At 67.5% G+C, this 57086-nt stretch carries 49 protein-coding genes, 4 tRNA genes, 1 pseudogene and 1 riboswitch (1 of these 55 running past the window's edge); of the genes and pseudogenes, 11 read left to right on the forward strand and 43 right to left on the reverse strand.

Annotated elements, in window-relative coordinates; translation table 11 throughout:
• The 4 genes and pseudogenes from C9424_RS18940 to C9424_RS18955 form a co-directional block, all read right to left on the reverse strand.
• Positions 1-321, reverse strand: a pseudogene (locus C9424_RS18940) (SAM-dependent methyltransferase); the annotation flags it as partial.
• Positions 318-1739 (reverse strand): class I SAM-dependent methyltransferase, encoded by a 1422-nt coding sequence (locus C9424_RS18945; protein ID WP_442862053.1) that lies wholly within the window; start codon positions 1737-1739, stop codon positions 318-320. The pseudogene C9424_RS18940 and the gene C9424_RS18945, both read right to left, overlap by 4 nt.
• On the reverse strand, positions 1736-2467 hold the full coding sequence (locus C9424_RS18950) for a DUF1365 domain-containing protein (RefSeq protein ID WP_116768411.1): 732 nt from the start codon (positions 2465-2467) through the stop codon (positions 1736-1738). The genes C9424_RS18945 and C9424_RS18950 overlap by 4 nt, the downstream gene beginning before the upstream one ends.
• Positions 2464-3948 (reverse strand): NAD(P)/FAD-dependent oxidoreductase, encoded by a 1485-nt coding sequence (locus C9424_RS18955; RefSeq protein ID WP_116768412.1) that lies wholly within the window; start codon positions 3946-3948, stop codon positions 2464-2466. Before C9424_RS18955 ends, C9424_RS18950 begins: the two co-directional genes overlap by 4 nt.
• A 352-nt stretch (positions 3949-4300) precedes the next feature.
• On the opposite strand from C9424_RS18955, the gene C9424_RS18960 reads away from it, so the two are divergent.
• A complete protein-coding gene (locus tag C9424_RS18960) occupies positions 4301-5221 on the forward strand; it encodes a LysR family transcriptional regulator (protein ID WP_116768413.1) in 921 nt (306 codons plus the stop codon).
• A 50-nt stretch (positions 5222-5271) separates the two neighbouring features.
• Positions 5272-5493: a hypothetical protein gene (locus C9424_RS18965; protein ID WP_116768414.1), complete on the forward strand. Its 222-nt coding sequence runs from the start codon at positions 5272-5274 to the stop codon at positions 5491-5493.
• Positions 5494-5507: 14 nt separating this feature from the next.
• Here C9424_RS18965 and C9424_RS18970 read toward each other — a convergent pair whose 3' ends face one another.
• Positions 5508-6917 (reverse strand): aldehyde dehydrogenase family protein, encoded by a 1410-nt coding sequence (locus C9424_RS18970; protein ID WP_116768415.1) that lies wholly within the window; start codon positions 6915-6917, stop codon positions 5508-5510.
• A gap of 99 nt (positions 6918-7016) precedes the next feature.
• On the opposite strand from C9424_RS18970, the gene C9424_RS18975 reads away from it, so the two are divergent.
• Positions 7017-7523, forward strand: coding sequence for a DUF2004 domain-containing protein (locus tag C9424_RS18975; protein ID WP_116768455.1), 507 nt, complete (start codon positions 7017-7019; stop codon positions 7521-7523).
• A gap of 165 nt (positions 7524-7688) precedes the next feature.
• Here the strand turns inward: C9424_RS18975 and metE are convergent, their stop codons facing one another.
• The gene (metE, locus tag C9424_RS18980) at positions 7689-10022 is read right to left on the reverse strand and encodes a 5-methyltetrahydropteroyltriglutamate--homocysteine S-methyltransferase (protein WP_116768416.1); all 2334 of its coding nucleotides are present in this window, start codon (positions 10020-10022) and stop codon (positions 7689-7691) included.
• A 44-nt stretch (positions 10023-10066) separates the two neighbouring features.
• Complete coding sequence (locus tag C9424_RS18985; RefSeq protein ID WP_116768417.1) at positions 10067-11068, reverse strand: methylenetetrahydrofolate reductase; 1002 nt, start codon at positions 11066-11068, stop codon at positions 10067-10069.
• Positions 11069-11495: 427 nt separating this feature from the next.
• Between C9424_RS18985 and C9424_RS18990 the strand changes: the two genes are divergently transcribed.
• Entirely contained in the window at positions 11496-11699 is a 204-nt protein-coding gene (locus tag C9424_RS18990; protein ID WP_091253639.1) for a hypothetical protein, read from the forward strand.
• Between the two features lie 38 nt (positions 11700-11737).
• On the opposite strand, the gene C9424_RS18995 is transcribed toward C9424_RS18990, so the two are convergent.
• The 20 genes from C9424_RS18995 to C9424_RS19090 all read right to left on the reverse strand — a co-directional run bounded on the left by C9424_RS18995 (position 11738) and on the right by C9424_RS19090 (position 32117).
• Positions 11738-12940, reverse strand: coding sequence for an ROK family transcriptional regulator (locus C9424_RS18995; protein WP_116768418.1), 1203 nt, complete (start codon positions 12938-12940; stop codon positions 11738-11740).
• 168 nt (positions 12941-13108) lie between these two features.
• Entirely contained in the window at positions 13109-14284 is a 1176-nt protein-coding gene (locus C9424_RS19000) for a class I SAM-dependent methyltransferase (protein WP_116768419.1), read from the reverse strand.
• A 49-nt stretch (positions 14285-14333) separates the two neighbouring features.
• Entirely contained in the window at positions 14334-15461 is a 1128-nt protein-coding gene (locus tag C9424_RS19005) for an NAD(P)-binding domain-containing protein (RefSeq protein ID WP_237563564.1), read from the reverse strand.
• 29 nt (positions 15462-15490) lie between these two features.
• Positions 15491-15850: a zinc ribbon domain-containing protein YjdM gene (locus C9424_RS19010; RefSeq protein WP_116768421.1), complete on the reverse strand. Its 360-nt coding sequence runs from the start codon at positions 15848-15850 to the stop codon at positions 15491-15493.
• 84 nt (positions 15851-15934) lie between these two features.
• Entirely contained in the window at positions 15935-16732 is a 798-nt protein-coding gene (locus C9424_RS19015) for an amino acid ABC transporter ATP-binding protein (RefSeq protein ID WP_116768422.1), read from the reverse strand.
• Positions 16719-17384 (reverse strand): amino acid ABC transporter permease, encoded by a 666-nt coding sequence (locus C9424_RS19020; protein WP_202615928.1) that lies wholly within the window; start codon positions 17382-17384, stop codon positions 16719-16721. The genes C9424_RS19015 and C9424_RS19020 overlap by 14 nt, the downstream gene beginning before the upstream one ends.
• A gap of 36 nt (positions 17385-17420) precedes the next feature.
• Positions 17421-18242 (reverse strand): amino acid ABC transporter substrate-binding protein, encoded by an 822-nt coding sequence (locus C9424_RS19025; RefSeq protein ID WP_116768423.1) that lies wholly within the window; start codon positions 18240-18242, stop codon positions 17421-17423.
• 227 nt (positions 18243-18469) lie between these two features.
• Positions 18470-18545, reverse strand: a tRNA-Ala gene (locus tag C9424_RS19030).
• A gap of 154 nt (positions 18546-18699) precedes the next feature.
• A tRNA-Ala gene (locus C9424_RS19035) sits at positions 18700-18772 on the reverse strand.
• Positions 18773-18939: 167 nt separating this feature from the next.
• Positions 18940-19341 carry a ribosome silencing factor gene (rsfS, locus tag C9424_RS19040; protein ID WP_116768424.1) on the reverse strand — a complete coding sequence of 134 codons (402 nt, stop codon included), beginning with the start codon at positions 19339-19341 and terminating at the stop codon, positions 18940-18942.
• A gap of 191 nt (positions 19342-19532) precedes the next feature.
• Complete coding sequence (locus C9424_RS19045) at positions 19533-20717, reverse strand: hypothetical protein (protein ID WP_116768425.1); 1185 nt, start codon at positions 20715-20717, stop codon at positions 19533-19535.
• A gap of 7 nt (positions 20718-20724) precedes the next feature.
• Positions 20725-21480: a nicotinate-nucleotide adenylyltransferase gene (nadD, locus tag C9424_RS19050; RefSeq protein WP_116768426.1), complete on the reverse strand. Its 756-nt coding sequence runs from the start codon at positions 21478-21480 to the stop codon at positions 20725-20727.
• Between the two features lie 13 nt (positions 21481-21493).
• Positions 21494-21733 (reverse strand): hypothetical protein, encoded by a 240-nt coding sequence (locus tag C9424_RS19055; protein ID WP_091253668.1) that lies wholly within the window; start codon positions 21731-21733, stop codon positions 21494-21496.
• Between the two features lie 80 nt (positions 21734-21813).
• Positions 21814-23208, reverse strand: coding sequence for a glutamate-5-semialdehyde dehydrogenase (locus tag C9424_RS19060; RefSeq protein ID WP_116768427.1), 1395 nt, complete (start codon positions 23206-23208; stop codon positions 21814-21816).
• A 26-nt stretch (positions 23209-23234) separates the two neighbouring features.
• Positions 23235-24410, reverse strand: coding sequence for a glutamate 5-kinase (gene proB / locus C9424_RS19065; RefSeq protein WP_237563565.1), 1176 nt, complete (start codon positions 24408-24410; stop codon positions 23235-23237).
• On the reverse strand, positions 24400-25986 hold the full coding sequence (gene obgE, locus C9424_RS19070) for a GTPase ObgE (protein ID WP_116768428.1): 1587 nt from the start codon (positions 25984-25986) through the stop codon (positions 24400-24402). Before obgE ends, proB begins: the two co-directional genes overlap by 11 nt.
• A gap of 116 nt (positions 25987-26102) precedes the next feature.
• Positions 26103-26366: a 50S ribosomal protein L27 gene (rpmA, locus tag C9424_RS19075; protein ID WP_009372867.1), complete on the reverse strand. Its 264-nt coding sequence runs from the start codon at positions 26364-26366 to the stop codon at positions 26103-26105.
• A gap of 61 nt (positions 26367-26427) precedes the next feature.
• The gene (rplU, locus tag C9424_RS19080) at positions 26428-26736 is read right to left on the reverse strand and encodes a 50S ribosomal protein L21 (RefSeq protein ID WP_116768429.1); all 309 of its coding nucleotides are present in this window, start codon (positions 26734-26736) and stop codon (positions 26428-26430) included.
• A 356-nt stretch (positions 26737-27092) separates the two neighbouring features.
• On the reverse strand, positions 27093-28730 hold the full coding sequence (locus tag C9424_RS19085; protein WP_161958256.1) for a bifunctional hydroxymethylpyrimidine kinase/phosphomethylpyrimidine kinase: 1638 nt from the start codon (positions 28728-28730) through the stop codon (positions 27093-27095).
• Positions 28713-28810: riboswitch (TPP riboswitch) on the reverse strand. Its footprint overlaps the gene before it by 18 nt.
• 145 nt (positions 28811-28955) lie before the next feature.
• Positions 28956-32117, reverse strand: a complete 3162-nt coding sequence (locus C9424_RS19090; RefSeq protein ID WP_116768430.1) for an Rne/Rng family ribonuclease — start codon at positions 32115-32117, stop codon at positions 28956-28958.
• A 473-nt stretch (positions 32118-32590) separates the two neighbouring features.
• Here C9424_RS19090 and C9424_RS19095 point away from each other — a divergent pair, with 473 nt between their 5' ends.
• Entirely contained in the window at positions 32591-33262 is a 672-nt protein-coding gene (locus C9424_RS19095) for a vitamin K epoxide reductase family protein (protein ID WP_116768431.1), read from the forward strand.
• Positions 33263-33364: 102 nt separating this feature from the next.
• Here the strand turns inward: C9424_RS19095 and ndk are convergent, their stop codons facing one another.
• Genes ndk through ileS form a run of 4 tightly spaced genes read right to left on the reverse strand, consistent with a single transcriptional unit; the run spans position 33365 to position 39020 of the window.
• Positions 33365-33778 (reverse strand): nucleoside-diphosphate kinase, encoded by a 414-nt coding sequence (ndk, locus tag C9424_RS19100; RefSeq protein ID WP_091253679.1) that lies wholly within the window; start codon positions 33776-33778, stop codon positions 33365-33367.
• A 52-nt stretch (positions 33779-33830) separates the two neighbouring features.
• A complete protein-coding gene (locus C9424_RS19105) occupies positions 33831-34307 on the reverse strand; it encodes a DUF4233 domain-containing protein (RefSeq protein ID WP_116768432.1) in 477 nt (158 codons plus the stop codon).
• Between the two features lie 3 nt (positions 34308-34310).
• Positions 34311-35669, reverse strand: coding sequence for a bifunctional folylpolyglutamate synthase/dihydrofolate synthase (locus C9424_RS19110; protein WP_091253686.1), 1359 nt, complete (start codon positions 35667-35669; stop codon positions 34311-34313).
• A gap of 3 nt (positions 35670-35672) precedes the next feature.
• Positions 35673-39020: an isoleucine--tRNA ligase gene (ileS, locus tag C9424_RS19115; protein WP_116768433.1), complete on the reverse strand. Its 3348-nt coding sequence runs from the start codon at positions 39018-39020 to the stop codon at positions 35673-35675.
• 445 nt (positions 39021-39465) lie between these two features.
• On the opposite strand from ileS, the gene C9424_RS19120 reads away from it, so the two are divergent.
• The gene (locus C9424_RS19120; protein ID WP_237563566.1) at positions 39466-40545 is read left to right on the forward strand and encodes an endonuclease/exonuclease/phosphatase family protein; all 1080 of its coding nucleotides are present in this window, start codon (positions 39466-39468) and stop codon (positions 40543-40545) included.
• A 69-nt stretch (positions 40546-40614) separates the two neighbouring features.
• Here the strand turns inward: C9424_RS19120 and C9424_RS19125 are convergent, their stop codons facing one another.
• Both C9424_RS19125 and C9424_RS19130 read right to left on the reverse strand, forming a co-directional pair.
• Complete coding sequence (locus tag C9424_RS19125) at positions 40615-41403, reverse strand: SDR family oxidoreductase (RefSeq protein WP_116768435.1); 789 nt, start codon at positions 41401-41403, stop codon at positions 40615-40617.
• Positions 41404-41430: 27 nt separating this feature from the next.
• Positions 41431-41820 carry a DUF488 domain-containing protein gene (locus C9424_RS19130; protein WP_116768436.1) on the reverse strand — a complete coding sequence of 130 codons (390 nt, stop codon included), beginning with the start codon at positions 41818-41820 and terminating at the stop codon, positions 41431-41433.
• Positions 41821-41870: 50 nt separating this feature from the next.
• On the opposite strand from C9424_RS19130, the gene valS reads away from it, so the two are divergent.
• The gene (valS, locus tag C9424_RS19135; protein ID WP_116768437.1) at positions 41871-44489 is read left to right on the forward strand and encodes a valine--tRNA ligase; all 2619 of its coding nucleotides are present in this window, start codon (positions 41871-41873) and stop codon (positions 44487-44489) included.
• Between the two features lie 97 nt (positions 44490-44586).
• On the opposite strand, the gene C9424_RS19140 is transcribed toward valS, so the two are convergent.
• Positions 44587-44880, reverse strand: coding sequence for a putative quinol monooxygenase (locus tag C9424_RS19140; protein ID WP_116768438.1), 294 nt, complete (start codon positions 44878-44880; stop codon positions 44587-44589).
• 309 nt (positions 44881-45189) lie between these two features.
• Between C9424_RS19140 and C9424_RS19145 the strand changes: the two genes are divergently transcribed.
• Positions 45190-45663 (forward strand): DUF6325 family protein, encoded by a 474-nt coding sequence (locus C9424_RS19145; RefSeq protein ID WP_116768439.1) that lies wholly within the window; start codon positions 45190-45192, stop codon positions 45661-45663.
• A 1-nt stretch (position 45664) separates the two neighbouring features.
• Positions 45665-45820: a hypothetical protein gene (locus C9424_RS21510; protein WP_156135027.1), complete on the forward strand. Its 156-nt coding sequence runs from the start codon at positions 45665-45667 to the stop codon at positions 45818-45820.
• 443 nt (positions 45821-46263) lie between these two features.
• Here the strand turns inward: C9424_RS21510 and C9424_RS19150 are convergent, their stop codons facing one another.
• From C9424_RS19150 to C9424_RS19175, 6 genes are all read right to left on the reverse strand, one after another.
• A complete protein-coding gene (locus tag C9424_RS19150; protein WP_116768440.1) occupies positions 46264-46881 on the reverse strand; it encodes a mycothiol-dependent nitroreductase Rv2466c family protein in 618 nt (205 codons plus the stop codon).
• A 70-nt stretch (positions 46882-46951) separates the two neighbouring features.
• On the reverse strand, positions 46952-48241 hold the full coding sequence (gene clpX, locus C9424_RS19155; protein ID WP_091253704.1) for an ATP-dependent Clp protease ATP-binding subunit ClpX: 1290 nt from the start codon (positions 48239-48241) through the stop codon (positions 46952-46954).
• 131 nt (positions 48242-48372) lie between these two features.
• Positions 48373-49032, reverse strand: a complete 660-nt coding sequence (locus C9424_RS19160) for an ATP-dependent Clp protease proteolytic subunit (RefSeq protein ID WP_116768458.1) — start codon at positions 49030-49032, stop codon at positions 48373-48375.
• A gap of 38 nt (positions 49033-49070) precedes the next feature.
• Positions 49071-49709 (reverse strand): ATP-dependent Clp protease proteolytic subunit, encoded by a 639-nt coding sequence (locus tag C9424_RS19165; RefSeq protein ID WP_116768441.1) that lies wholly within the window; start codon positions 49707-49709, stop codon positions 49071-49073.
• 239 nt (positions 49710-49948) lie between these two features.
• Positions 49949-51343, reverse strand: coding sequence for a trigger factor (gene tig, locus C9424_RS19170; RefSeq protein ID WP_116768442.1), 1395 nt, complete (start codon positions 51341-51343; stop codon positions 49949-49951).
• Between the two features lie 67 nt (positions 51344-51410).
• Positions 51411-51485: transfer RNA gene (locus C9424_RS19175), tRNA-Pro, on the reverse strand.
• Between the two features lie 131 nt (positions 51486-51616).
• On the opposite strand from C9424_RS19175, the gene C9424_RS19180 reads away from it, so the two are divergent.
• Positions 51617-51690 (forward strand) — tRNA-Gly (locus C9424_RS19180).
• Positions 51691-51764: 74 nt separating this feature from the next.
• Here C9424_RS19180 and C9424_RS19185 read toward each other — a convergent pair.
• The 3 genes from C9424_RS19185 to C9424_RS19195 all read right to left on the reverse strand — a co-directional run bounded on the left by C9424_RS19185 (position 51765) and on the right by C9424_RS19195 (position 54346).
• Positions 51765-52712, reverse strand: coding sequence for an Fpg/Nei family DNA glycosylase (locus tag C9424_RS19185; RefSeq protein WP_116768443.1), 948 nt, complete (start codon positions 52710-52712; stop codon positions 51765-51767).
• Positions 52712-53203: a ribose-5-phosphate isomerase gene (locus C9424_RS19190; protein WP_116768444.1), complete on the reverse strand. Its 492-nt coding sequence runs from the start codon at positions 53201-53203 to the stop codon at positions 52712-52714. Before C9424_RS19190 ends, C9424_RS19185 begins: the two co-directional genes overlap by 1 nt.
• A 141-nt stretch (positions 53204-53344) precedes the next feature.
• The gene (locus C9424_RS19195) at positions 53345-54346 is read right to left on the reverse strand and encodes a hypothetical protein (protein WP_116768445.1); all 1002 of its coding nucleotides are present in this window, start codon (positions 54344-54346) and stop codon (positions 53345-53347) included.
• 238 nt (positions 54347-54584) lie between these two features.
• On the opposite strand from C9424_RS19195, the gene pepN reads away from it, so the two are divergent.
• Positions 54585-57086, forward strand: the 5' portion of a protein-coding gene (pepN, locus tag C9424_RS19200) for an aminopeptidase N (RefSeq protein ID WP_116768446.1). The gene runs 54 nt beyond the window's last position; only the first 2502 of its 2556 coding nucleotides appear in the window; it begins with the start codon at positions 54585-54587; its stop codon lies off the right edge, out of view.

Here is a 57086-nt window from a genome sequence, read left to right on the forward strand (position 1 = left end):
CCGGCCCACGCGGGCCAGCTGGTCCGGCGTCGGACGGATGCCTGAGAGGCCGCGGTCACGGACCACCTTCCACAGGTGCTCGAGCGTGGCATTGAGGTCGCCGTCGACGTCGAGTTCACCGGTGACGTACGCCTGGGCGGCCCCCAACTCCCCCGGCGCCCACAGCAGGCGGCGTATGGCGTCGGGCGAGTTCAGCCGGACCACCGGCGCGCCGGACGGGCCCGTCTCGCTGCCGTCCCAGACGACAAGCCGGACGGGCAGTTCCCCGCCGACGACGGGCCGCAGGACCTCGGCGATGGTGTCAGCGAGCGCCGCCGTCATGCGGCCGCGCCCTTGGAGGAGGCATGATCCAGCACGATCTGCTGCACGTCGAGGTAGCCCGTCTCGAAGCCGGCCCGGGAGTAGCACAGGTAGAACAGCCACATCCGCTGGAAGATGGCGTCGAAGCCCATGGCCCCGACCTCCTCGGCCCGGCCCATGAACCGCTCCTCCCAGAGCCGCAGGGTCTGGGCATAGTGCTCGCCCATGGCGAGGCGTTCGCGGACGCGCAGTCCGGTCTGCTTCTCGGTGATGTCCTCGATCGCCCGGACCGAGGGAATGACGCCGCCGGGGAAGATGTACTTGTGCACCCAGGTGTAGCTGGTGCGGGTGGCCATGAGGCGGTCGTGGGCGATCGTGATGGCCTGGATGGCCACCTTGCCGCCGGGGGCCAGGACGCGCTCGATCGTCTGGAAGTACGTGGCCCAGTATTCGAAGCCGACGGCCTCAATCATTTCGACCGAGACGACGGCGTCGTACTCGCCCTCCACGGCACGGTAGTCCTTAAGCTCGATCGTGACGGCATCAGCGTAGCCGGAGTCGGCGACGCGCTGGCGGGCCAGTTCCTGCTGCTCGCTGGAGAGCGTGACCGAGTAGACGGTGGCGCCGCGTGCGGCGGCCCGCAGGGCGAGTTCGCCCCAGCCGGTGCCGATTTCCAGGACTCGGGTGCCTTCCTTCACGCCCGCCTTGTCCAGCAGCCGGTCGATCTTGGCCTGCTGGGCGGCGGCGAGGCCGTCCCAGGCCACGGTCCGCAGGGCGTCGCCGCTTTCCGGGAACAGCGCGCTGGAGTACGTCATGGTGCGGTCCAGGAAAGAGGCGAAGAGCTCGTTGGAGAGATCGTAATGCCGCGAGATGTTGGAGCGGGTGTTCTTTTCGGTGTTGCGTTCCTTGCGCGGCTGCCGCGGCAGGTAGAGGCCACGGAGCTTCTGCAGCGGTTCGGGAACCAACGTGCCGACGCGGGCAGCGAAGACCTCCATGACGGCGGTGAGGTCGTCGGCGTCCCAGTCACCGGCCATGTAGGACTCGCCCAGGCCGATCAGGCCGCCGTCGCCCAGCCGGGCGGCGAACGCCTCGGGCCGGTTGATGGTCATCACGGGGTAGGCGGTGCCGCCGGGCGCCTGGCCGAGGGAGGCTTTGCCCAGCACGGTGCCGTCCGGGTAGCGGACGGCCAGCGGCAGCGAGCGCACGGCGGCCTTGAAGATGGCGTCCGCGGCGCGTCCGGCCACGCGGGCCTTGAGGCTTGTGGGCACGGTGGCGATGCTGGGCCAGATTGCCGGGTCGATGGTGACGGGCGCCTGCGGAACCGTGTACGGCACAGTGCCCGTCACAGCACTGGTCACCGCTCCCGCGGTGTTGGCGCTGCTGCGCGTGGTGCCCTCTGTCCGTCCCGTACCGGATCCGGTCGCTTCGGTCATTGTCACTGAACTGCCTCCTGTGAAGGGTGGTGTGGTCTTTTGATGATGGGCAGGCGGCGCGCCCACAGTTTGATGCCCTGCCAGCGGATCTGCGCGGTGACGCGCAGCGGGGCCAGAGGTACAGCGAGCGCCGCGGACAGGATGTTCCGCAGGGTCGCTTCGTGGCGGACGCCGTCCATGGTGGCGATGAAGGGCTGGTGGCCTTCCCTCTCCAGGACGATCGAGACGGCGAGGCGGTCGCCGGGTTCGGGGAGCTTCATGCGGTACTGGCCGTCGACGTCGTTGAACGGCGAGACGTAAAAGGCTTTCGGGACGCTCGCCCGGCCGGTGCCGTCCGTTTCGAGGAGGTAGCAGTGCCGTTCGCCGTAGGTGTTGTGGACCTCGACGACGACGCAGCGCAGCGCCCCGGCGGCGTCATGGCACCAGAACACGCTCAGCGGGTTGAATACGTGCCCGAAGACCCGGGCGCTGGCGAGCATCGTGATGCGTCCGCCGTCGAGCTTGATGCCCTGGGTGGCGAGGTAGCGTTCCACGTTGCCGCGCAGGGTGCCGTCCGGGTCGCCCAGGTGGTCCTCCACCCGGAAGCCGGCCAGCGGCCGGAGCGGCCGGGGCAGCTGCGGGAGGTGGTCGACGTCCACGTACCAGCTGTAGCTGCGGTAGGTGAAGGCATTGTGCAGCGGGGTGCGCCGCACGTGGGAGATGGATGTGCGGTAGATTCCTGCCCGTTCGCTCATGGCGCCTCCACTGTGGCCGGCTGAACAGTGGCCGGCTGAACAGCGGCGGGCTGAACAGCGGCGGGCCGGAGGTCCGGGTCCACGGCCGCCGTACCGGTATTGACAGCGCCGATGTTGACCGGGAGCTCGTCCCAGTCGCGGCCCAGCCGGGCGGCGGCCTTGAGGCCGGACAGGGCGCCGTCCTCGTGGAATCCCCATCCGTGGTAGGCGCCGGCGAAGGCCAGGCGTTCGTCGCCGAGCCCGAGGATCCGTTCCTGGGCCCTCAGCGAGTCCGGCGTGTACTGCGGGTGCTCGTAGACCATGCGGTCCAGGACCGTGGTGTGGTCGATCAGCTCCGATTCGCCGAGGCTGACGATGTACCGGCCGCCGTCCACGGGCTCCAGCCGCTGCAGCCGGGTCATGTCGTAGCTGACCAGGACCGTGTCCGGGCGGGCGTCGCAGGACGGCAGGCGGTAGTTCCACGAGGCCTGGGCATTGGGGCTGGCCGGCAGCACGGCGGCGTCGCGGTGGAAGATTGTCTGGTTCACCGAGTACGGCATGCCGCCCAGGGCGTCCTTCTCAGCGGCCGAGGCATCGGACAGCATGCGCAGGGCCTGCGCCGGGTGGGTGGCGATCACGACGGCGTCAAAGGTTTCGGTGATGGTGTCGCCGCCGGTGCTGTCCGCGCTCTGCGCGTATGTGACGTCGACGCTGCCGGCGTGCCGCTGCACGGATGTGACGGGGCTGGAGAGCCGGATGTCCGGCAGGGTCCCGGCGACCTTGTCGACGTAGCTGCGCGAGCCGCCGGTGACGGTCCGCCACTGCGGCGAGCCTTTGACGCCGAGCAGGCCGTGGTGGCCGAGGAAGGTGAACAGGTAGCGTGCCGGGTAGGCCAGGGCGGTGGTGGGGTCGCAGGACCAGACGGCGCTGACCACGGGGGTCATGAAGTGCGAGATGAAGTAGCTGCTGAACTTCTCCCGGGCCAGGAACTCCCCCAGGGTCAGCTCGTGCCCCGTCCCGGCCGCACCCGGGCCGGCGGGGGTTACCGTTGCCGGTTCCGCCAGCAGGGCGCGGGCCCGGCGGTGGAACCGGGTGACTTCCAGCAGCATGCGCAGGTAGCGGCCGCGCAGCAGCGTGGACGGCCGGGGAATGATGCCGCTCGCGTTGGGACGGGCGCCGGCGTATTCCAGGCCGCAGCCGTCGCAGCGGACGGACATGCTCATTTCCGAATCCTGGGTTTCGACGCCGAGCTCGGCGAACAGGCGCAGGAGAGTGGGATAGGTCCGCTCGTTGTGGACAATGAAGCCGGTGTCCACGCCCAGGGTGGGCCCGCCCTGCTGCGGAACATCATGGGTATGGGCGTGCCCGCCGAGCCGGGAGTCCGCCTCGAAGAGAGTCACCCGGTCCTGCCCGTTCAGCACATAGGCGGCGGTCAGCCCCGCCACGCCGCTGCCGATGACGGCAACCCGCCGGCCTGCCGGAATCCCTGCTGCTTGTGCCACTGGTCTGCTCCTGTTGTCTCGCCAAAAAGGTCTTACGGGCAATTCGTCGCGGCCGGGGCGCCGGATGAGTATGAGTTCGGCATTTTTTTCGGCTCCTGTGACGGCGTCCTCCAGGGGCCCGCTAGCTGTGCCGTTGGTATCTGAAAACTTGGCCCGACCCCACGGATTCTCCTGCATCGGCGCCCCCGGGCCGCGCAGACATTCCGGACGGGCCCCGCCGGGAAGCCGCGGACCGTGCGGGGAGGGAACCGGCGCCCCCGGCAGGGCCCGGTGTGCCACAATGAAGCGGGATTTCCGGTCCCGCCATTCCGTTCCCGTTGCAGTGGACCCGCTACCAGGCGAAGGGCAGCCCTTGATCAACCCCGTTCATCTGCGGACCCTTGTGGAAGTGATCCGGCTGGGATCGTTTGCCGCCGCCGCGGCGCGTCTCGGCTACACCGCCTCGGCCGTCTCGCAGCAAATGTCGGCGCTGGAACGTGACACCGGCGTCACGCTGTTCCATCGCTCGGCCCGCAGCATCCAGCCGACGGAAGCCGCCGTCGTCATGACGCGGCACGCGGCCAAAGTGCTGACGGACATCGAGACGCTCATGGCCGCTGCGTCACGGGCACAGGACAGCACCAGCCAGGAGCTGCGGCTGGGCATCTTCCCCAGCCTGGCCACCTATGTGTTGCCGCCGATCCTGCGGAACCCGGCCTGGAAGAAGCTCGGCATCGACCTCAGGGTCTCGGTCGCGGAACCGGCCCAGACCATCCAGGGCCTGCGGACCGGGGGGGAACTCGACGTCGCCCTGGTGTACCAGGTGGGGCAGTCGGGCCTCGCCTGGCCGCACACGGTGGACCGGCAGTGGATCGGCGACGACGACTTCCGGGTGGTGCTGCCGGCGGCCTGGGGCATCGGCACGGATTCCAAGGTGGCCGCCCCGCACCTCTCGGACATGCCGTGGATCATGCACCACCCGGGCACCTCCGACGCCACGGTGATCGAACGCCTCTTCGCCAGCTGCAATCTGCACCCCCGGGTGGTGGCGTACAGCGATGACTTCCACGCGAGCCTGGAGATGGCGGCCGCGGGCCTCGGCGCCGCACTGGTCCCCGAACTCGCCCTGCTGCACCGGCCGGCCGGCGTCGTCGTCCTCGACGTTCCGGAGATCCGGCTCGCCCGGAATGTCTTCGCACTGCTGCTCAACGAGAAGCGGACTGCCCAGGTCCAGCTGTTCGTGGAACTGCTGGGCGAGACGATGCACACGCTGGAGACTGCGCGCAAGGACTGAGCGCGCCGCAGGGGTTCCCCTGCGGCGCCCGATCGATGAGGATGGGGTCCATGAGCCAAACCTATTCAGCCTCCCGTCCCGTTGCCTCCGACAACCCCGAGGAAGTCGCCGCGGCTGTCCGCGCGGCCACCGAGGAGCTCCGCGAAACCCTCCGCGGGCACGGGATCGAGGCCAGCTTTGACGACATTGCCCTGCTGGGGCACACCGAGTCCTGGGACGATGAAGGCCAGCGCTGGGTCAACGTCGACTGGGAGGGCGAGGCGGCCGGATAACCCGGCGGCGCGACTCAGCGCTCAGGGGCCGGTTTTCGGACTTGCTTTCGGACCGGCGCCACCAGCGCGTTGATGATCCCCTGCTTGGCCCGGGTGTACGGCGGGTAGATAAGTTCCAGGGTGTCGGGCCTCAACGGCTTGTCCAGCGTGGGACGCTCATGCGAGAACGTCCGGACCGAATGTTCCCCGTGGTAGGCGCCCATGCCGCTGCCGCCGACGCCGCCGAACGGCAGCCCGGGGACGGACAGGTGGGCCGCCGGGACGTCGAAGCACAGCGCCCCGGACGAGGTCCGCTCGGCGAACGCGCGGCGCGTCAGCGGGTCCTTGCTGAACACGTAGAGCGCCAGCGGCTTGGCGCGTCCGTTGACCAGCCCGATGGCTTCGTCCACCCCCTGCACGGGAACCAGCGGCAGGAGCGGACCGAAGATTTCCTCCGCCATGACGGCGTCCCCCGGCGCCGGCCGGAGCAAGGTGGGCTCAAAGTAGCGGCTGGCGGCGTCGCGTCCTCCGCCGTGCACGACGGTGCTGCCGTCGGCCAAGGCAGCGAGGCGGGCGAAGTGGCGGTCATCGACAATCCGGCCGTAGGACGGGCTCGCTGCCGGGTCCGTGCCGAAGAGCGCCGTGACGGCCTTGATCAGCTCGGCCTGCAGCGGCTCCAGGACCTCCTCCGCGGCCAGGACATAGTCCGGGGCCACACACGTCTGGCCGGCGTTCATGAACCGGCCCCAGGCGATCCGCTTCGCCGCCGTCGCCAGGTCCGTGGACGCATCCACGTAGGCCGGGGACTTGCCGCCGAGCTCCAGCGTCACTGGAGTCAGGTGTTCGGCCGCCGCGCGCATCACCACCTTGGCCGCGGTCTCTCCTCCGGTGAAGAAGATGTGGTCGAAGCGTTCGGCCAGCAGTGCCGTGGTTTCCGGGATACCGCCCTCGACCACCTCGGCGGCGCCGGCCAGGTACTCCGGAATCCACCGGGCCAGCGCGGCCGAGGTGGCCGGGGCGTGTTCGCTCGGCTTGAGCACCGCGGTGTTGCCGGCGGCCAGGGCCCCGGCCAGCGGGGCGAGCAGCAACTGCAGGGGGTAGTTCCACGGCCCGATCACCAGCACCACGCCCAGCGGGGTGAGTTCCGTCCAGGCCCGGGCCGGCTGCACGGTGAGCGGAACCGGCACGGGGCGGGGCCGGAGCCAGTCTTCCAGGTGCCGCGCCAGATGGGCGGCCTCTGCGGCAACGAAGCCGATCTCCGTCAGTTGCGCCTCGGTGTTGTGCTTGCCCAAATCCTTGGCGAGGGCAGCGGCGAAGTCCGCGTGGCGGTCCGCGAGCATGCGCCGCAGGCTGCTTAGCTGCTCCAGCCGCCAGGCCAGCGGACGGGTGGTGCCGGCGTCGAACTGGGCCCGGGCGCGGGCAACGGAAGTGGCTACGGTCTGCATCCGATCAATGTACAGTCCCCAGGCCGCTCCACCGGTCCGGTAGCGGATAAAAGCCTGCCAATGCTGGAATGGTCCGGTTTTCAGGACTATGTTGAAGATATGAACAAGGTAGCGAGCAAGCACTTCGGCGAGGTCGAGCTCAACCACGGAAGGGACCATAATCTCACCGCCACGCATGAGCTGGCGGGCCAGACCGTGGAGCTTGACCTGAATGTCAACGCGCATGACCACTTCGATGAAGCCGCCATGCACAAAGTTGACTACCGCTTGCGCTTCCTGCCTGAACTCGTGGACCAGGTCCGCGAAATGATCGCCGAGGAACTATCGCAGGAGGGCACCAGCCCGCAGGAATACCGCCACTTCCACTGCAACGCGATCAAGGACGAGCACCTTAGGAAAATCTTCGGCGTCGAGGACAAGAGCCAGCTCACCGACGAGGTCTTCCTCAAGGCACTCAAACTCGGCCACGTGGGCATCTACCCCGGCCAGCCGGAACGCTACTTCGTCCTTGACTTCACCCTGGGCCAGCACTTCACCGACGAGGTCCTGGTGGCCTCCGCGGATGAGGACGGCGTCGTGGACGACGAAATCCTCTGGGAATCCTGAATCGTTCGGGAAACTCCGAATCGACTGCTCCGTAACGGCCCTTTTGGGGGCTCAAAGCGGCGGTTGCTCAGCAGTCGATGAGCTGAAACGTACGACGCCGGCCGGTCACTTGCGAGGTGACCGGCCGGCGTCGTTAATTCAGCTGGTGTTCAGTTCAGCCGGCTGCTACTTGGCTGGTTCCAGCAGTTCGGCGCGGACCGTCTTGGTGGCCGTGACCAGGTTGCGCAGGGACTCTTCGGTCTCGGCGTAGCCGCGGGTCTTCAGGCCGCAGTCCGGGTTGACCCAGAGCTGGCGGGACGGGACGTGCTTGACGGCGGTGCTGAGCAGCTCGGTGACTTCCTGCTCGCCCGGGACGCGGGGCGAGTGGATGTCATAGACGCCCGGGCCCACGCCGCGGCCGAAGCCGTGGGATTCGAGGTCGTGCACAACCTCCATGCGGGAGCGGGCGGCCTCGATCGAGGTGACGTCGGCGTCGAGGCCATCGATCGCGTCGATGATGGCACCGAATTCGGAGTAGCACAGGTGCGTGTGGACCTGGGTGGCGTCCGCGGCGCCGGCGGTGGAGAGGCGGAAGGACTTCACGGACCAGTCCAGGTACGAGGCCTGGTCTGCCTTGCGCAGCGGCAGGAGTTCTCGCAGGGCGGGCTCGTCCACCTGGATGACCTTGATGCCGGCGGCTTCGAGGTCGGCGATCTCGTCGCGGAGGGCCAGGGCCACCTGGTTGGCGGTCTCGCCGAGCGGCTGGTCGTCGCGGACGAAGGACCAGGCCAGGATGGTGACCGGACCGGTGAGCATGCCCTTCATCGGCTTGTTGGTCAGGGACTGCGCGTATTCGGCCCACTTCACCGTGATGGGGGCGCTGCGGGTGACGTCGCCCCACAGGATCGAGGGACGGGTGCAGCGCGAGCCGTAGGACTGGACCCAGCCGTGCACGGTGACGTCGAAGCCTTCAAGGTTCTCGGCGAAGTACTGGACCATGTCGTTGCGCTCGGGCTCGCCGTGGACCAGGACGTCGAAGCCGAGCTCCTCCTGCAGCTCCACGACGCGCTTGATCTCATCCTTCATGAGCTGCTCATACTGCTCCGTGGTGAGGTCGCCGCGGTTGGCGCGGGCCCGGGCGGTGCGGATCTCGGCGGTCTGCGGGAAGGAGCCGATGGTGGTGGTTGGCAGCGGCGGCAGGTGCAGAGCCTTCTCCTGGGCGGCTTCGCGGACCGCGTAAGCGGAACGGTTGAAGTCTGCGTCGGTCAGGGCGGCGGTGCGGGCCCGGACGTCGGCGCGGCGGACGCCCTCTGCCTCGGCGCGGGAGGCGATGACGCGGGTGGCCTCTTCGATGGCCGGCTGGACGGCCGCGGGGTCCGTCAGGAGTCCTGCGAGGGTGACAACTTCGACGGCCTTCTGGTCGGCGAAGGCGAGCCAGCTGCGCAGCTGCGCGGAGAGCTGGACTTCCTCGTCGACGTCGTGCGGGACGTGCTGGGTGGAGGTGGAGGTGCTGACGGCCAGCTTGGCGACGGACTGCTTCAGCTCGGCGATCTTCTTCGCGGAGGCCGCGAGGTCGTTGCGCCAGATGTTGTGGCCGTCCACGACGCCGGCGACGAGAGTCTTGGTGCCCAGCGCGGCGAGGGCCGCGGCGGAGGGAACCTCGCCCTTGAAGACGTCCAGATGCAGGGCGTCGATGCCGGTGGCGGCGAGGGTGCCGAGCTGGCCGTTGAGCGCGCCGTACGGGGTGGAGACGAACAGCTGCGGGCGCTTGGCGGCGGAGGAGAGGACCTCGTAGGAGCGGGCGACGGCGGCCTGGATTTCCTCGGCCGGGGTGTCCTGATCCACCACGAGGGCGGGCTCGTCGAGCTGGACCCAGCTGGCGCCGGCGGCGGCAAGCTTCTCCAGCAGCGCGGTGTAGACGGGGAGGACGTCCTTGAGGCGGGACAGCGGGCTGAAGCCGGCGGGGGCGTCGTCGGATGCCTTGCTCAGCAGCAGGAACGTGACCGGGCCGACGATGTACGGGCGGGTCTGAACACCGTTGGCGAGGGCGTACTCGAATTCCTCGATGATGCGGTTGGAGGTCAGCGCGAAGCTGGTCTCCGGGCCGATTTCCGGCACGAGGTAGTGGTAGTTGGTGTCGAACCACTTGGTCATTTCCAGCGGCTGCTGGTCCTTGTTGCCGCGGGCCAGGGTGAAGTAGCCATCGATGTCCAACTGGCCCTCGGCGTTGAGGAGGTTGCCGAAGCGGGCCGGCACGGCGCCGAGGTGGGCGGCGGCGTCGAGCACCTGGTCGTAGTAGGAGAAGGTGCCGGGGACGGCGGCGGCTTCGGTCAGGCCGAGGCCCTGGAGGCGCTTGGCAGTGCCGAGCTGGATCTCCTTGGCGGCAGCGTCCAGGGCGGCGGCGTCGATCTTGCCGGCCCAGTAGGCCTCGACGGCCTTCTTGAGATCACGGCGGCGGCCGATGCGGGGGTAGCCGAGGATCGAGGCGGACGGGAAGGGGGTGGCGAGCTGTTCAGTCATGGAAAGTCCTTGAAGTGATCGTTGAGATGACGAAGTAGGGGTGGTCAGCTGGCGAGCTGGCGGGCGGCGGCACGCCGGGACGCGTTGATGCGTCCGCCGCTGTGCCGGTTTCCCCCCTGGCGGTTGCCGCTTCGCGGCCGGGGCAGTGCGAGTTTGTCCAGCACGTCCAGGGCGGCGGCGTGCTCGTTGAACGTGTAGAGGTGGATGCCGGGTGCTCCGGCGTCCAGGGCGGCATTGGCGAGGTCCACGGTGGCGCTGACGCCGATCCGGGTCCGTTCGGCGTCGGTATCGGCAGCGGCGAGGCGTTCGATGAGTTCCGGCGCCGGTTCCACTCCGGTCAGTTCGCCGAGGCGGGCGAGCCGGCGGAGGCTGGTCAGCGGCATGACGCCGGGAATGATCGGGATCGTCACCCCGGCCCGGCGTGCCCGGGTCAGGAGGTCCGCGTACTGCTCGGCGTGGAAGAAGACCTGGGTGATGGCGAAGTCGGCGCCGGAGCGCTGCTTGGCCAGCAGGACCTCGACGTCGTGCGCCTCACTCGGGGATTCCGGGTGCCGGGTCGGGTAGGCGGCGACGCCGACCGCGACTTTTCCGGCGCACAGCAGCGCCGACCGGCGCTGCTCCACGCGGCGGATGAGTTCGATCAGGTCCTGGGCGTACCGGAGCGATCCCGGCGGCGGGGTTGCGCCGTCCTTCGGCTGGTCGCCGCGCAGGGCAAGAATGCCGCGGACCCCGACGTCGAGCAGTTCGCCGATAATCTCCGCCAGTTCCTCCGGGGAGTTCCCCACGCAGGTCAGGTGGGCCAGGGGGCGCAGCGTGGTTTCCTGCACGAGCCGGTTGATGAGCTCGACGGCGGTGCTGCGGTTGGAGCCGCTGGCGCCGTACGTTACCGACACGTAGTCCGGGTCCGTGGCTTCGAGTTCCCCGATGGTGGTCCAGAGCGATTCGGCAGCCGCGGCCGACCGCGGCGGGAACAGCTCGTAGGACAGCGCGACGGGAGCCGGGCCGGCCAGATTCGGATGGGGGTCAATAAGGCTAGGTGGTGACATTTGCGTCCTTGGCTGTGAACACTGCCGGAAGTGCCCGGAAAAGGGTCCTGCCGCCAATGAATGAGTTTGGGGAACACGGAGGAAACTTCTGCAGGGCGCAGTCGCGACTGGTACGCCTGATACGAAGCTGTCCGTGAGCAAATGTCAGGCCCACATGGGGGCACCCACACCCTCCTGGGCTGCCCGTGAATTTTTTCCAAGGGCCGGCCTTCAGCGGAGGATCGCTGACACGTTACTGAGGTAACTTGTATAGAACTCTAAAGGCCCGGTACGGCCCGCTTCAAGTCGGCGTCCGAATTAAGACGCACCTTTACGGCTAATTTCCGGGCTGGGCAGAATAAAGTTCGCCGGAGAGGCTGATTCCGTTGCTGCGCGGCCCTGTCCTGCGGCCCTCCCCATCGACCCTGCTCAGGACTATCCTTTTGCCATGATTCAGCTACCAGCCAGCTACCAGGAGTATCTCGCCGGCAAGAGCGAGAGCTTCATCAACACCGTCCGCCCCGTCCTCATGCAGTCGGCCGCGGAAAAGACGCACGGGGTGCGGGTGTCCTACAACCGCGGCCCGACCGGTCACCAGGCGCATCTGGACGAGACCATCCCGTTCGGGACGGTTATCGAGGATATCGACTGAAGCGTGGCCGGCACGCCGGCGTTCAGCCTCCGAGGGCGTCAGCCCTCCAGGAGGAGTCGTTGCGAGCGGGGTGCCAGGGTGTGCTCCAGCACAAGGCAGGCTGCCCCGACGGCGCCGACGTCGTCCCCCACGCCCGTGCCCACGACCTCAATGCCGTGGATCTTCCGGGTGGCGCTGTTAGCCTCGACGAGTCCGGGAATCTGTTCCAGATAGGCCGCCGACAGGCACGCCCAGAACGGGCCGCCGAACACCACGCGGTCCACGTCCAGGGCATTGGTGACGACCGAGACTGCCCGGGCCACGAGAACAGCGGAGCCGGCGATGATGTCCATGGCTTGTTGGTTTCCGCCGTAGGCGAGTTCGCACAACTGGGCGAACTGCTCCTGGACCGCCGGCGCACTCCGGTCCTCGCGCGAACCGTCCAGCACCCCGGCCGCCTCGGCCTGCGCCACGAGGACCTGCGGAATGGCGGAGACCTTCACGCAGCCACGCTGCCCGCAATCGCAGAGGGCGCCGTCCGGGTCCACGACGATGTGCCCGATTTCCCCGGCGTTGCCCGAGGTTCCGCGGACGACTTCGTCATTGAGGACGATCCCACAGCCGATCCCGGTCCCCATGTACATGAAGATGAAGCTGCCCTCGCCGCTCGGGCCGCCGGCCCAGGTTTCTGCCACGGCTGCGCTGGTCACGTCCTTGTCCATCAGGGTGGACAGGCCGGTGGCTTCGCCAAGGGCGTCCCGGAGCCGGACGTTGTCCCAGCCGGGCAGCAGCGGCGGGTCCACCACCGCGCCGTCGTTGAGGTCGATGGGGCCCGGGGAGGCAACCCCCAGTCCGGCGATCCGGGCCGGGTCCACGCCGGATTCGGTGATGAGGCCGTTGATTTCGGCGGCGATGGTATCAATGACCGCCCGGGGATCGCTGCCGGGCGGGGTGGCGATCCGGGAATGCCTGACGACGGCGCCGAGCAGGTCCAGCAGGACGAAGGTGACCACGGCCGGGTCCAAGTGGACGCCCACGGCGTACATCCCGGCAGGATTCAACCGGAGCATGGTCCGCGGCTTGCCCGGGCCGGTGCCTTCTTTGCCGGCCTCGACGATCAGGTGCTGGTCCAGCAGCCGGCGGGAAATATTGGAGATGGTCTGCGGCGACAGTCCAACGATCTGGGCCAGCTCCACACGGCTCATGCCGCCCGGCGCGCGCCGGATGGCGTCCAGGATAACCGTGAGGTTGAAATCACCCATCTTGGGGAGGTTGGTCCCTCGCCTCGACGAAGGTTGCCGGATCTCGGTCACTGATACCTCAAAACGTCATTGGCCCAATACAACAGTTATCTACAGCAGTTGTCAGAATCGTACGTTAAGTGCAGGCGTGCGCCCACACATCCGCCTTTCGGACACAATGTTTCACCTTCACGGCCTCCGGGTGCTGGCCGTCACGGTGAACTTCGGATTCCTGCCGACCTCCCGTGTCGGACCGATCAGCCGTTCGAGTGCCGGCCTGTAGTGCAGGTGGCTGTTGAACACGGTCCAGAGCTCCCCGCCGGGGGCGAGCACCCTGCCGGCCGCTTCGATCAGCTTGATCCCGGCGCCGGAGTGGACGGCTGCCTCCAGATGGAAGGGCGGGTTGAGCAGGATCAGGTCCGCGCTGCCCGCCGGCAGGGAGCTCATCGCGTCGTCCTGGAGCACATCGATCCGGTCCTCCAAGCCGTTGGCGCGGGCCGTGGCGAGGGCGGAGTCGACTGCGGCCGCGGACCGGTCCGTGGCGGTGACGCGGGCGCCGGGGTTGGCGCGGGCGTACATCGCGGCGAGGATTCCGGTGCCGCAGCCCAGGTCCACCGCATGGGCGGCGTGCGGCATCCGGGGCAGGAAGTCCAGCAGGAACCGGGTTCCGATATCCAGCCCCGTGCCGGCGAAGACGGCGCCCCGGGCACAGACCGTCAGCCCGAGTTCCTCATTCACCTCGGTGACCGGGAACGGCGGGGCGTCCGCGACCGGCTTGGGGCGCCGGGCCAGCAGGAGCCGTGACTTCTGCCGGGCCAGCTGGGGCTGGACGTCATCGAAGTAGCGCGCCAGCACCGCGTTCATGCCCAGGCTCATGTGCTTGACGCGCCCGCCCGCCAGGAGCACGACGTCGGGCGCCGCGTAGCGGGCGACGGCGTCGGCGATTTCCTCCAGTTCGGCCAGGGACCGGGGCAACTGCAGCACGACGAGCGAGGCACCCTCCAGGAGCCGTTCGCCCAACGGGAGCTGTTCAAAACCGGCATCGAGGTCCAGCGCCCCGGCGTTGGCCCGCAGCGCCCGCTCTCCGGTGATGAGGTCCTGATGGACGCGGACGGCTGGCGCCACCGTCTCCACGGAGTCCAGCGTCAGGGCGCCAAGGGTCAGGGCACCCAAGGTCAGGGCACCGTACCGGTCCCCCACAACCGCAAGCCGTGCCCCGGGCTGCAGCAAACCGGCCGCCTGCATCTCACGGACAGTGTCCAGCAGGAGCCTGTCCGTGGCGTCCCAGGCCTGCAGGTTGGCGGCCTCGACATCAGGGAATCGTCTCAGCCGGGCAAAGAGGGAGTCGAAGTTGGTGTCCGCCACGCGCGTTGTGCCGCCGTTTCTTCTCGGTCTTGGGTCATGAGCTTCCACGTTATCCCGAACCGGCCAGCAGGGTGACGATCCCGGCGACGGCGGCCCGGCCGGCACGGTTGGCGCCGATGGTGGACGAGGACGGACCGTAGCCGACCAGATGGACCCGGGGCTCGGCCGCGACCCGGGTGCCGTCCATCGCGATGCCGCCGCCTGGTCCGCGCAGGTGCAGCGGGGCGAGGTGTTCAAGTTCGGCCCGGAATCCCGTGGCCCACAGGATGACGTCGGCGGCCAGGAAGCTGCCGTCGGCCGTCCGGACGCCGTCGGGCTCGATTGCGGTGAACATGGGGTGCCGGTCAAGGACGCCGCGCGCCGCGGCGGCGCGCAGGGCCGGCGTCCAGATCAGGCCCGTCACGGAAACCACGCTCTGCGGCGGCAGGCCCTGGCGCACCCGCTCCTCCACGAGGGCGACGGCGTCGTGGCCGGCCTGCCGGTCGAACGCGGCCTCTCGCCAGACCGGTTCCCGGCGGGTGAACCAGGTGGTGCCGGTGACCCGGGAGATTTCATCGAGGAGACCGACGGCCGAAATCCCGCCGCCGACCACAATGACATGCCGGCCACGGAATTCGTCGGCGGAGACGTAGTCCGCGACGTGCAGTTGGCGGCCGCGGAAGCTGGCCTGGCCGGGGTAGATGGGCCAGAACGGCCGGGTCCAGGTGCCGGCGGCGTTGATGACGGCGCGGGCAGACCACGTGCCCCGGGAGGTGGTGATGGTCAGCCGCCCGGCGGGATCCGTGTCCTCCCGGCTCACCGACTGCACTTTCACGGGCCGCTCGATCGCGAGGCCGAGGTCGTGTTCGTACCCGCCGAAATAGCGGGTGAGGAAACTGGAACTGGCCTCGGCAGGATCGACGTCGGGCTGCGGGAGGCCCGGAAGGTCGCTGATGCCGTTGACCGTGGCCATGAGAAGGCTCTTCCAGCGGTGGCGCCAGGCCCCGCCGGGGCCGTCCTCGGCGTCGAGCACGATGTACGTCCCGGCGGGCCGGGCATCCGCCGCAGGCACGCCGGTTCCGCCCTGGGCATTGCCCGGGCCGGAGGCAGCCGCGACGAAGCCGCGGCGCTGCAGGTGGTATGCCGCCGACAGCCCGGCCTGGCCGGCGCCGATGACGACGACGTCGGCCGGGCGCACCGTCCCAGGGGTAATGGTCCCGCCCCCGGTCAGATCTTTTTGACGACGCTGGACTTGAGTTGCATGGGGCCCACACCGTCCACCTTGCAGTCGATGTCGTGGTCGCCGACGCCGTTCACGAGGCGGATGCCGCGGACCTTGGTGCCGACCTTGATGACCGTGGAGCTGCCCTTGATCTTGAGGTCCTTGACCACCGTGACGGTGTCGCCGTCGGCGAGGACGTTGCCGACGGCGTCCTTGATGACGGCCTCGGCAGGGGTTTCGGCGTCCGTGTCAGTCTCCGGGGACGCCGACCATTCGTGCGCGCACTCCGGGCAAACCAGGAGCGCCCCCATCTCGTAGGTGTATTCGCTGGAGCATTCGGGGCACGGGGGCAGGGAGTCGTTCACGTCCCTAAGTTTAGTCGGCTCTTTCGGTCCGCTCTTTCAGCCGGTCCTTTTTGTCCGCTCTTTGGTCGCCCCGTGAGCGCTGCCTTAGAACGGGTTCAGCAGCCGGTCCACGAACTGCCGGGTGCGTTCCTCCCGCGGGTTGCGCAGCACGGTGTCCGGGTGGCCGCGTTCAACCACGACCCCGCCGTCCATGAAGATGACCTCGTCGGCCACCTGACGGGCGAACGCGAGCTCGTGGGTGACCACCACCATGGTCCAGCCTTCTTCCGCCAGCTCTTTGATGACGGCCAGGACTTCGCCGACCAGCTCCGGGTCCAGGGCCGACGTCGGCTCGTCGAAGAGCAACAGCTGCGGGCGCAGGGCGAGCGCACGCACAATGCCCACACGCTGCTGCTGGCCGCCGGAGAGCTCAAACGGATAGCTGCTCTCCTTGCCGGCCAGCCCGACGCGGGCCAGGAGGTCGCGGGCTTCCTGAACCGCCTCGGCCTTGGGCCGCTTCTGCACCTGGACCGGTCCTTCGATCACGTTCTCCAGAACGGTCTTGTGCGGGAAGAGGTTGTAGTGCTGGAAGACCATGGCGCTGCGGTCCCTGAGCCCGTAGACCTGCTTTTTCGCCATCGGCGTGGAGAAGTCGACGGTCAGTTGTCCGGCGAACTCCGCGACACCGGCGTCGGGCACTTCAAGGCCGTTGAGGCAGCGCAGGACAGTCGTCTTGCCCGACCCGGACGGCCCGATCAACGTGACCACTTCGCCGCGGCGGACGTCCAGATCAATGGACTTCAGCACTTCGTGGTCGCCAAACGACTTCCGTAAACCTCGGACGGTCAGCAGTGCGGCGTCGGGGACGACCTCGACCGGGAGCGGGGTTTCAGTGGGCGACATAGCGGTCCAATCTCTTCTCCAGTGCGGATTGTCCGCTGGCCAGGACGAGGCAGATGATCCAGTAGATCACGGCGGCCTCCAGATACAGCAGCATGAATTCCTGGCTGAAAGCCGCCACTTGCTGCGCCTGGCGGAACAGCTCGGTGACCAGGATCAGTGACGCCAGCGAGGTGTCTTTGACCAGGCTGATGAAGGTGTTGGACAACGGCGGGACCGAGACCCGCGCGGCCTGCGGCAGGATAATCCGCACGAGGGTCTGACGGCGCGACATTCCGATGGTGTGGCCGGCCTCCCACTGCCCCTTGGGAACAGAAAGAATGGCCGCCCGGATAACCTCCGCCGCATAGCCGCCCACGTTCAGGGAGAACGCGATGATCGCACTCGGCCAGGGACTGATGGTAATTCCGACGGACGGGAGCCCGTAGAAAATGACAAACAGCTGGACCAGGAGCGGGGTCCCGCGGATGACGGAGATGTAAATCCGGGCGACCGCCGAGACCACCCGGTTGCGGCTCAGCCGCATGAGCGCTACCAGCAGGGCCAGCAGGAGGCCCAGGCTGAATGAGGCCAGCGCCAGCGGAATGGTGCCGGCGATCGCACCCGTCAGGAGGGGGCCCAGCGAGGACCACACGAGTTCCCAATTGATGTTCATGCCCGGACGCGGCGTTCCTCGGCGGTCTCCACCGGGCTACTTCGAGACGTCGGCGTCGAAGTACTTCTGGGAAATCTTGGCCAGGGTGCCGTCGGCCGCGAGCTCGCCGAGGGCCTTGTTGATGGCGTCGGTCAGGCTGGTTGATCCCTTGCGCAGGGCGAAGGCGCTCAGCGACTTGTCGGTGGTCTCGGCGGCAATCTTGATGGTGTCGTCGTGGGACGTCTTCTGGGAGTCGAGGTACGTCAGTTTGTCGTTGATGGTGGCATCGACACGGCCCTGCTTGAGCAGCGTGATCGCCTGCGCCCACCCCTCCACGGCCTCGACGTTCGCGCCGCTCTGCTGCGCCAGCTTGTACCAGTTGCTCGTCAGGGACTGCGCCGTCGTCTTGCCGTGCAGGCTGTCGAAGGACGTAATGCTGTTGTTGTCGGCCTTGGTGACAATGACGCCGGTGCTCACCGTGTAGGGAGTGGAGAAGTCGTACTTCGCCTTGCGTTCGTCCGTGATGGAAATCTGGTTCGCGACGACGTCGAACCGTTTGGCGTCGAGGCCGGCGAAGATGGCGTCGAACTGCGTTTCCTGGAAGGCCGGCTTGACGCCCAGCTTGTCGGCGACGGCGTTGATGATCTCCACGTCATAGCCGGTCAGTTCGCCGCTGCCGTTGGCGTGGAACGTGAACGGCTTGTAAGTGCCTTCCGTGCCGACCTTCAGCACGCCGGCGCTCTTGACGTCACTCAAGGAGGTGTCTGCGCCGGCCGCCGGCGCCGAGCTGGACGGGGCTGTGGACGCCGACCCGCACCCCGCCAGGGCGAGTCCTGCTGCGGCAATGAGGCCAATTACGGAAAGTCGTGTGCGCTTCATGATGGTCCTTCGTCGTGGAGCCGGAAAAGGCCTTCCAGCTAAGCTGCGGGGCGGCCGTCTCCTAGCGACGATAGCAAGGACCGGCCCGGGGTGGAGACCCTAAATGACGGTATGTGACGAGCGTTCATGAGACGGTCTTGACGGATACGGCCGCTACGGGCACTGAAGCTATTGGGGGTAAAACGGGTACAAGAAAGGGAACCACCGTTTCCGGTGGTTCCCTTAGTTGGTGGAGCTGAGGGGACTCGAACCCCTGACCCCCTGCATGCCATGCAGGTGCGCTACCAGCTGCGCCACAGCCCCTCATTTGCTTCGCAAGTTCCGTCCTCGCTGAAGCAACCTGAATAGCCTAAACCACAATCGCCGTCCGCGCCAATTGGCGCGCTGAACCGTCATGTTTCTGCCCACAGGCATAAAAAAATCCGCCGGAATCTTTCGATTCCGGCGGATTCTCCGGTGGAGCTGAGGGGACTCGAACCCCTGACCCCCTGCATGCCATGCAGGTGCGCTACCAGCTGCGCCACAGCCCCGAATTTTCGCTGCTCCGACCACCTCTACCGAGGTGTAAAGTTCCGGTTTCTTTGTCCGGATCTCTCCGAAGCAACTCAAATATCTTAGAACAGCCCTTCCGAAAATTCCAAATCGGGCATATTCGGCTCTGTTCAGCTTCCGGCGGCCTGGCCGGTGCGCGGGGTTGCTACTCGGCGTCGGTGGCTGCGGTGGCCTTGGCGGAGGCGTCGTCGCCGAGCTGGAGGTCGACGACGGGGCAGTCCTTCCAGAGGCGTTCGAGGGCGTAGAAGACGCGGTCTTCCTCGTGCTGGACGTGGATGACGACGTCCGAGTAGTCCAGCAGCACCCAGCGCCCGCCGGAGCGGCCTTCGCGGCGGACGGGCTTCTGGTCAAACTTGGCGAGCTCGTCCTCGATGCCGTCCACGATCGCGTTGACCTGGCGTTCGCTGGGTGCCGAGGCGATGAGGAAAACGTCGGCCAGGGCGAGCCGTTCGCTGACGTCCAGGGCCACGATGTCCTCGGCAAGCTTCTCCGAGGCAGCGCGGGCTGCGTGGCGGGCGGTGGTGATGGATGAATCGGTTGCAGTCACGGGACTCCTTGTAGTGATGAAAATTCTTGTGATGAAACTTTGTGGTCAAAGCTGAACTGAAAAGCTGAACTGAAAAATCCGGGCTGAGGAAGCGCCGGTGGTGGAGGCTGCATTCGAACGCTGCGGGGACAACGGGCCTCGTGACTGGAACGCTCCCCTGCGCTGACGGCCTCGCGCGGACGGCACCGGGCCTAGTGGGCCAGCCCGGTGACAATCAGCGTGATGCCGGCGATGAGCGCGACGATCCCCAGAGCCAGGACGCCAAGCTGGATCATGCGCAGGCGCCGGGCCCGGCCCAGACCCGCGGTCGCCGCATCCAGGGGATCCAGGCCATAGGCGGCATTCGCGGCCACGGGCTCCCCGCCCACCAGGCTCTCGTCGGTCTCCCCCGCAGCATTCGCAGCCGCGGCTGATGGCTTGACCGTTCCTGCCTTGGCGGCAGCTTCCGCCCGGGCCAGCACGCCTGCCCGGCCGGCGGCAGGACTGGCGGCCCGCTGGCGGGACAGTCCGGGGCGCCGGAGGCCGGGTTTCCGTGGTGCGTCCACCCGGGGACCCGGGTTGGTGACCACCGGAACATACGACGTGGCAGGGCGCTTCATGACGGGCCGCTCCACGCCGGGAACCTTCTCGAATTCCAAAGGTGTGACCATGGCCAGATTGTTGGCTGTGGTGGGATCGTTGCGAGGCGCCGCGGGCTGGCTGTTTTGTTCTGCGAGCTTCTGCTTGGCGGCGGCACGGCGGTTAAGGATCGCAACGCGTTCAGCCAAGGCGATCTGCTCGGCCAGAACGGCCGGATCGACGGCGTCGGGATCCGTGGCCGTGATGTGCTCCATCTTCGCCATCTGGTTCAGGGCCTGCGCCGCGAGGAGCTCGCGCGCGGCCAGCGCCTGCTCCACCGTCATGCCGTCGGGCGTCTTGCCGCCGGCGCCCTTAGGGGCGGCGTCTTTAGGGGCAGCGTCCTTCTGCTGGGCGGCGTCCTTCTGAGCAGCATCCTTGCCGGACGGGGAAACCACCGGGGTGGCCCGGGTCCGCGGTGAGGCCGGGACAATGGTGTTGGCCTGGGTGGCCGGGGCGGTTTCGGCGGCCAGCTGCAGGAGCCGCAGCTGGCGTCGCGTGGGCGGTCCGCCCCCGGCGAGGTGGCCTTCCTTTTCAGCGAGTTCCTTAATGGTGCGCAGCGCAGCACGGTCCCGGGCGCGGACCTGGGAGGACCGCTCCTCGCCGGCGCCCACAGAGTCCACGGGAGCGTCGGCTACCCGGCGCATGCGGCCGGTGGTTTCGGCCTCTGTCGGCTCGTCCGGTGCCGCGGTGTCCAGGCGTTCATCTCTGGCCTGCCGAAGTTCGCGGCGGCTGCGGATGGGAGGCTGTTCCTGACTCATGGCAAACTCATTCAGTGCTGGCTGGTTGGGTTATCTCGAAGGCTGGATCATGCTGTGCCGGGTCAAGCCCTGCCGCGTCGTTTCCGGCATTGTTAGTCCCGATGTTGTTGGTTCCGGCGTTGCTGTTCCCGGCGTGTCGGCTGTCGAGGCGGACCGCCTCGCGGGGAGCGTCATACAGGCCATACTTTGCGATGTATTGGACCACCCCGTCCGGCACGAGATACCAGACGGGATTTCCTTCGGCCACCCGGGTGCGGCAATCCGTGGAGGAAATGGCCATGGCCGGAACCTCGAGGAGGCTGACGTCCTTGCGGCCCATGCCGTCCAGGACGTGTCCGGGACGGGTTACGCCCACGAAATGCGCGAGGGACCAGAGTTCATCGATGTCTTTCCACGACAAAATCTGGGCCAGCGCGTCCGCGCCGGTGATGAAGAAGAGATCGGCATCGGGGCGCAGCGTACGGAGGTCGCGCAGGGTGTCGATCGTGTAGGTCGGGCCCGGCCGGTCCACGTCCACGCGGCTCACGGTGAAACGGGGGTTCGAGGCCGTGGCGATGACAGTCATGAGGTACCGGTGCTCGGCTTCGCTGACTTTCTTGGCCATCTTCTGCCAAGGCTGGCCGGTGGGAACAAACACGACTTCGTCGAGCTCGAACTTTGCCGCGACCTCGCTGGCCGCGACAAGGTGTCCGTGATGGATGGGATCGAACGTGCCGCCCATCACACCCAGACGCAGGCGGCGCTGGGCGCCGCGCTGCCTCATGGTGGCGGAAATATTAGTGACCCTGGCCGTGGTCGTGCTTGTTCGGGTGCTGGCGGTGCGGATCCGAGTGCTCCTCGACGGCCTCGTGGCGACGGCCCAGGTTGGAGTAGGACAGCGTGATCAGCAGCAGGACCACCAGGACCGCGAACATGGAGCCGCCAATGACAAACGGCGGTGCGATGAGCGGCGCGAGCTCCTCGTTGGCTGATGCGCCGGCTGCGGCGACGAAAGTGGCGATCTGCTGCGACAGCATGTTCTCCCCTAGTGAGTTCAAAATGTGACGACGGCGGAGGTGTCCGCCGTCCCGGTCTTCCGTTCCATGTTACAGCGTCGCTAGCCCCGGATCTGGCCCTCGCCCTGCACGATCCACTTCGTGGTGGTCAGCTCGGTCAGTCCCATGGGGCCGCGGGCATGCAGTTTCTGGGTGGAAATCCCCACCTCGGCGCCGAGGCCGAGCTCTCCGCCGTCAGTGAAGCGGGTGGAGGCGTTCACGATCACGGCCGCCGAGTCGACGTCGGCGATGAAGCGTTCGGCGTTGGCGAGGTCGTTGGTCAGGATCGCTTCCGTGTGGCCCGTGGACCATGTGCGGATGTGCCGGACGGCCTCGTCCAGGCTGTCCACCATGGCCACGGCCAGGTCCAGGTCCATGTATTCGGTGGCCCAGTCTTCGTCCGTGGCCGGGACGGTTTCGATCGACGCCGGCAGCGCGGCGCGGACGCGCTGGTCCACGTGGAGGGTGACCCCGGCGGCCCGCAGGGCGGCGGCGACGGCCGGCAGGACGGTGGACTTGGAGTGCACCAGGAGCGTTTCGACGGTGTTGCAGACGCTCGGCCGCTGGGTCTTGGCGTTGAGGAGGATGTCCACGGACATCTCCTCGCCGGCGGACGCATCCAGGAAAATGTGGACGTTGCCCTCACCGGTTTCGATGACCGGTACGGAGGAGTTCGTCACCACGGCCTGGATGAGCTGGCGCCCGCCGCGGGGAATGAGGACGTCCACCCGGCCGCGCGCCCGCATGAGCGCGTTGGCGCCGTCGCGGCCGTACTGGTCCACGGTCTGGACGGCGTCGGCGGGCAGGCCCACCGATTCCAGGGCATCGCGGAGGATCGTGACGAGGGCCGCGTTGGTCGCAGCCGCAGCGGAACCGCCGCGCAGGATCACGGCGTTGCCGCTCTTGAGGGCGAGGCCGGCGATATCCACGGTGACGTTGGGGCGGGCCTCGTAGATCGCGGCCACCACACCCATGGGCACGTTGATCTGGCGGAGGCGGAGCCCGTTGGGCAGCGTCTGGCCGCGAACCACGTTCCCTACGGGGTCCGGCAGCGTGGCGAGGTTCTCCAGTGCCGCGGCCAGGGCCGTGATGCGTGCATCGCTCAAGGTCAGGCGGTCCAGGAGGGCGGCACCGGTGCCGTTGGCCCGGCCGGCCGCGACATCCTTGGCGTTGGCGGCCAGGATCTGGTTCTTGTGCTCCAGCAGCGCCTTGCCGATGGCGCGCAGGCCGCGGTCCTTCCACGCCCGGTTCGCGTGCGCCATCTTGCGGGCAGCTTTACGTGAACGGTCGGCGATCGCATGGACGGCAGCTTCGACCTCCGCTGCCGTGGCCGGGGCTCCTGCGGGTGCCGGATCCGGCGCCGCGGCGAACCCCTGGGCGGGCACGGTGGTGCCGGCAGAGTTCTCAGCAGGCAGGTCGTCAGAAGGCAGGGCGGCGGAAGTCAGGGCCTCAGTCATACGTCCAGTTTAGGCGAGCGGTGAACCTAGACCAGCACCAGATCGTCAACATGAACAACTTCGCGGTCATATCCGCGACCCAGTGCCTTGCCCAGCTCGCGCGTGGAGCGGCCCAGCATTTGGGGCAGTTCGGCGGCGGAATAGTTCACGAGCCCGCGCGCAATCACGGTGTTGTCGGTCGAGACCATCTCCACGGCATCGCCGGCCTCGAAATGGCCCCGCACGGCGGCGATCCCCGCCGGCAACAGTGAGGTGTGGCGGTCGCGGACGGCCTTGACCGCGCCGTCGTCGAGCACCAGAGTGCCCTGCACGGACGCCAGGTGGGCCAGCCACAGGAGCCGGATGGGTTTGCGGGAGCCGTTGACGGAGAACCATGTTCCCACGTCCTCCCCTGCCAGCGCGGCGGCCGCATTCCGTGTGGAGGTGACCAGGGCGTGGATGCCCGAACCGGCGGCGATGCTGGCGGCCTCGACCTTGGTGACCATGCCGCCCGTGCCCACGCCGGCTTTTCCGGTGCTGCCGATCGAGATGCCGTCGAGGTCGTGCGGGCCGGAAACGTGCGGAATCCGCTTGGCGCCGTGCGACGGCGGGCCGTCGTAGAGGGAGTCGACGTCGGAGAGCAGCACCAGCGCGTCGGCGCGGACCAGGTGCGCCACGAGGGCGGCGAGGCGGTCGTTGTCGCCGAAGCGGATCTCATGGGTGGCCACGGTGTCGTTTTCGTTGACCACCGGGACGACGCCAAGGTTCAGCAGCCGGTCCAGCGCGCGGAACGCGTTGGTGTGCTGGCTGCGCCGCATGAAGTCATCAGCGGTCAGAAGCACCTGGCTGACGGTCACCCCGTGCGCCCCGAACGCGTGCGTGTAGCGGGCCATCAGCAGGCCCTGGCCCACGCTGGCGGCTGCCTGCTGGGTGGCGAGGTCGCGCGGGCGCTTCTCAAGTCCCAGCGGCGCGAGCCCGGCCGCAATCGCACCGGAGGAGACCAGGATGATCTCCGCGCCCGCGTTGCGCTTGTGCGCCAGGGCGTCGGCGAGGCCGGTCAGGGCCTCTTCCGAGATCCCGCCCTTGATGGACGTCAGCGAGGACGAGCCCACTTTGACGACGATCCGGCGGGCCCCGGACAGCGCGGTACGGTCGGGTGCCTTGAGGGTCTGCGCTTTGAGGTTGTGAGGCGTGAGGTGCCCGACGACGGTCTTACTCGTCATCGGCTTCGCCCAGCCCACTCTCCTTGAGCGGCCGCGCCCGGCGGCCGCTGACGGATTCGGTCCAGATACCGGCCTTGCGCTCGGCTTCGAGCTCGGCGCGGGCGGCAGCCTTGGCGTCGCGGCGCTCCTGCTGCTCGTCGCGCTTCTGGCCGCGCGTCGGGCGATCGCCGATGTCGGCGAAGCGCACGTCGGTGCCGCGCGGCGAGGCGAGCAGTTCGGCGCCGGCCATCATGGTCGGCTCCCAGTCGAAGACGACGCCGTCGTCCTCGCCGATCACCACGGTGTCGCCCGGCGTGGCGCCCTGCTTGAAGAGTTCGTTTTCGACGCCGAGCTTGGCGAGGCGGTCGGCGAGGTAGCCGATCGCTTCCTCGTTCGTGAAGTCGGTCTGCTTGACCCAGCGCACGGGCTTGTCGCCGAGGACGCGGAAGAGGGGCTCCAGGTTCTTTTCTTCGCGGCGGATCGTGAAGCCGGATTCGTTGACGGCGCGGGGGCGCAGCACGGGAGCCTGCACCTTCGGCGGGGTCGCGGCGACGGCGTCGCGGGCGGCCTTGACGATTTCGGCCATGGCGAAACCCAGCTGGCGGAGGCCCTCGTGGCTCGTTGCCGAGATCTCGAAGACCTTGTAGCCGCGGGATTCCAGTTCCGGGCGGACGAACTCGGCCATGTCCTTGCCGTCCGGCAGGTCGACCTTGTTCAGCGCCACCAGGCGGGGGCGGTGGTTCAGCGGGACCACTTCGCCGTCGGTGCCGGCGTAGCTCATGTCCACGGCGTACTTCTCGAGTTCGGCTTCGATGATGGCGAGGTCGGAGAGCGGGTCGCGGTCGGCTTCGAGGGTTCCGCAGTCCAGCACGTGCACCAGGGCGGCGCAGCGCTCCACGTGGCGCAGGAAGTTGTGGCCCAGGCCCTTGCCTTCGCTGGCGCCCTCGATCAGCCCGGGGACGTCGGCGATCGTGAAGCGCACCTCGCCGGCCTGGACGACGCCCAGGTTGGGGATCAGGGTGGTGAAGGGGTAGTCGGCGATCTTGGGCCGCGCGGCGGACATCGCGGCGATGAGGCTGGACTTGCCGGCGGACGGAAAGCCGACCAGGGCGATGTCGGCGATGGACTTCAGTTCCAGGACGATGTCGCTGGATTCGCCTTCGATGCCGAGCAGCGCGAAGCCCGGGGCGCGGCGCTTCTGCGAGGACAGCGCGGCGTTGCCGAGTCCTCCGATGCCGCCGGCCGCCGCGATGTACTCGGCGCCTTCGCCCACGAGGTCGGCGAGGACTTCGCCGGTCTTGGATTTCACGACGGTTCCCTCGGGAACCGGAAGAATGAGGGTCTCACCGTTCTTGCCGCCGCGCCAGTCGCCCATGCCGGGACCACCGTTGGTGGCGTGCCGGTGGGGGGCGTGGTGGTAGTCCAGGAGCGTGGTGGTCTGCGGGTCGACGCGCAGGATGACGTCGCCGCCATTGCCGCCGTTGCCGCCGTCGGGACCGCCGAGGGGCTTGAACTTCTCACGGTGAACGGAGACACAGCCGTGGCCGCCGGTACCGCCGGATACGTGCAGTACTACCCGGTCTACAAAGCTAGCCACGTGGATCTCCTCAGTGCTGTTCCCCGGACCTCAAAAAGGCCCAAGTTGATTGTAATGCGGTTAAAACACCGGTGGAGCGGACCTAATGGCCCGCCCCACCGATTTAGAACTTGTTGTTACTCTGCAGCTGCAGCAGCCACGATGTTCACAACGCGACGACCACGGCGGGTGCCGAACTCGACAGCACCGGGGGTCAGGGCGAACAAGGTGTCGTCCCCGCCGCGGCCGACGCCGGCGCCCGGGTGGAAGTGGGTTCCACGCTGGCGGACGATGATTTCGCCTGCGGAAACCACCTGGCCACCGAAGCGCTTCACGCCGAGGTACTGGGCGTTGGAGTCACGACCGTTGCGAGTGGAACTCGCGCCTTTTTTATGTGCCATTTGAAATGCCTGCCTTCAAAAATTCTGGGGAATCTGCTGGAACCTGAACAGTAACGAAGAGTTACTTGATACCGGTGATCTTGACCTTGGTCAATTCCTGACGGTGGCCCTGGCGCTTCTTGTAACCGGTCTTGTTCTTGAACTTCTGGATGACGATCTTCGGACCACGAAGGTTTTCGAGGATCTCAGCCGTAACCGTTACCTTGGCCAGGTCCGCAGCAGCAGACGTGACCTTGTCACCGTCCACCAGGAGCAGTGCGGGCAACTCAAAGGTGCTGCCGGCTCCACCGGGGACGCGGTTCAGGGTAACGAAGTCTCCAACGGAAACCTTCTCTTGGCGGCCGCCTGCGCGGACAATCGCGTACACCACTGGGGAACTCACTTCTCTCGACGTTTATTACTAGATTTGCGTGCGGAACCTGGGGCCAAATTGTTTGGACCGGCTCACGCTGTGCCTCAACGCCGGTGGATTCCCCGGGGGAACCCATGAGCTACCCCCGGAACAAATCCACGAGGAATTCCAAGTGGATAGTTCTCAGGGTCATAACCCAAGTGTTGGCGTAAGCACCGAAGATCTAGAATACGCTAATTTTGCCTTCGGCCGCAAATGAGGCTGGTTCCGGCGGGTAGTCCGTGATAGGCGCCACTACGTTTTTACGCAGTGTTGCCGCAACGACTTCCGGAACCGTGCCCCACCATCCTAGCGGGTGTGCGGGGCGGGTTGGGTCAGGCGTGCAGTCTCGGCGCGTCGAAGAAGTGCACTTCGTAGCGTGAGGACTGCCGGAAGGCCGAGGCCATGGCCTCCCGCTCGCCGGCGGAGGCCTGCCGGGCCGCCGCGTCAGTGTACGCAATCGCCTGCCGGGTCGCGGCGGCAAAGTCCTCATCGGCGTACGTCCGCAGCCAGTCGGCGTAAGGGTGCGCCGCGGGGGCGCCGCCGGCCAGGAATTCCCGGTGCAGGGTGGCCCCGACTTCGGCGTAGAGCCAGAAGCACGGTAGGGCTGCCGCCACGAGCACGCCGTAGCTGCCCGAGACGGAGGCGGCCAGCAGGTGGTCCACGTAGGACTTCGTGACCGGGCCCAGGCCGGCCGCCGCGGGGCGGGTGCTGAGCCAGGAGCGGTGGAGCTCGGACTCGACCTCAAGGCAGGTCTGCGCCGAGCGGGCCCAGAACAGTTGTTCGGCCTCGGTGGGGGCGAGGGCGGCGGCGCGGGCCAGGACCCGGGAATAGCCGTTGAGGTAAATGGCGTCCTGGGCCAGGTAGTAGGCGAACTCGTGCTCGGGCAGAGTGCCGTCGGCGAGTCCGCGGATGAAGTCCAGGGCATAGATGGCGTCGAGATCGGCCGCGGCGCCATCGCGCAGGGCCGCGGCGAACTCGCCCTCCGCGGGGGTCTCCGCCGTCCCCTGGCTGTGCTGGCTGTGCTGAGAGCTCGTGCGGTCCTGCACGTGATGGAAGTGATGGACCGGGCCGTTGCCGGTGCCGACGTCCAGGGCCGAGGCTTCGCGGAGCGCACCCAGCAGCCACGGCTTGACCTCCCGCAGTGCGGCTTCCCAGTTCCCCACCCGCGCCTGCACCGTGGCCATGGCCGAGGACAGGGAGCAGCCGGTGCCGTGGCTGTTGCGGGTGGCGATCCGCTCCCCCGGCACCACCACGGTCTCCTGCCCCAGCAGCCCTACGGTGTTGACCAGCGCATCCGGGCAGCCGTCCCCGGCACTATCCCCGGCACCATCCCCGCCGGGGAGGTGTCCGCCCTTGACCAGGACGGTGGTGCCGGTCAGGGCGGCCAGGCGCTTGCCCTGCGCCAGGGCTTCCGCCCAGTTTGCCGCGACGGGTTCCTTAAGCAGGATGGCCAGCTCGGCAAGATTCGGCGTGATGAGGTCCGCCAGGGGCAGGAGGGCCTCCAGTGCGGCCTCGGCGGATTCCTTCAGGAGCCGGTCGCCGCTGGTGGCCACCATTACCGGGTCCAGGACCACGACGGCGGGTCGCACCTTTTCCAGCCAGGTGCGGACGGCGTCGATCACCGCGGCGTCACCCAGCATGCCGATTTTCACGGCGTCGATGCCGATGTCGTCGCTGATGGCGTCCAGCTGCGCCGTGAGGAACTCTGCCGGAGGAACGTGGACGGCGCGCACGCCCTGGGTGTTTTGCGCTGTCAGGGCCGTGATGGCGGCCATGCCGTAGCCGCCGTTCGCCGCGATGCTCTTCAAGTCCGCTTGGATCCCTGCGCCGCCGGACGGGTCCGAACCGGCGATGGCCAGCACCCGGGGAATGCGCAGCGGCGCAGACGGCGCGGAGGGCAGAAAATTGGGAGGCAGAAAAGTGTGGGGCAGAAATTCAGACGGATTCACTGTTGCGGACAAGTCAGACATCCCTTCGCCGGTGCTAACCGGACAGGTTCAACGGGTCTGGATCTCAGCCGGCCCGATGCGCGGCACCCCGTGTCAGTGGTCAAGCCTAGCCGCTGTCCCGGCGCTGGCCTGTTAACGGAGAAGCGGGCCCGGGCCGGAGCGGACGTATTGTTACGCCCGCTCCGGCCCGAACCCGCAATCCACACAACAGCCCGACCGGTGGCGGAAGGGATCAGCCGTGGAGAACTACAGCTCCGATGCCGGCACGCCGACCCCGAGGATGATCGGCTCGTTGCCGGCCGGGATGGCCGGCCTGGCCGCGGCGGGAGCCTTGGCCTCGTGAACCGAGCCGGCCGCGGCCGGCCGTGTTGCCTCGCGGTGCTCCACGGAGGTCTCGTTGGCTGCACCCTGGGCGCGGCTGGCGCTCCGGTTGCGGCGCCCGCGGCGGCCGCGCGTCGTCGTGGTCTCCGTTGTCCGTGAAGCCGGCGCCTCGACGCGCGCCGGCTCGGGTGCGGCCGTGGCCTGAGTCTCGTGCTGGGCCTGGGCGGCCGCCTGCTTGCCGGCCTGGGCCTCAGCTTCGCCCAGGTTGGCGAAGGCCTCGGTCAGCAGGTCCAGGGTCAGGGACGGCTCCGGTGTGCCCTCGGCGTGCTCGACGAACGGCAGGGCCACCTGCTCACCGCCGAACGTCAGCACAGCCGCGGGACGGCCGGCTGCCTCTTCCGTGGCGGCGAGCTTCGTGACGGCGTCGACGGCGGCCTGGCGGGCCCCGGCGTCGCTGGCTGCAGCCGCTTCCCCGTCGTGCAGGTGCGCGGCGTGGGCCGCGGCGGCGATGTTCGCCAGCGCGGCACGGGTGGCTTCAGCCTTGGCATGGCGCTCGGCCTCGGTGGGCTCGGCGTGGACGGCGGCCGGTGCGGACGGAGCGGACTCCTGGCCCCGGCCGCGGCGGCGGCTCTTGCGTTCGGTGCGGGCGGCAGGCTGGGCCTCGGCGCGCGGGACGTAGTGCTCGGCAGCGACCGTGTTGGCCCGGCGGTGCTCGACGGGTTCGTCGTGGGTGACGATGCCGCGGCCCGCGCAGGCTTCACACTGTTCGCCGAAGACTTCCAGCAGCCCGGTGCCCATCCGCTTACGCGTCATCTGCACGAGGCCCAGCGAGGTCACCTCCGCCACCTGGTGCTTGGTGCGGTCCCGGCCCAGGCACTCCACCATGCGGCGCAGCACGAGGTCTCGGTTGGATTCGAGCACCATGTCGATGAAGTCGATCACGATGATGCCGCCGATGTCGCGCAGCCGCAGCTGCCGGACGACTTCCTCGGCCGCTTCCAGGTTGTTCTTGGTGACGGTTTCTTCGAGGTTGCCGCCGGAGCCGGTGAACTTGCCGGTGTTGACGTCCACCACGGTCATGGCCTCGGTGCGGTCAATCACGAGGGACCCGCCGGAGGGCAGGAAGACCTTCCGGTCCAGGGCCTTGTGGATCTGCTCGTCGATGCGCCAGGCAGCGAAGATGTCCGTGTCCTTGGTCCACTTCTCGAGCCGGCCAACGAGGTCCGGTGCCACGTAGGTCACATAGGCCTCGATGGTGTCCCAGGCTTCCTCGCCGGAGACGATCAGCTTGGAGAAGTCCTCGTTGAAGACGTCGCGGACCACCTTGATGGTGAGGTCGGGTTCGCCGTAGAGCAGCTCGGGGGCGAGGATCTTCGTAGAGGTCGACTGGCTCTCGATGCCTTCCCATTGCGCGCGGAGCCGGTTGATGTCGTGCGTCAGCTCTTCCTCGGACGCCCCTTCGGCCGCAGTGCGGACAATGACGCCCGCGTCCTCGGGCAGGCGGTCCTTGAGGATCCGCTTGAGGCGGTTGCGTTCGACGTCGGGCAGCTTGCGGGAGATGCCGGTCATGGAACCGCCGGGCACGTAGACCAGGTAGCGTCCGGGCAGCGAGATCTGGCTGGTGAGCCGGGCGCCCTTGTGGCCGACCGGGTCCTTAGTGACCTGGACCAGGACGGAGTCGCCGGACTTGAGCGCGTTTTCGATCCGGCGCTGCTTGCCTTCGAGGTTCACTGCATCCCAGTTCACTTCGCCGGCGTACAGGACGGCGTTGCGGCCGCGTCCGATGTCCACGAAGGCAGCTTCCATGGAGGGCAGCACGTTCTGGACCTTGCCCAGGTAGACGTTGCCGATCAGGGAGTCCTGCTGGGTCTTGGAAACGAAGTGCTCGGCCAGGACACCGTCTTCGAGGACGGCGATCTGGATTCTGTCGTCGCGCTGGCGGACGATCATCTGCCGGTCCACGGATTCACGGCGGGCCAGGAACTCGGCTTCGGTGATCACGGTGCGGCGGCGGCCGGTGTCGCGGGATTCGCGGCGGCGCTGCTTCTTGGCCTCGAGGCGGGTGGAACCCTTGACCGAGGTGACGCGGTTGTTGACCGGGGCTTCGCTGATGGCCCGCGGCGCGCGCACGCGGGTCACGGTGTTGGGCGGATCGTCGTCTCCCCCGCCGGTCAGTTCCAGGTCCTGGTCACCGCGGCGGCGGCGGCGCCGGCGGCGCGAGGTCACGCCGTCCTCGAGCGTCCCCTCCTGGCCCTCCTCGCCCTCTTCCTCGGTGCCTTCAACGTCGATCTCGGACTCGGCGGAGGTGCGGGTGCGTCCGCGGCGGCCGCGGCTACGGCGGCGACGGCGGCTGCCGGCGTCCTCGTCCTCGTCGCCTTCTTCTTCCTCGGGCTCCGCTGCTGCGGCCGCCGGGGCCGGTCGCACCACGGTGCTGAGGTCCGGGGCCTGGAAGATCACGGAGGTGAGGGCACCCGGTTCCAGGAAGAGCGATGCGGCAGGGCTTTCCGCCGGCTGCTCGTCTGCCGTGACGGGCTGTGCAGCCTGTGCCTGTGTTTCGGCGGGTGCGGCGGCCGCTTCTTCGGTTGCTTCTTCGGTTTCTTCTTCCGCCGCAGCTACTGCGGGGACCTCGTCGACCTTCGGAGCGGCCTTGGCGCGGCTGGCGCGGCGCCGGACCGGCTTTTCCGCAACTGCGGACTCTGTTGATTGTGCTGCTTCGGCGGGAGCTTCCGCGGCGGCGGCGTTGGCTTCGGGTTCGTCGGCGAAGGCCGGCAGGGGCTCCGGTGCGGCAACCGGCTTGCGGGCACGGGTGCGCCGTGCGGGGGCTTTTGCCGTGGGTTCGGGGGCTGCGGCCCGTTCGGCGGCGGCGAGCGGCTCATCCGAGGCGGTTGCTGCGGCCAGGGCCGCGGCTTCGGCCACAGCTTCGGCGGCCGCCGCGGGGTCGACCTTCGCGACGGGTGCCTTGCGGCGGGTCCGGACGGCCCTCTTCGGCGCTACCGGAGCCTCTGCTTCCGCATTTACGGCTGTTTCTTGCGTTTCCTCGGCAACAACTAGTTCTTCGTTACCGGCTACAACCTGATCATTATCCATATGTGGCGACACTCCTGCCCCTGATGCGCCGCCACATTCGGCGCCCGTTGGGGCAAATATGCGTCAACACCCGCAGGCATTGACAGAAGTCAATTGGATACCCTCAGGTTCGCACCGGCAGTGGGGTGCGGCAGCCCTGGAGGGCCGGCGAGATTGTTTTGGAACCCGTTGACCTACACGCCACAACCAGGTGCCGTCCAATGGCATTGCGGGACAGCTGGAATCAGAGGATCCGCAGCTCCCTGCTCATCATTGGCGGTCTTGAAACAAAATCGCCGGACCGGAATCCGGATGTGGATCGGGTTCCAGCCACGATCATTGTCTCACAAGAGCCGTCAAAGCTGGCGTAGGCAAGGCCGGAAGGGCCCCGGCTGCGGGCCGCGACGGGACAGACAGGGGCGTTTCCCGGCGCCGTCCAGCCCGCGGCGTTACAATCGGGGCCAGAAGCACCCGATCAAAAGGACTCATATTCCATGCCCAGCATCTCCAGCACTGCCGGTGACGCGACCGCGCACCAACCGGGCTCCGGACCGGCCCCCGCGGACCGGCCCCTTCCCACCATGACCCGCGACCGGCCGTTCGCCTGGCTCCTGCTGATCACCGGCGTGATCGGCTGGCTCGCATCCGGCGCCCTGGTGCTGGAGAAGCTCGAGGTCCTGAAGAACCCCAACCACGTCACGATCTGCGACGTGAACCCATGGATCTCCTGCGGCCAGGTCATGCAGACGCCGCAGAGTTCCGTGTTCGGCTTCCCGAACATGTTCATCGGAATCGTCGCGTTCGCGGTGATCATCACCACAGCCATGGGCATCCTGGCTGGTGCCAGGTTCGCCCGCTGGTACTGGCTGGGGCTTCAGACCGGCGTGAGCCTGGGCTTCGTGTTCGTGGTCTGGCTCTGGTCCCAGGCCCTGTACTCCATCCACATCCTCTGCCCGTTCTGCATGATCGTCTGGGCCATAATGATCCCGATGTTCGTCTGGGTGACCATCCGGAACATCTCCCACGGCGTGATCGCCCTGCCCGCCGGCCCCACCAGGGTCCTGGGCGAGGCCGGCTGGATCATCACGGCGCTGCTCTACGTCGCCGTCATCGCCACGATCTTCTTCGCCTTCATCCAGGTTTTCATCGGGACCTCCGGGTATTAGGAACCGCGCCCCGGGAAAACGAGCTGACAGAAAAGGCCAATGTTCTTCGCGAACATTGGCCTTTTCTGTTACCCCGGTGCGGAGTAAACCCGGAAATGAGGGCTAGAACCAGATCTTGATCTCGCGCTCGGCGGACTCCACCGAATCCGAACCGTGGACCAGGTTCTGCTGCACGGCCAGGCCCCAGTCGCGGCCGAAGTCGCCGCGGATGGTGCCGGGCGCCGCCGTCGTCGGGTCCGTGGTGCCGGCGAGGGAACGGAAGCCCTCGATCACGCGGTGTCCCTCGAAGATCGCGGCGACAACGGGGCCGCTGAGCATGAACTCAACCAGCGGCTCGTAGAACGGCTTGCCGACGTGTTCCTCGTAGTGCTGCTCCAGCAGCTCCCGGCTCGCATCGACTTTCTTGAGCTCGGCCAGGGTGTAGCCCTTGGCTTCGATCCGGCTCAGGATGGCGCCGGACAGGTTGCGGGCGACGCCGTCGGGCTTGATCAGGACGAGGGTGCGCTCAATGCTCACAGCTGCTCCAATGTGTTGGGGTGGGGTTCGGGTCAAGTCTACGTGGTTCGGGCTACGCGTTCCGGGCGTCGGCGCCAGGCGTTTGTTCCGGTCCGCTGCCCGCGGGATGGGCCGCTTCCCATTCAGCCTGTTCGCGTTCCCGCTGGGCCGCCTCCCGGTCAATCCGGATGCCGGTGCGGATGCCGTACCACCAGGACACGGCGAAGAGGGCGCCGACGAGGTACATGGCAGGCTCCACGAGGCCCCCCAGGATGAGCACCAGCTGCAGGATCCAGCCCAGGGCCACTCCCCACGGTTTCGAGAGGACCGCGCAGGTCAGGACGAACACGAGGCACAGCCCGATCCCCACCGAGAAGACCAGAGCCGGCGGGAACTCGTTCCGGTGGAGCCCAAAGACGGCCAGCGTCCCGAACAGCACCACAAACGCTTCCAGCAGCAGGACCGCGGAGGCGAACATGACCTTGGTGGAACGCCGCTTTTTGGGCATGCCCGGGCGCCATTCGCGCTGGGCTTTGGTGAGTTTGGCCATCGCTTAAGCGTCCGCCTTTCCGAGCAGGATCCGGGCATCGGCAACAAGCGTGATGGACCCGGTGACCAGGACGCCGCCGGCGAGTTCGTCGTCGGCTTCGGCGCGTTCCACGGCCCATTCCAGGGCGTCGTCGAGCTTCGCGGCGACATGGATGTTGTCCTCGCCAAAGCCCAGATCCATCGCGATCTCGGCAAGGTCCTCGGCCGGGACGGCCCGGGGCGAGTTGGACTCGGTGAAGCAGTATTCGGTGGCGAGCCCGCCCAGGGATTCCTTGAGCTGGCGGAGGATCTCCTCGGCATCCTTTTCCCGCAGGACGCCGACCACCACCACGAGCTTGGTGAAGTTGAAGGCCTCGTGGATGGCCTCGGCGGAGACCCGGATGCCTTCCGGGTTGTGAGCCGCGTCCACGATGATGGTCGGCGCGGTGCGGACCACCTCGAGCCGGCCCGGGGAGGTGACGGAGGCGAAGGCCTCCTGCAGGATCTCGGCGTCGATCGCCTTTTCCGCGCCGAAGAACGCTTCCAGCGCGGCGATCGCGACGGCGGCGTTCTCGGCCTGGTGTGCGCCGTGCAGCGGCACCAGCAGGTCCTCATAACGGCCGGCGATGCCCTGGATGGTGACCATCTGGCCGCCGACCGCGACAGTGCGGGATTCGACGCCGAACTCCACGCCCTCGAAGCGGAACGGCACGTTGACTTCCTTGGCCTTTTCCAGCAGGACCTGGGCCGCGTCGACCGGCTGCGCCGCGCTGATGAGGAAGCCGCCGGGCTTGATGATGCCGGCTTTCTCGTAGGCGATGTCCCCGGTGGTGTCGCCGAGCAGCTCCGTGTGGTCCAGGGAGATCGGGGTGACCACGGACACCTGGCCGTCGCCGACGTTCGTGGCGTCGGTGATGCCGCCCAGACCCACCTCGATCACGGCGACGTTGACCGGCTGGTCCGCGAAGACCGCGAAGCCCAGGATGGTCAGGCACTCGAAGTACGTCAGCCGGGGCTGGCCCTCGGCCTCGAGTTCGCTGTCCACGATCTGCAGGTAGGGGCGGATCTCGTCCCAGATCCGGACGAAGGTCTCATCCGGCACCGGGGCGCCGTCGATGCTGATCCGTTCTGTGACCTTGGACAGGTGCGGGCTCGTGTAGCGGCCGGTGCTCAGGCCGTGGGCCCGCAGGCCGGCTTCGATCATCCGGGCCGTGGAGGTCTTGCCGTTGGTGCCCGTGACGTGGATGATCGGGAAGGCCTTGTTCGGCTCCCCCAGGATCTCCATGGCACGGTACAACGGGGCGAGCCGCGGCTCCATCTTGTTTTCCGGCGCCCGGCCCAGGAGCTCGGCGTACACGCTTTCTACGGAGAATTCGTCGGTCATGGCTTAGGCCCCTACTTCTGCAGCGGTCTTGGCAACACTGACCTGCGGTTCTTTGACGTCGGCCGGGACGGTGTCCAGCCGGACCGTCAGGGTTTCGGTGGTGACGAGGGCCGCGTTGGCCAGGAGGGCATCGATGATGTCCTGCTTGGCGGTGACGGTGGTGTGGATGCGGTCGCTGACGTTGAGCCCGGCGTCCTTGCGGGCCTGCTGGATGGCGCGGACCATGTCGCGGGCCGCACCTTCGGCTTCCAGTTCGGGGGTGACTTCGGTGTTGAGGACCACGAAACCTCCGCCGGGCAGCACGGCCGCTGCGCGGGATCCCTCGCCTTCGGCGGCCTCGGCCACGACGGTTTCCAGGGTGTATTCCTGCGGCTCGAGCTCGAGCCCGCCGGCGGTGACCACACCTTCGTCGCTGACCGACCAGTCGCCGGACTTGGAGCCCTTGATGGCCTGCTGGACGTTCTTGCCCAGGCGCGGGCCCGCGGCGCGGGCGTTCACCACGAGCTTCTGCTCGATGCCGAACTCCTCCGGGGAGGCGTTCTCGGCATCGAGCAAGCGGACCGAGCGCAGGTTCAGTTCATCGGCGACGACGGCGGCGAAGCCTTCCAGCGCGTCCGCGCCGGGTGCCACGACGGTAAGTTCCTGCAGCGGCAGCCGCACGCGGAGGTTCGCGGCCTTGCGCAGCGAGGAGCCGGTGGAGCAGATCTGCTGGACACGGTCCATCGCCTCGACGAGGTCGGCGTCGGCCGGGAACAGGTCGGCGTCCGGCCAGTCGGCCAGGTGCACGGAGCGGCCGCCGGTGAGGCCGCGCCAGATTTCCTCGGTGACCAGCGGCAGGAGCGAGGCCGCGACCCGGCAGACCGTTTCCAGCGCCGTGTAGAGCGCGTCGAAGGCGTCGACGTTCTCGTCGAAGAAGCGCTGGCGGCTGCGGCGGACGTACCAGTTGGTGAGCATGTCCAGGTAGCCGCGCAGTTCGTCGCAGGCGCCGGAGATGTCGTAGTTGTCCAGCTGGGCGGTCATGTTCCGGACGAGGTCCCCGGTGTTGGCCATCAGGTACTGGTCCAGGGTGTCGGCGTAGCCGTCGTAGCGGAGCTTCGCGTCGTAGCCTGAGCCGCCGGCAGAGGCGTTCGTGTACAGCGTGAAGAAGCTGTACACGTTCCACAGCGGCAGGATGACCTGGCGGACGCCGTCGCGGATGCCCTGCTCGGTGACCACAAGGTTGCCGCCGCGCAGGATCGGGCTGGACATCAGGAACCAGCGCATGGCGTCGGAGCCGTCGCGGTCCAGGACCTCGGAGACGTCCGGGTAGTTGCGCAGGCTCTTGGACATCTTCTGCCCGTCGGAACCCAGGACGATGCCGTGGCTGATGACGTTGCGGAAGGCCGGCCGGTCGAACAGCGCGGTCGAGAGGATGTGGAGCATGTAAAACCAGCCGCGGGTCTGGCCGATGTACTCGACGATGAAGTCCGCCGGATTGTGGGTGTCGAACCATTCCTCGTTCTGGAACGGGTAGTGGACCTGGCCGTAGGGCATAGAGCCGGAGTCGAACCAGACGTCCAGGACGTCCTCGACACGGCGCATGACGGACTGGCCTTCCTCCGGGGTGCGGGGGTCGTCCGGGTTCGGGCGCGTGAGGTCGTCGATGAACGGCCGGTGCAGGTCCACCTGGCCGTCATTGTTCAGCGGCAGGCGGCCGAAGTCGGCCTCGATCTCTGCGAGCGAGCCGTAGACGTCGGTGCGCGGGTAGTCCGGGTCGGTGGACTGCCACACCGGGATGGGGCTGCCCCAGTAGCGGTTGCGGCTGATGGACCAGTCGCGGGCGTTGGCGAGCCACTTGCCGAACTGGCCGTCCTTGACGTTGCCCGGGATCCAGTTGATCTCCTGGTTGAGCTCGGACATGCGGTCCTTGAACTTGGTGACCTCGACGTACCAGGAGGACACGGCGCGGTAGATCAGCGGGTTGCGGCAGCGCCAGCAGTGCGGGTAGCTGTGCTCGTAGCTGGCCTGGCGGACCAGGCGGCCCTGGGCGCGGAGCACCTGGGTGATGGGCTTGTTGGCCTCGAACACCTGCAGCCCGGCGATTTCGGCGAGGTCGCCGTGGCCGAAGAGCGGCAGGAACTTGGCGCCCTCGTCGACCGACAGGACGACGGGGATGCCGGCCTCTTCGCAGACCTTCTGGTCGTCTTCACCATAGGCGGGAGCCTGGTGGACGATGCCGGTGCCGTCGGTGGTGGTGACGTAGTCGGCCACGAGGAAGCGCCAGGCGTTCTCGGTGCCGTACTTCTCGGCATCGTGGAAGTAGTCCCAGAGCGGCGCGTACGTCAGCCCTTCGAGCTCGGCGCCGGTGTGGCGGGAGGTGACGGCGGCCTCGGCGGCAGCCACGCCCTCGGCGCCGTCGCCGTAGCCGAGGTCCTTGGCGTAGGCGCCCAGGAGGTCCGCGGCGAGCAGGAAGCTGCCCGTCACGGGGGCTTCGGCCGCGGCGGCCTTGATCCCGTGCGGGCCGGCCGGCAGCACCACATAGCTGATGGCGGGCCCGACGGCGAGCGCCAGGTTGGTGGGCAGCGTCCAGGGGGTGGTGGTCCAGGCGAGCGCCTGCACGCCGGCGAGCTGCCTGGACAGCTCCGACTCCCCTGCCGTGATGGGGAAGGTGACCGTGACGGTCTGGTCCTGGCGGTTCTTGTAGACGTCGTCGTCCATGCGCAGTTCATGGTTGGACAGGGGCGTCTCGTCCTTCCAGCAGTACGGCAGCACGCGGTAGCCGTTGTAGGTCAGGCCCTTCTCATGCAGCTGCTTGAAGGCCCAGAGCACGGACTCCATGTATTCGACGTTGAGCGTCTTGTAGTCGTTCTCGAAGTCCACCCAGCGCGCCTGGCGGGTGACGTAGCTCTTCCACTCGTCGGCGTACTTCATGACGGAGGCACGGCAGGCGTCGTTGAACTTGTCGATGCCCATGGCCTCGATCTGGGTCTTGTCCGTCATGCCCAGCTGCTTCATCGCTTCCAGCTCGGCGGGCAGGCCGTGCGTGTCCCAGCCGAAGCGGCGTTCCACGCGGCGGCCGCGCTGGGTCTGGTAGCGGCCTACGAGGTCCTTGGCGTAGCCAGTCAGGAGGTGGCCGTAGTGCGGCAGGCCGTTGGCGAAGGGCGGGCCGTCGTAGAAGACGAATTCATTGCTGCCGTCTTGCCCGGCGTCGCGCTGGTCGATGCTGGCCTGGAAAGTGCCGTCCCGGTCCCAGTACTTGAGGATGCGCTCTTCGATCTCCGGGAACTTCACAGAGGCGGACACGCCTGCGGCGTTGGAAGCTGAGGTGGTGGAACCGGCGGGTGCGGCTGAGGCCTTGGGGTAATGGGTCATCTCGACATCCTGGGTTGAGCGGCGAACACATGTATTCATTCAGGATGCGAGGACGGCTCCTGCACTGTCTTTCGACAACACCGGCACCGCGGTACCACCTCACTTACCGCCACCGGGCCCGCACCCTTTCGGGAAAGGGGCTGCGCCGGCGTCGGCCGCTCATTACTGCTGTGACGGGCTTACCCGTCCGGTTCTACTGGCCCTGCACGCGCTGCCGCGACTACGTCGCCACCGCACGCGGGGGTGTTCTTCCGGAAGCTCACCGGTGATGGCCGGGTCAAAGCTGCTACGTCGATGTTACTGCAAATCATGGCCCCAAATGGAGCGACCGGCCATGACCGGCAGTGACACCGCCCGGCAAACGTGCCCTCAGGGGCGACGCGAACGGCCGGACTGCTTAGACTCTTGCCATGACCGACCCCCGGCCGCCTCGGGCCGACCCGTGATGAGCCGCCGCGCGAGCCGCCGCTGGCAAGTGTCCTCGGCCCTGTGCGCCGCGCCCGTCGCCGTGGTGTCCCTTTTTCGGGCGGTCCCGGCGCCGTGGCCGTCCCCGGTGGTGCAGCTCGTGGCCTTCACGCCCTGGTTCGCGCTTCCGGCCGGGGCAGCCTTCCTGCTGGCGCTGCCGGCACGGCGCCCCTGGGCCGTGCTCCCGGCCGGCGCCCTGCTGGCCCTTCAGCTTCTGTGGCTGTTCCCGCCGGACCGGGTGGCGGACCGGCTCCTGGCTGCGCAGGCTGATCCACTGCAAGGCGGGCAGCAGGGCGCAGAGCACGAAGCGGGCACGGGACAGCCGCCCGCCACCGAACTGAAGGTCATGACATTCAATGCGTGGAAGGGCCAGGCGGACGCCGCGGAGGTGGTGCGGCTGGTGCGTGAGAACGGCGTCGAGCTGCTTGCCGTCCAGGAACTCTCGCCCGCCCTGGAAAGACGGCTGGATGCCGAGGGGCTGGGCACGCTGCTTCCGCACCGGATCAGCCGGGCGGTCGAGGGCGCGGGAGGAGGCGGCGTGTACTCCTCCCGCCCGATCGCTCCGTTGGACTCCGTGGACGGTTCCGCTTTCCATATGCCCACCGTGCGGGTGGACCTTGGCCCGGCTCCGGCCGGGGACCCCAACGGACGGCCGGTCTCCCTCGACGTGACCAATGTGCACACCAAGGCTCCGGTGTGGGGCCGGGCCGGGCAGTGGCGGAGCGAACTCGCGGCTCTGGGGCGCGTCGCGGTCCGTCCGGGCAACGTGCTGCTGCTCGGCGACTTCAATGCCACCCTGGACCACGCCGAGTTCCGCCGGATGCTGGCGGGCGGCGAAAGCGGGGCCGGCCCCGGCGGCCCCCTCGTCGACGCCGGGGCCGCGGCCCTGGCCCGTCTGATTCCGACCTGGCCGCAGGCCGGACCGCCCCTGCCGGGCGTGGTGATCGACCACGTCGTGACCAGCCCGCAGGTGCGCAGTTACGGCTATTCCGTGCTGCCCGTGGCCGGCTCGGACCATGCAGCAGTACTGGCCACACTGAGAGTCCCCGCCGGCGGCTGACCGCAGCACCGCCGGTGCCCGGGCCGGACTGCCCGGGCAGCGCAGGCGCCCCGCAGCCCGGTGTCCTTCTCAGGCCTTGCGGATCACCTTGAAGTTGGAGGCCTGGGCTACCGGGCGGATCACGATCTCGTCCAGGTTGACGTGGTGCGGGACGGAGACGGCGTAGCGGACCACGTCCGCAACGTCTTCGGCGGAGAGAGGCTTCTCGACCCCGGCGTAGACCTTGGCGGCCGCGTCCTGGTCGCCGAGGCGGTTCAGTGCGAACTCTTCGGTGTAGACCATGCCGGGGGCCACCTCGATCACGCGAACGTTGTGCTCGGCCTCTTCGAGCCGCAGGGCGCCGGTCAGGGCGTGCTGGGCGAACTTGGCCGCGTTGTAGCCGCCGCCGCCCTCGTATGCCGCGTATCCGGCGGTCGAGGTCAGGTTCAGCACGGTGCCTTCGCCGCAGGCCCGCAGCATGGGCAGGAACGCACGGATCAGCTTCATACTGCCCAGCACGTTGACCTGGTACATCCATTCCCAGTCCCCGGTCTTGGCCTCGGCGACTTTGTCGGCGCCGCGGGCCCCGCCCGCGATGTTGACCAGGGTGTCGATGCCGCCGGCCCGGGTCACCTCGTCGAGGAGCCGGGCGACGTCGGCGTCGTCGGTCACGTCGGCCGGAAGCGCGACGGCGCCGGTCTCGGCAGCGAGCGCTTCGAGCCGGTCCGCGCGGCGGGCGACCGCGTACACGGTCCAGCCTTCCTTGCGGAGCGCCCGCACGGTGGCTTCGCCGATCCCGGTGCTGGCGCCGGTGACCACGGCTGCCTTGGCCGCTGCTGCCGGGGCTACTTTTGCGTTGTTGTCGATTCCCTCAGTCATGGCACCACCCTAACGGCAATGCCGGGCTCAGTTCCCGCTGTGGCCGCCGTGCTGCAGGAACTCCTTGAGCACCCGGGCGTGGTTGGTCTCCGGGTCCCGCGCCCCGAACAGGAGCGTCACTTTCCCGTGTTCCGCCGCCAGGGCGTACAGCGTCTGCACGGCCGGGTTGGTTTCGAGCTCGGCCTCGTAGGCCGCCCGGAACGCCGCAAACCGTTCCTGCATATGCCCGAATTCCGTGCGCAGCGGCGGGGAGGGCGCCACGTCCTTGAGCCAGAGGTCCAACCGGGCCCGTTCCTTGCTGACGCCCCGCGGCCAGAGCCGGTCCACCAAAACCCGGCATCCGTCGTCGTCCGCGGGGGCGTCATAGACGCGCTTGATCACGAAGTTTCCGGCACCGCTTTCCGGAGAATTGTCCATTTGCGCATGCTACTGCAGGTCGGCGCTGCGGGCCGTGGAAGAATTGACCCATGGCTGAAGACAATCAGGGTACAGACACGCCCACCACCACCCCCATCAACGTTCCGGACAAGCCCGCCCTGGAGGGGCTGGAAGGCGCCCTCACCCGGCGCTGGCTTGACGAAGGGACCTACAAGTTCAACCCGGACACCACCCGGGAGCAGGTCTACTCGATCGACACTCCCCCGCCAACGGCGTCGGGTTCCCTCCACGTAGGACACATGTTCTCCTACACGCAGACCGACGTCCTGGCCCGCTACCAGCGCATGACCGGCAAGAATGTCTTCTACCCCATGGGCTGGGACGACAACGGCCTGCCCACCGAGCGCCGCGTGCAGAACTATTACGGCGTGCGCTGCGATCCGGCGATCTCCTACGACGCCGGCTACCGTCCCCCGGCCGAGCCCGCCAAGAACCAGCGAGACTTCGACGTCATCTCCCGCAGGAACTTCATCGAGCTGTGCGAAGAGCTCGCGGTCGAGGACGAGAAGGTCTTCGAGCACCTGTTCCAGACCCTCGGCCTGTCCGTGGACTGGAACTTGACCTACCGGACCATCGATGACAAGTCCCGCGCGATCTCCCAGCGTGCCTTCCTGGCCAACCTGACGGCCGGCGACGCGTACATGGCCGAGGCGCCCACCCTGTGGGATGTCACCTTCCGCACCGCGGTGGCCCAGGCCGAGCTTGAGGACCGCGAAGTCGCGGGCGCCTACTACCGCTACCCGTTCTTCACCGCCGAGGGCGAGAAGATCTTCATCGAGACCACCCGACCCGAGCTGCTGGCCGCGTGTGCCGCGCTGGTGGCGAATCCCGACGACGAGCGGTACCAGCCGCTGTTCGGCAAGAAGGTCACCTCTCCCCTGTTCGGCGTCGAGGTGGAGGTCAAGGCCCACGCGCTCGCGAAGGCGGACAAGGGCTCGGGCATCGCCATGGTCTGCACCTTCGGCGACCTCACCGACGTCACGTGGTGGCGGGAACTGCAGCTGCCCACCCGCGCGATCGTGGGCCGCGACGGCCGTATCATCGGCGAGACCCCGGAGTGGATCACCACCGAGGAAGGCCGCGCCAACTTCGCGGCAATCGCCGGCAAGACCGTCTTCAGCGCCAAGGAGGGCGTGGTGGAACTCCTGGCCGCTGCGGAACTGCTCGACGGCGAGCCCAAGAAGATCATGCACCCGGTGAACTTCTTCGAGAAGGGCGACAAGCCCCTCGAGGTCGTGACGTCCCGCCAGTGGTACATCCGCAACGGCGGCCGTGACGAGGACCGGCGCGAACGGCTGATCGGCCGAGGCAACGAAATCGAGTTCCACCCGTCCTTCATGCGCTCCCGCTACGAGAACTGGATCTCGGGGCTCAACGGCGACTGGCTCGTGTCCCGCCAGCGCTTCTTCGGTGTCCCGGTACCGGTCTGGTACCCGCTGGACGCCGACGGCAACCCCGACTACGACGCCCCGATCCTGCCCGCGGACGCGCAGCTGCCGGTGGATCCGGCCGCCGACGCCGCGCCCGGTTACGAGGAAGCCCAGCGCGACGTGCCGGGCGGCTTCACGGGCGACGCGGACGTCCTGGACACCTGGGCCACGTCCTCGCTGACCCCCCAGATTGTGGGCGGCTGGAGCACTGACGAGGCACTCTTCGCCAAGGTCTACCCGTTCGATGTGCGCCCGCAGGGTCACGACATCATCCGGACCTGGCTGTTCTCCTCCGCCGTGCGCGCCGACGCGCTGCAGAACACGGCGCCGTGGAAGCACGCAGCCATCTCCGGCTGGATCCTGGATCCGGACCGCAAGAAGATGTCTAAGTCCAAGGGCAACGTAATTGTTCCCACGGACGTGCTGGACGAATACGGCTCCGACGCTGTGCGCTATTGGGCCGCGTCCGCCCGGCTCGGTGCGGACACGGCGTACGAGATCGCCCAGATGAAGATCGGCCGCCGCCTGGCCATTAAGCTCCTCAACGCCTCCAAATTCGTCCTGAATCTGGGCGCCACGGAAGACTCGGTGGTTTCCGGCGACCTGTCCGTGCTGAGCAACCCCCTGGACCGCGCCGTCCTGGCCCAGCTCGCCGACGTCGTCCAGCAGGCCACGAAGGCGTTCGAGGGCTACGACTACGCCCGGGCCTTGCAGATCACGGAGAGCTTCTTCTGGAACTTCACCGACGACTACGTCGAGCTCATCAAGGACCGTGCCTACGGTGCCGCCGGCGAGGAGCAGCAGGCGTCGGTGCTGGCCGCCCTCGCGACGAGCCTGGACACCCTCCTGCGGCTCTTCGCCCCGTTCCTGCCGTTCGCCACGGAGGAAGTCTGGAGCTGGTGGCGCACCGGTTCCGTGCACCGCGCCCAGTGGCCGTCCGCAGTCGAGATCGACGGCGACACGAACCTCCTGGGGACGGTCGGCACCGCGCTCAGCGGCATCCGCAAGGCCAAGTCCGAGGCCAAGGTCAAGCAGCGCACCGAGGTGCTCTCTGCCGCCATCACGGCACCGGAGTCGATCATCACCCAGCTGAAGGCAGGCCTGGCCGACCTCAAGGCCGCGGCCAATGCGCGTGACATCTCGCTCGTGGCCGGCGACGGCGAGTTGGCCGTCAGCGGAGTCGTGCTGGCAGCTCCCGAGGAGCCCGCCCAGGCGTAGCGGCAGCGGCGTAGTCCAGCCAACCAGGACGAGGGCCCTCCGCCCGGCTCAGGCCGGGCGGAGGGCCCTCGCTGCGTTTGTCCTGGTTTGGCTTTCCTCAGACCTCGAAGGAGGTCTCGAAGTGGGTCAGGACCGGCGGGGCGGCCAGGAGTTCTCCCAGCCCGCTCGCGCCGTCGCCCGCGCGCCAGGTGCGATAGGCGGCGTCGTGTTCCAGCGACGCCCACTGTTCGACCACGAGAAAATGCGCCGGATCGTTGCTGTCCACGAGCACGTCGACGCCGAGGCAGCCGTCAAAGGCCCGTGTGTCAGTCAGAATTTCGCGGAGTACCGCCGGTGCTGTGGGCACGGCTTCCGGTTTAAGTTTCAAGTCAAGGTGGGCAGTGACGGGCATGGCGCTCCAATGTTCGCAGGTGGGCACAGGACACAACCGGGCCGGATGCCCGGAGATGACGGCACGGGGACCGCTGCCCCTACCTTGGAGGCAACAGCCAGGGCGCCGGGCATGTTCCCTCTGCCTCGTTTCTTCGGCGCTGGACCAAAGTCTTCTTCCGCGGCCAAACGCCCGAACGCCGGCTATACCGACCCCCTGCGAGAGGTCACCCGGTGCGGGTGAGGCGCCGCCCCTCCCCGGGGGCACAGAATGAAGCTGCGGCGGTCCGTCGGATCGCATACTACCCAAGGAGAAACGGAGGTCATACGCATGGCTGACACATTCGATGAACTGGGGCCGGTGGACTGGCTCGTCGTGGAGTTCCCGGGTCCCAACTTCGGCAATGGCCAGATCGCCCCGTTCCTGGAGGACCTGGTCCAGCGCGACCTCATCAGGGTGCTCGACATGGTGTTCCTGAGGAAGGCCGAGGACGGCACGCTCGAGACGGCGGAGATCTCCGACCTCGACCCGAGCGAGCTCGGCGAGGTGCGGACGGCCGAGGCCGACCTGGCCATGGTGCTCTCTGAGCAGGACGTCATGGACCTGGCCGAGACGATCGCGCCCGGCCACTCCGCCGCGGTGCTCGTCTGGGAGAACCAGTGGGCCGCCCCGTTCGGCACGGCCGTCCGCAAGGCCGGCGGCCAACTGGTGGCCAGCGGCCGGGTCCCGACCCAAGCCGTCATCGCCGCCTTCCAGGCCGACGCCGACGCCGAGTCCTCCGAAGAAACGAAAGAAGGAGCCTGACATGCCACTGGCAGCACGACGCAGGCGCAGGACCGCCGCCGCCGTCGGCGGGGCCATTGTGGTCGCCCACGGGATTAACCGTCGCGGTGACCGACGTGAGGACCGCCGTGATGACCGCGGCGACCGCCGGGAGGACCGCCGCGACCGCCGCGACTGACACCCGCAGGTGCGCATGACCCGTCCGGGGTCATGCGCACCGTACACGACACTCAAATTTTTTGGGCCCTATTTCTGGGCAGCCCCTGTTTTTGGGCAGCCCTTATTTTTGGCCAGCCCCTATTTTTGGGCAAAGGGGAAGCCCCATCAGCGTTAGCCGTTGGTGGGGCTTCGACTTTTCGATTGTCACGTGACGTCTTAGACAATCTGGCGGGATCCTTAGATTTCCAGGTCTTCCTACCTCGTCACTGGTAGCCATCATCTGACTTTGCCGAAGGCTGCGTCGGATAAGTGTCACTGGATCTTTGGTTCCTGCGTCCCTCTTCTTTCGAAGTGGGTAAGTTCTATTGTTCTCCTCGACCCCGCCATGCACAAGAGGCCGGTAAGAATTACATAGCAGTAATTCTTGCCGGCCTCCGGAGGCTTGCCGTGGCGGCGGAGGGCTCAGTCGAAGACGGGGCTTTCGGTCCGGCTTCGCTTGATTTCGAAGAAGTACGGGAAGGATGCCAGGGTGACGGTGGCGTCCCAGAGGCGTCCGGCCTCTTCGCCGCGCGGGATGCGGGTCAGGACGGGGCCGAAGAACGCGGTGCCGTTGAAAGCTACTACCGGCGTGCCGACGTCCTGGCCCACCAGCGAGATGCCGGCCTCGTGGCTGGCGCGCAGCTGCGCATCGAATTCCTCCGACTGGCCCGCCGCGGCGAGTTCGGCCGGCAGTCCGGCCTCGGCCAGGGACTTGGCGATGACCTCGTCGATGTCTTTGATGCCTTCGTTGTGGATCTTCGTGCCCATGGCGTCGTAGAGGGGCTTGATGTACTCGGCACCGTGCTCCTCGGCGGCGGCCGTGATGACGCGGACGGGGGCCCACGCCTTCGTCAGGAACTCCTTGTACTGCTCGGGCAGTTCCTCGCGGCCCTGGTTCAGCACGGCGAGGCTCATCACATGCCACTCGGTCTTGATGTCGCGGACGTCTTCCACTTCGCCGATCCAGCGCGACGTGACCCAGGCGAAGGGGCACATCGGGTCGAACCAGAAATCGGCCTTATTGGGAGCGGTTTCAGACACAGGCGGTCTCCTCAGGAAAGTCTTCGGGGCATGGCGCACTCAGGGCGCACCATTGATGTGCAGCGATGAACTAAGCGGATTTATTCCGGCGCTTGGCCACGACGTCGTGGGCGATCATGGTGGGCTGCGACTTCTTGGCCACCACATCGGCCGTGATTACGACGCTGGCGATGTCGTCGCGGCTGGGGAGGTCGAACATGACCGGAAGCAGCACTTCCTCCATGATGGCCCGGAGCCCGCGGGCCCCCGTGCCGCGTTCCAGCGCCTGGTCCGCGATCAGGTTCAGGGCCTCTTCGTCGAAGATCAGCTCCACCCCGTCGAGCTGGAACATCTTCTGGTACTGCTTGACGAGCGCATTCTTCGGAGTCGACAGGATCTGGATGAGCGCTGCACGGTCCAGGTTCGACACCGTCGTGATGACGGGCAGCCGGCCGATGAATTCGGGGATCAGGCCGAACTTGAGCAGATCCTCGGGCATGACCTCGCCGTAGGAATCCGTGGTGTTCTTGACCTCGTTCAGCGGGGCGCCGAAGCCGATGCCCTTGCGTCCGGAGCGTGAGCCGATGATGTCCTCGAGCCCCGCGAAAGCACCTGCCACGATGAACAGCACGTTGGTGGTGTCGATCTGGATGAACTCCTGGTGCGGGTGCTTGCGTCCGCCCTGCGGCGGGACCGAGGCGACGGTGCCCTCGAGAATCTTCAGGAGCGCCTGCTGCACGCCCTCGCCCGAGACATCCCGGGTGATGGACGGGTTTTCGCTCTTGCGCGAGATCTTGTCGATCTCATCGATGTAGATGATGCCCTGCTCGGCCTTCTTGACGTCATAGTCGGCGGCCTGAATGAGCTTGAGGAGGATGTTCTCGACGTCCTCGCCGACATAGCCGGCCTCGGTCAGGGCCGTGGCGTCGGCCACCGCGAACGGGACGTTCAGGCGGCGGGCCAGGGTCTGGGCCAGGTACGTCTTGCCGCAGCCGGTGGGGCCGATCAGGAGAATGTTGGACTTGGCGATCTCGACGTCGTCGTGGTGCACGCCGTCGGCAAGGCTGCCGCTCTTGGGCGCATGGCCGGCCTGGATCCGCTTGTAGTGGTTGTACACCGCGACGGCGAGGGAACGCTTGGCTGGTTCCTGCCCAATCACGTATTCCTGCAGGAAATCAAAGATCTCGCGGGGCTTGGGCAGTTCGAAACTGCCCAGGTCAGCTACTTCCGCGAGTTCTTCTTCGATGATCTCGTTGCAGAGTTCGATGCACTCGTCGCAGATGTAGACGCCGGGCCCGGCAATGAGCTTGCGAACCTGCTTCTGGCTCTTTCCGCAGAAAGAACACTTCAGCAGATCAGTGCTCTCGCCAATCCGAGCCATGTGTGAACCCCTTTAGTAGCTTGCTGCTGGCTGTGACATGTTCCACTCTAGGTCACTTTGGGCCTGTTGGGTGGAATGCGGACGCCGGTGCGGCCATGTGAAGGTGCCGCACCGGCGTCGCGTTGTGCTGATTAGCGCGTGATGGCCTGGGGCTTGATCTTGCGGGAATCCAGCACCTGGTCAATGAGGCCGTACTGCATGGCCTCTGCGGCGGTGAGGATCTTGTCCCGCTCGATGTCGTTGTTGACCTGTTCCGGCGTCCGGCCGGAGTGCTTGGCCAGCGTGTCCTCGAGCCAGGATCGCATGCGCATGACCTCGGCGGCCTGGATCTCCAGGTCTGAGGCCTGCCCGCCCTGCCCGCCGGAGAGCGACGGCTGGTGGATCAGGACCCGGGCGTTCGGCAGCGCGAGGCGCTTGCCCGGCGTGCCGGCGGCGAGGAGAACGGCGGCGGCACTGGCTGCCTGGCCCAGGCAGACGGTCTGGATCTCGGGCCGGATGTACGTCATCGTGTCATAGATCGCGGTCATGGCGGTGAAGGAACCGCCCGGGGAGTTGATGTAGAGCGTGATGTCGCGGTCCGGGTCAGTGGACTCGAGGACCAGGAGCTGGGCCATCACGTCATCCGCCGAGGCGTCGTCGACCTGGACGCCCAGGAAGATAATGCGGTCCTCGAACAGCTTGGTGTACGGGTCCTGGCGCTTGAAGCCGTAAGGGGTGCGCTCTTCGAACTGCGGCAGCACGTAGCGGCTGCCCGGCAGGTTACCGGCAGTCGAACCGAAGTTGTAGTTCATGTTCATAGCTCCTGAATTCATTGCTGTCTACGTGCCGGTCAGTTCTCGGTGGCTGTCGCAGCGCCGCCGCCGTTGCCGGAGCCATTGGCGTTGGTTCCGCCGCCGCCAGCCACGGAACCTGCGTGCGCGGCGATCTTGTCGAAGAAGCCGTATTCCAGGGCTTCCGGGGCCGTGAACCACTTGTCGCGGTCGTTGTCCTTGAGGATGGTGTCCACGGTCTGGCCGGTCTGGTCTGCGGTCAGCTCGGCCATGACCTTCTTCATGTGCAGGATCAGCTCAGCCTGGATCTTGATGTCCGACGCCGTGCCGCCGATGCCGCCGGAGGGCTGGTGCATGAGGATTCGGGCGTTGGGGGTCGCATAGCGCTTGCCCTTCGTGCCGGAGGAGAGCAGGAACTGGCCCATGGATGCGGCCAGGCCGGTGGCCACGGTGACAACATCGTTCGGGATGAACTGCATGGTGTCATAGATGGCCATGCCGGCGGTGACGGAGCCGCCGGGAGAGTTGATGTAGAGGTAGATGTCCTTTTCAGGGTTCTCCGCCGAGAGCAGCAGGAGCTGCGAGCAGATCGCGTTGGCGTTCTCGTCGCGGACCTCGGAGCCGAGCCAGATGATGCGCTCTTTCAGCAGGCGGTTGTAAATGTAGTTATCCTGGGCTGCCGGATCGACCGTGGCCATCCGGGGTGCCCCTGCGTGCTGTGACATATGTACTTACCTCTCGCTGGCGACGGTGACGTCACTGAACGACATCACTGAACTTTCCTACATGGACACTAACGGTTTTCACTGCCCGTTTGTGCGCAGGCGCAGGGCTGTTCGCTGACGGCGCACGACTGCCGGGAGCCTGCCAGCCGGGTCCCGGGGACTTAAAACAGACGGCCCCCGGATCGGTGATCCGGGGGCCGTCAGCGGCAATGCTAGAACTTCACTGCTGCGGGGTCGTCGCTCGGCGTGGCGTCGGCGGCAGCTGCTTCCTCGGAAGCTTCTTCCTCGACGGACTCAGCGGCCGGGGCAGCCTCGTCGCCGGGGCGGACGAAGTCGCTCAGGTCAACCTTGTTGCCTTCGGAGTCGGTGACCTCGGCCTGGCCCAGGACGACGGCCAGAGCCTTGCGGCGGCGGACCTCGGACACCATCATGGGGACCTGGCCGCTCTGATCGATGATCTGGGCGAACTGGTTCGGGTCCATTCCGTACTGGCTGGCGGTGGTGACGATGTAGTCGATCAGCTCGTTCTGGCTGACGTTGACTTCTTCCTTTTCGGCGATGGCGTCAAGGATGATCTCGTTCTGGAAAGCGCGCTCGGTGTTGGCCTTGACCTCGGCGCGGTGCTCCTCGGTGTCGTGCTCGCCTTCACCGTGGGCGTTTTCGGCGTTGAAGTGCTGCTCGAGCTGCTCTTCGACGATCGATTCCGGGACGGGAACCGCAACGAGCTCAACGAGCTTGTCCAGGACCTTGTCGCGGGCCTCGACGCCCTGCTCTACGACCTTGGACTCGGCAGCCTGCTTGGCGAGGTCCTCGCGGAGCTCGGCCAGGGTGTCGAATTCGCTGGCCAGCTGGGCGAAGTCGTCGTCGGCGACGGGGAGCTCGCGCTCCTTGACGGCCTTGACCGTGACCTTGACCTGGGCGGACTCGCCGGCGTGCTCGCCACCCACCAGGGTGGTGTCGAAGATGGCGTCCTCGTCGGCGCTGAGGCCCGTGACGGCCTCGTCGAGGCCTTCGAGCATGGTGCCGGCGCCAACCTGGTAGGACAGGCCTGCTGCGGAGTCAACCTCGGCGCCGTCAATCGAGGCGGCGATGTCGATCGTCAGGAAATCCTTGTCCGCGGCCGGGCGGTCCACGGTCTTCAGGGTGCCGAAGCGGCCGCGGAGCTCGTCCAGGGCCTTGTCGACGTCGGCGTCGGACGACTCGGCAGCGGCGACCTCAACCTTGATGCCGGCGTAGTCCGGCAGTTCGATCTCGGGGCGGATGTCAACCTCGGCGTGGAACTTGAGCTCACCATCGGTGGCGGACGGGTCCGGAACCTCGGTGATTTCGACCTCGGGACGGCTCAGGGGGCGGATGCCCGTTTCCTGCACGGCAGCCTGGTACCAGCCGTTGAGGCCTTCGTTGATGGCCGTCTCCAGGACGTAGCCGCGGCCAACGCGCTGGTCAATGAGCTTGGAGGGGACCTTACCCTTGCGGAAACCGGGGACCTGGATCTGCGAAGCAACAGTCTTGTATGCCTCTGCGATGCTGGGCTTCAATTCCTCAAAGGGGACCTCAACATTGAGCTTGACCCGCGTGGGGGTGAGGTTCTCGACAGCGCTCTTCACAGTCTAAGTACTCCTGGTGTGGGGGAATGGGGTTCTGCATTGCCACGGACTGGCAGTGCTTGCAGAGTCGGGGTGACAGGATTTGAACCTGCGACTTCCTGCTCCCAAAGCAGGCGCTCTAGCCAAGCTGAGCTACACCCCGTAAGTGCACAGAACAGTCTACGGTCATACTGTGCCGAATTGCACATTTGACACCGGGGCCCTGCATTAGGTTTAGTTGTATCCGGCTTGAACAGCCGACCGGAAGTTTTGCTGGATTTCCAGCATCACCCCGGGGACGTAGCTTAATGGTAAAGCCTCAGTCTTCCAAACTGATTACGCGGGTTCGATTCCCGTCGTCCCCTCCACCACAGCCGTCAGGCACACAGAGAAAGCCCCTCTCCGGAGGGGCTTTCTTCATGCGCGGCCCGGCGGAATCCGCTCAGGCCTGCTGGCACTGCGGGCACCAGTACAGTTTCCGGGCTCCCAGTTCCGTCAGCGCCACAGGGGTGCCGCAGTCGCGGCAGTCCAGTCCGTGCCTGCGGTAGACGAAGTGCGCCTCATCAGGGTCCGGAAGGATGTCCGGCTGCCCGTCCCAGTACCGGGGCGGCGTCGTAATAATCCGGCCGTCCCGGACGCCGTCGGACATCATCGCCACGGTGTCGTCCCAGAGGCGGCGGCCCGCGTCGAGTGACAGCCCGGCCCCGGGAAGCCAGGGATTGAGGCGCTGCCTGAACAGCAGTTCGGCGCGGTAGACGTTCCCGACGCCGGCAATCACCTTTTGGTCCATGAGCAGGGTTGCCAGGGGCGTGCGTCTGGCCGCCAGGGTGGCGGTGAAGGCGTCGCGGTCCCCCGGCAGGTTGCGCAGCGGGTCCGGTCCGAGGCGGGCTAGGACGCCCCCGGCCTCATCCCCGGTGATCGCCTCACAGGTGGTAGCACCGCGCAGGTCCGCCCAGCCGTGCCCGCTCACCAGCCGGACGCGGACGGCGCCCACCGGGGCCGGCGGCCCTGCGTATGCAGACGCAGGTGCAGGGACAGCAGCAGGCGCGGCGTCCGCAGGAAGAGCGCCTGCCGGTGCGTCGCCGTCGTCGTACACCTCCCGCTCCCCCACCTTCCGGGGCGCGCCGATGCTGGACGCGCCGCGGAAGGTGTCGTCCCCGCCGAAATCCCACGCGCCATAGAGGCCCAGGTGGACGTGCAGGACCAGGCCGTGGTCGAACTCGAGGAACAGGTGCTTCCCGTGGGCGGTCGCGGCCATCATGACGTGCCCGTCCAACAACGCGGCGCCGGGCGCGAACCGTCCTTGCGGGCTCGAGACGCTCAGCCTCTCCCCCGCGAAAACGTCACCGAACTGGCGTGCCAGCCGGTGGACGGAGTGCCCTTCCGGCACTACTGAACAACCTCGCCGGTGCGCTCGTAGATGGCAATCTTGCCGATCCGGCGGACGTGGCGCTCGTCGTTGCTGAACGGCTCGGCCAGGAAGGCCTCGATGATGGCTGTTGCCTCGTCCATGCTGTGCTGGCGGCCGCCGACGGCAACCACGTTCGCATCGTTGTGTTCGCGGGCGAGCTGCGCCGTGGACAGGTTCCACGCCAGGGCGGCGCGCACGCCTTTGACCTTGTTGGCGGCAATCTGCTCGCCGTTGCCGGAACCGCCCAGGACGATGCCGAGGGCGTGGGTGCCGGCTTCCTGGTCGGCGACGACGGCGAGGGCGGCATTGATGCAGAACGACGGGTAGTCATCCAGGGCGTCGTAGACCTTGGGTCCGTGATCCACCACCTCGTAGCCCTTGGCGCTGAGGTAGCTGACGAGGTGGGCGCTGAGCTCCATGCCGGCGTGGTCGGTGGCGATGTGCACGCGCGGGAAGTCAGAAAGGGTCACGGCGATTCCGTTCAGTTGCGGCGCCGGGCGGCGGCCGGGGGCGGTTGGAGGCTGTTCCAAGCCTACTAGGCCGGGCCTTTCGGGGCGGCGCCGGACCGCGCCGGGCGCCGCACTGCACTGTCGTGTTACAGCACTGCCGTGTCACACGGCGGGTTCATCACCGTTCCGCCGGGCCCTGTCCGCCACCCGGGAAAGCGTACGGGCAATGTTGTCCGCCGAGGCGGCACTTCCGCCGCTCACGGCCAGCCGCCGGCCGTCCAGGCGGTCGACGACTACCGCGGGCCCGCTGCTGACCAGCAGCGCCGTGGTGTTGCCGTGGATCCGGTACCCCCACCCGCCATAGTCGGCAGCCCGGACATCCCGAGGTGTGGCAGCGTCGATGGCGGCGGCCGGAACGTCCATGACCCGGACGAACCCTGCAGCGAAGACCCGCAGCCCGCTGCGGTCAACCCGGATCCGGGCAAACAGGAACGCCGCCGTTACCACGGCCGCGGCCACCAGGAGCGCAGCCAGCCAGGGCACGGCAAGGGTGAGGAGGGCCGCGGGCAGGAGTGTCGCGATGCCGAGCATGACGAAGATCGAGCTGCGGGCGTGTACCCAGAGGCTGATGCGGTCCCTGACCAGTTCCGGATCCTGTTCCCGCTCGAGGGCCTGCCGTATGGCGAGGTCGTCGTCGACGGACCAGCGCTCGTCGGCCTTGAAGACAAAGCCCATGACAACCCCCAGGCCCAGCGCCGCGCCGCTTCCGAGGGCCAGGACCGTGGCATCAACGTGGGACTCGCGCGCGTCGGGCAGCCCCATTTGGCCCACGAGCACAGCGGCGAGGACCGTGGTGATGAAGAGGCTCATGGATAGCCCGGCGCCCATCATGATGCGGCGCATCATCGCGGGGCGGGACAGCGGCACGGCCTGAAGCAGCACGGCCCAGCCGACCCCCACGATCAGCGCCGCACCGGCGCCAGCGACGGCGGTGAACGGCGCGAAGTCGACGGCACCGGCGTCGGTCCAGCGGACGGCCAGCGGCTCGGGCAGGTCCGGCCGGACCAGCAGCGCACACACCACGAATCCGGCCGCCAGCATGAGGGGGAAACCGATGGCAAAGCGCAACGCCCTGGCATCGACTGAGTCCCGAAACTTTCCCATACTCCAACGCTACCCCCGCCTGCACGTGGAGCGATCCGGGCGCGGCGCGAACGCCCGAAACGGAAATTTGCGACGGAACTCGCGGCGGAAACCGGCGATCAGGACCGTCGCGGCGGCAGACATTGGGACAAGGATGCCTTGCCATCGGCCGCTGACGTGAAAGAATAATTTCACAGTATCGCCGGCGGCTGCGGCCGGCCGGCAGTATCCGACTCTTTTGGAGGCCCCCTTGCCCGGTATGAACCTGACCCGCGCCGAAGCCCGCGAGCGCGCCGCCCTGATCGACGTCGAGTCCTACGAGGTCAGCCTCGACCTGACGCGCGGCGAGAAAGTCTTCGGGACCACCACGGCCGTGAAGTTCACCGCCAAGCCGGGGTCTTCGACCTTCATCGACGCCGTGACCCACGCCGTGCACAGCGTGAGCCTCAACGGCCGCGAACTGGATCCGGCAGAGGTCTCAGACGGCGTACGGATCCAACTGCCGGACCTGGAGGCCGAGAACCACCTCCTCGTGGTCGCGGAGGCGCCCTACATGAACACCGGCGAAGGCCTGCACCGCTTTGTGGATCCGGTGGATAACGAGGTCTATCTGTACACGCAGTTCGAGGTCCCGGATTCGCGGCGCATGTTCGCCGTGTTCGAACAGCCCGACCTGAAGGCCAGCTTCACGTTCACCGTCACCGCCCCTTCACACTGGGACGTGGTTTCCAACTCCCCCACCCCGGTGCCGGTGGAGACCATCCCCGGCGAGGACGGCAGCGCCCGCTCCGTCTGGGAATTCACGCCCACGCCCCGGCTCTCCTCCTACGTCACGGCCCTGATCGCCGGGCCGTACCAGTCGGTCCGCAGCGAGGTCACCTCGGCGGAGGGCCGCGTCACCCCCCTGGGTATCTTCGCCCGCAAGTCACTCATGCAGTACCTGGATGCGGACAACATCTTCGAACTCACCCGGCAGGGCTTTGAGTTCTTCGAGGCGCAGTTCGGCTGCCCGTACCCGTTCGAGAAGTACGACCAGCTCTTCGTGCCGGAGTTCAACGCCGGCGCCATGGAAAATGCCGGCGCCGTCACCATCCTGGAAGGCTACGTCTTCCGCGGCAAGGTCGCCGACGCCCAGGTGGAGCGCCGCGCCATCACCGTGCTGCACGAGCTCGCACACATGTGGTTCGGCGACCTCGTCACGATGCGCTGGTGGAACGATCTCTGGCTCAACGAGTCCTTCGCCGAGTACATGTCCCACCTGGCCGCCGTGGAGAACACCGAGTTTGCCCACGCCTGGACCACGTTCGCCTCCATGGAGAAATCCTGGGCCTACCGCCAGGACCAGCTCCCCACCACGCACCCGATCTTCGCCGAGATCAACGACCTCCAGGACGTCGAGGTGAACTTCGACGGCATCACCTACGCCAAGGGCGCCTCGGTGCTGCGCCAGCTCGTCGCCTGGGTGGGCCCGGAGGAATTCATGTCCGGCGTCCGCGAGTACTTCAGCAAGCATGCCTGGCAAAACACCGAGCTCAGCGACCTCATGGCCGAACTCGAGAAGGCCAGCGGCCGCGACCTGGAAAGGTGGGGCCAGCTCTGGCTGGAGACCGCCGGCGTCAACACCCTGACGCCGGAAATCACGGCAGGGGCGGACGGCACCATCAGTTCCTTCGCGATCGTGCAGTCGGCGGTCGAGAGCGAGCCGACGCTGCGGCCGCACCGCCTCGCCGTCGGCTTCTACGACCTCAACAGCGCCGGCAAGCTGGAGCGCGTCCACCGTGAGGAGCTCGACGTCGACGGTGAGCGCACCGAGGTTCCCGCCCTGGCCGGCCTTGCCCGGCCGGACCTGGTCCTGCTCAACGACGACGACCTCGCCTACGCCAAGGTCCGGCTCGATCCGACGTCCCTTACCACGGCCACGGCCCACCTCAAGGACTTCAGCCAGAGCCTCCCCCGCACCTTGGTGTGGGGCTCGGCCTGGGACGCGGCGCGCGACGGCGAAACCCCGGCCCGCGGCTACGTGGACCTGATCCTGGCCAACATTGCCGAGGAATCCGATTCCTCCGTGATCCTGGTCCAGCTCCGCCAGCTTGCCACCACGCTGGCCTTCTACGTGGCCGAGGAGCACAAGGAAGCCACCGCCGTGGCCGCGGCCGACACCCTGTGGGACCTGGCCTCGACCGTGCCGGCCGGCTCCGACGCCCAGCTGCAGTTCGTCAAGTCCTACGCCCTGCTGGCCCGCAGCGCCGGGCAGCTGGATACAGTGTCCGGGCTGCTGGACGGCTCCCGCACGCTCGACGGGCTGACCGTTGACCAGGACCTGCGGTGGGAGTTGCTGGCGTGCCTGGTGGCAGGTGGCCGCGCCGGACAGGAGCGGATCGACGAGGAACTCGCGCACGACAACACCTCCAACGGCCAGAACGCGGCAGCTCTGGCGAAGGCGGCCATTCCCACCCCTGAGGCCAAGGCCGAAGCCTGGGAATCGATTGTGGTCAAGGGCGATCTGTCCAACGCCCTGCAGGGCTCGGCCGTGACCGGTTTCACCCGGGTCCTGGACACCTCGCTCCTGGAGCCCTACGCCGAGAAGTACTTCGAGGCCGTCCCGGAGATCGTGGCCAACCGCACCCACGCGCTGGCCCAGCAGATCGTCGTCGGGCTCTACCCGGCCCTGCTCACCACGCAGGCCACTGTCGACCGGACCGATAAGTTCCTGGCCTCGCTGCCGGAAGACAGCTCCGCGCTGCGCCGGATGATGCTGGAA

It is taken from the genome of Arthrobacter sp. H-02-3 (genome assembly GCF_003097355.1).
In the GTDB taxonomy this organism is placed as follows: Bacteria; Actinomycetota; Actinomycetes; order Actinomycetales; family Micrococcaceae; genus Arthrobacter; species Arthrobacter humicola.

Bases quoted from the DNA above. Each gene is read 5' to 3' on its own strand.
- C9424_RS19015 (WP_116768422.1), bottom strand. From the start codon at position 16,732: ATGTCGCCCACTGAAACCCCGCTCCCGGTCGAGGTCGTCCCCGACGCC.
- C9424_RS19120 (WP_237563566.1), top strand. From the start codon at position 39,466: ATGAGCCGCCGCGCGAGCCGCCGCTGGCAAGTGTCCTCGGCCCTGTGC.
- nadD (WP_116768426.1), bottom strand. From the start codon at position 21,480: ATGAGGCAGCGCGGCGCCCAGCGCCGCCTGCGTCTGGGTGTGATGGGC.
- C9424_RS19195 (WP_116768445.1), bottom strand. From the start codon at position 54,346: ATGGGAAAGTTTCGGGACTCAGTCGATGCCAGGGCGTTGCGCTTTGCC.
- C9424_RS19160 (WP_116768458.1), bottom strand. From the start codon at position 49,032: ATGAACTACAACTTCGGTTCGACTGCCGGTAACCTGCCGGGCAGCCGC.
- C9424_RS19110 (WP_091253686.1), bottom strand. From the start codon at position 35,669: ATGACCGACGAATTCTCCGTAGAAAGCGTGTACGCCGAGCTCCTGGGC.
- C9424_RS19165 (WP_116768441.1), bottom strand. From the start codon at position 49,709: ATGGCCACGGTCGATCCGGCAGCCCAGGATAACTACATTTACAACCGC.
- C9424_RS19045 (WP_116768425.1), bottom strand. From the start codon at position 20,717: ATGAGTCAGGAACAGCCTCCCATCCGCAGCCGCCGCGAACTTCGGCAG.
- proB (WP_237563565.1), bottom strand. From the start codon at position 24,410: ATGACGAGTAAGACCGTCGTCGGGCACCTCACGCCTCACAACCTCAAA.
- valS (WP_116768437.1), top strand. From the start codon at position 41,871: ATGGCTGAAGACAATCAGGGTACAGACACGCCCACCACCACCCCCATC.
- C9424_RS18975 (WP_116768455.1), top strand. From the start codon at position 7,017: ATGAACAAGGTAGCGAGCAAGCACTTCGGCGAGGTCGAGCTCAACCAC.
- C9424_RS19025 (WP_116768423.1), bottom strand. From the start codon at position 18,242: ATGAAGCGCACACGACTTTCCGTAATTGGCCTCATTGCCGCAGCAGGA.
- C9424_RS21510 (WP_156135027.1), top strand. From the start codon at position 45,665: ATGCCACTGGCAGCACGACGCAGGCGCAGGACCGCCGCCGCCGTCGGC.
- C9424_RS18950 (WP_116768411.1), bottom strand. From the start codon at position 2,467: ATGAGCGAACGGGCAGGAATCTACCGCACATCCATCTCCCACGTGCGG.
- C9424_RS19105 (WP_116768432.1), bottom strand. From the start codon at position 34,307: ATGGCCAAACTCACCAAAGCCCAGCGCGAATGGCGCCCGGGCATGCCC.
- C9424_RS19095 (WP_116768431.1), top strand. From the start codon at position 32,591: ATGCCCAGCATCTCCAGCACTGCCGGTGACGCGACCGCGCACCAACCG.
- C9424_RS18985 (WP_116768417.1), bottom strand. From the start codon at position 11,068: ATGTCACCACCTAGCCTTATTGACCCCCATCCGAATCTGGCCGGCCCG.
- C9424_RS19140 (WP_116768438.1), bottom strand. From the start codon at position 44,880: ATGCCCGTCACTGCCCACCTTGACTTGAAACTTAAACCGGAAGCCGTG.
- C9424_RS18995 (WP_116768418.1), bottom strand. From the start codon at position 12,940: ATGGGTGATTTCAACCTCACGGTTATCCTGGACGCCATCCGGCGCGCG.
- ileS (WP_116768433.1), bottom strand. From the start codon at position 39,020: ATGACCCATTACCCCAAGGCCTCAGCCGCACCCGCCGGTTCCACCACC.
- C9424_RS19130 (WP_116768436.1), bottom strand. From the start codon at position 41,820: ATGGACAATTCTCCGGAAAGCGGTGCCGGAAACTTCGTGATCAAGCGC.
- C9424_RS19090 (WP_116768430.1), bottom strand. From the start codon at position 32,117: ATGGATAATGATCAGGTTGTAGCCGGTAACGAAGAACTAGTTGTTGCC.
- C9424_RS19060 (WP_116768427.1), bottom strand. From the start codon at position 23,208: ATGACTGAGGCCCTGACTTCCGCCGCCCTGCCTTCTGACGACCTGCCT.
- C9424_RS19085 (WP_161958256.1), bottom strand. From the start codon at position 28,730: ATGTCTGACTTGTCCGCAACAGTGAATCCGTCTGAATTTCTGCCCCAC.
- C9424_RS19020 (WP_202615928.1), bottom strand. From the start codon at position 17,384: ATGAACATCAATTGGGAACTCGTGTGGTCCTCGCTGGGCCCCCTCCTG.
- clpX (WP_091253704.1), bottom strand. From the start codon at position 48,241: ATGGCTCGGATTGGCGAGAGCACTGATCTGCTGAAGTGTTCTTTCTGC.
- C9424_RS18990 (WP_091253639.1), top strand. From the start codon at position 11,496: ATGATTCAGCTACCAGCCAGCTACCAGGAGTATCTCGCCGGCAAGAGC.
- rpmA (WP_009372867.1), bottom strand. From the start codon at position 26,366: ATGGCACATAAAAAAGGCGCGAGTTCCACTCGCAACGGTCGTGACTCC.
- C9424_RS18970 (WP_116768415.1), bottom strand. From the start codon at position 6,917: ATGCAGACCGTAGCCACTTCCGTTGCCCGCGCCCGGGCCCAGTTCGAC.
- C9424_RS18965 (WP_116768414.1), top strand. From the start codon at position 5,272: ATGAGCCAAACCTATTCAGCCTCCCGTCCCGTTGCCTCCGACAACCCC.
- C9424_RS19125 (WP_116768435.1), bottom strand. From the start codon at position 41,403: ATGACTGAGGGAATCGACAACAACGCAAAAGTAGCCCCGGCAGCAGCG.
- C9424_RS19145 (WP_116768439.1), top strand. From the start codon at position 45,190: ATGGCTGACACATTCGATGAACTGGGGCCGGTGGACTGGCTCGTCGTG.
- metE (WP_116768416.1), bottom strand. From the start codon at position 10,022: ATGACTGAACAGCTCGCCACCCCCTTCCCGTCCGCCTCGATCCTCGGC.
- C9424_RS19055 (WP_091253668.1), bottom strand. From the start codon at position 21,733: ATGCTGTCGCAGCAGATCGCCACTTTCGTCGCCGCAGCCGGCGCATCA.